General features: G+C 60.6%; 48 protein-coding genes (1 of these 48 running past the window's edge). 16 read left to right on the top strand and 32 right to left on the bottom strand.

Annotated elements, in window-relative coordinates:
• Together M5C56_RS18080 and M5C56_RS18085 are read left to right on the top strand one after the other, a co-directional pair.
• Positions 1-85 carry the 3' end of a GNAT family N-acetyltransferase gene (locus M5C56_RS18080; protein ID WP_103496050.1) on the top strand. Its footprint begins 773 nt before the window's first position, so only the last 85 of its 858 coding nucleotides appear in the window; its start codon lies off the left edge, out of view; it ends in the stop codon at positions 83-85.
• Positions 86-150: 65 nt separating this feature from the next.
• Positions 151-864: a cupin domain-containing protein gene (locus tag M5C56_RS18085; RefSeq protein WP_103496051.1), complete on the top strand. Its 714-nt coding sequence runs from the start codon at positions 151-153 to the stop codon at positions 862-864.
• An 80-nt stretch (positions 865-944) separates the two neighbouring features.
• Here M5C56_RS18085 and M5C56_RS18090 read toward each other — a convergent pair whose 3' ends face one another.
• Positions 945-1541: a TetR/AcrR family transcriptional regulator gene (locus tag M5C56_RS18090; protein WP_103496052.1), complete on the bottom strand. Its 597-nt coding sequence runs from the start codon at positions 1539-1541 to the stop codon at positions 945-947.
• Positions 1542-2151: 610 nt separating this feature from the next.
• Between M5C56_RS18090 and M5C56_RS18095 the strand changes: the two genes are divergently transcribed.
• The 8 genes from M5C56_RS18095 to M5C56_RS18130 all read left to right on the top strand — a co-directional run bounded on the left by M5C56_RS18095 (position 2152) and on the right by M5C56_RS18130 (position 13155).
• Positions 2152-3165, top strand: coding sequence for an SDR family oxidoreductase (locus M5C56_RS18095; RefSeq protein WP_103496053.1), 1014 nt, complete (start codon positions 2152-2154; stop codon positions 3163-3165).
• Between the two features lie 79 nt (positions 3166-3244).
• Positions 3245-4765, top strand: a complete 1521-nt coding sequence (locus M5C56_RS18100; protein WP_103496054.1) for a class I adenylate-forming enzyme family protein — start codon at positions 3245-3247, stop codon at positions 4763-4765.
• The gene (locus tag M5C56_RS18105) at positions 4755-5366 is read left to right on the top strand and encodes an HAD-IB family hydrolase (RefSeq protein ID WP_103496055.1); all 612 of its coding nucleotides are present in this window, start codon (positions 4755-4757) and stop codon (positions 5364-5366) included. The genes M5C56_RS18100 and M5C56_RS18105 overlap by 11 nt, the downstream gene beginning before the upstream one ends.
• Before the next feature lie 3 nt (positions 5367-5369).
• Positions 5370-7133: an FAD-dependent monooxygenase gene (locus tag M5C56_RS18110; protein ID WP_103496056.1), complete on the top strand. Its 1764-nt coding sequence runs from the start codon at positions 5370-5372 to the stop codon at positions 7131-7133.
• A gap of 117 nt (positions 7134-7250) precedes the next feature.
• The gene (locus M5C56_RS18115; RefSeq protein WP_103496057.1) at positions 7251-8336 is read left to right on the top strand and encodes an acyl carrier protein; all 1086 of its coding nucleotides are present in this window, start codon (positions 7251-7253) and stop codon (positions 8334-8336) included.
• An 82-nt stretch (positions 8337-8418) separates the two neighbouring features.
• Positions 8419-11847 (top strand): beta-ketoacyl synthase N-terminal-like domain-containing protein, encoded by a 3429-nt coding sequence (locus M5C56_RS18120; RefSeq protein WP_103496058.1) that lies wholly within the window; start codon positions 8419-8421, stop codon positions 11845-11847.
• Positions 11848-11895: 48 nt separating this feature from the next.
• Positions 11896-12372 (top strand): SRPBCC family protein, encoded by a 477-nt coding sequence (locus M5C56_RS18125; protein WP_103496062.1) that lies wholly within the window; start codon positions 11896-11898, stop codon positions 12370-12372.
• Between the two features lie 84 nt (positions 12373-12456).
• Entirely contained in the window at positions 12457-13155 is a 699-nt protein-coding gene (locus M5C56_RS18130) for an outer membrane beta-barrel protein (RefSeq protein WP_103496059.1), read from the top strand.
• A 48-nt stretch (positions 13156-13203) separates the two neighbouring features.
• Here the strand turns inward: M5C56_RS18130 and M5C56_RS18135 are convergent, their stop codons facing one another.
• The 6 genes from M5C56_RS18135 to M5C56_RS18160 form a co-directional block, all read right to left on the bottom strand.
• The gene (locus M5C56_RS18135; protein ID WP_103496060.1) at positions 13204-15612 is read right to left on the bottom strand and encodes an MMPL family transporter; all 2409 of its coding nucleotides are present in this window, start codon (positions 15610-15612) and stop codon (positions 13204-13206) included.
• Between the two features lie 52 nt (positions 15613-15664).
• Positions 15665-16768, bottom strand: coding sequence for a YCF48-related protein (locus tag M5C56_RS18140; protein ID WP_103496061.1), 1104 nt, complete (start codon positions 16766-16768; stop codon positions 15665-15667).
• Positions 16769-16837: 69 nt separating this feature from the next.
• Complete coding sequence (locus M5C56_RS18145) at positions 16838-18199, bottom strand: DUF1329 domain-containing protein (protein WP_247263222.1); 1362 nt, start codon at positions 18197-18199, stop codon at positions 16838-16840.
• A 15-nt stretch (positions 18200-18214) separates the two neighbouring features.
• A complete protein-coding gene (locus M5C56_RS18150; RefSeq protein WP_247263221.1) occupies positions 18215-19864 on the bottom strand; it encodes a DUF1302 domain-containing protein in 1650 nt (549 codons plus the stop codon).
• A 101-nt stretch (positions 19865-19965) separates the two neighbouring features.
• Positions 19966-20733: a coniferyl-alcohol dehydrogenase gene (locus M5C56_RS18155; protein ID WP_103496938.1), complete on the bottom strand. Its 768-nt coding sequence runs from the start codon at positions 20731-20733 to the stop codon at positions 19966-19968.
• Between the two features lie 63 nt (positions 20734-20796).
• The gene (locus tag M5C56_RS18160) at positions 20797-22272 is read right to left on the bottom strand and encodes a benzaldehyde dehydrogenase (RefSeq protein WP_103496980.1); all 1476 of its coding nucleotides are present in this window, start codon (positions 22270-22272) and stop codon (positions 20797-20799) included.
• Positions 22273-22564: 292 nt separating this feature from the next.
• On the opposite strand from M5C56_RS18160, the gene M5C56_RS18165 reads away from it, so the two are divergent.
• Entirely contained in the window at positions 22565-24337 is a 1773-nt protein-coding gene (locus tag M5C56_RS18165; protein ID WP_103496939.1) for a sigma-54-dependent Fis family transcriptional regulator, read from the top strand.
• A 188-nt stretch (positions 24338-24525) separates the two neighbouring features.
• Positions 24526-25137, top strand: coding sequence for a TetR/AcrR family transcriptional regulator (locus M5C56_RS18170; RefSeq protein ID WP_103496940.1), 612 nt, complete (start codon positions 24526-24528; stop codon positions 25135-25137).
• Between the two features lie 24 nt (positions 25138-25161).
• On the opposite strand, the gene M5C56_RS18175 is transcribed toward M5C56_RS18170, so the two are convergent.
• The 3 genes from M5C56_RS18175 to M5C56_RS18185 form a co-directional block, all read right to left on the bottom strand.
• Complete coding sequence (locus M5C56_RS18175; protein ID WP_103496941.1) at positions 25162-26265, bottom strand: polyamine ABC transporter substrate-binding protein; 1104 nt, start codon at positions 26263-26265, stop codon at positions 25162-25164.
• A gap of 39 nt (positions 26266-26304) precedes the next feature.
• A complete protein-coding gene (locus tag M5C56_RS18180; protein ID WP_103496942.1) occupies positions 26305-27642 on the bottom strand; it encodes an alginate export family protein in 1338 nt (445 codons plus the stop codon).
• Positions 27643-27762: 120 nt separating this feature from the next.
• On the bottom strand, positions 27763-29025 hold the full coding sequence (locus M5C56_RS18185; protein ID WP_103496943.1) for a serine hydrolase: 1263 nt from the start codon (positions 29023-29025) through the stop codon (positions 27763-27765).
• Between the two features lie 244 nt (positions 29026-29269).
• Between M5C56_RS18185 and M5C56_RS18190 the strand changes: the two genes are divergently transcribed.
• Both M5C56_RS18190 and M5C56_RS18195 read left to right on the top strand, forming a co-directional pair.
• Positions 29270-30313: an aromatic ring-hydroxylating dioxygenase subunit alpha gene (locus tag M5C56_RS18190; RefSeq protein ID WP_103496944.1), complete on the top strand. Its 1044-nt coding sequence runs from the start codon at positions 29270-29272 to the stop codon at positions 30311-30313.
• The gene (locus tag M5C56_RS18195; protein WP_103496945.1) at positions 30310-31260 is read left to right on the top strand and encodes a PDR/VanB family oxidoreductase; all 951 of its coding nucleotides are present in this window, start codon (positions 30310-30312) and stop codon (positions 31258-31260) included. Before M5C56_RS18190 ends, M5C56_RS18195 begins: the two co-directional genes overlap by 4 nt.
• 3 nt (positions 31261-31263) lie before the next feature.
• On the opposite strand, the gene M5C56_RS18200 is transcribed toward M5C56_RS18195, so the two are convergent.
• The 11 genes from M5C56_RS18200 to M5C56_RS18250 all read right to left on the bottom strand — a co-directional run bounded on the left by M5C56_RS18200 (position 31264) and on the right by M5C56_RS18250 (position 43298).
• Complete coding sequence (locus M5C56_RS18200; protein ID WP_103496946.1) at positions 31264-32094, bottom strand: phosphodiesterase; 831 nt, start codon at positions 32092-32094, stop codon at positions 31264-31266.
• A 15-nt stretch (positions 32095-32109) separates the two neighbouring features.
• Positions 32110-33141: an ABC transporter ATP-binding protein gene (locus M5C56_RS18205; RefSeq protein ID WP_103496947.1), complete on the bottom strand. Its 1032-nt coding sequence runs from the start codon at positions 33139-33141 to the stop codon at positions 32110-32112.
• Complete coding sequence (locus M5C56_RS18210) at positions 33138-33932, bottom strand: ABC transporter permease subunit (protein WP_103496948.1); 795 nt, start codon at positions 33930-33932, stop codon at positions 33138-33140. Before M5C56_RS18210 ends, M5C56_RS18205 begins: the two co-directional genes overlap by 4 nt.
• Positions 33929-34795 (bottom strand): ABC transporter permease, encoded by an 867-nt coding sequence (locus tag M5C56_RS18215; protein WP_103496981.1) that lies wholly within the window; start codon positions 34793-34795, stop codon positions 33929-33931. The genes M5C56_RS18210 and M5C56_RS18215 overlap by 4 nt, the downstream gene beginning before the upstream one ends.
• A 3-nt stretch (positions 34796-34798) precedes the next feature.
• The gene (locus M5C56_RS18220) at positions 34799-35803 is read right to left on the bottom strand and encodes an ABC transporter substrate-binding protein (RefSeq protein WP_103496949.1); all 1005 of its coding nucleotides are present in this window, start codon (positions 35801-35803) and stop codon (positions 34799-34801) included.
• Complete coding sequence (locus M5C56_RS18225) at positions 35787-36806, bottom strand: LacI family DNA-binding transcriptional regulator (RefSeq protein WP_103496950.1); 1020 nt, start codon at positions 36804-36806, stop codon at positions 35787-35789. Before M5C56_RS18225 ends, M5C56_RS18220 begins: the two co-directional genes overlap by 17 nt.
• A 164-nt stretch (positions 36807-36970) precedes the next feature.
• Positions 36971-37681, bottom strand: coding sequence for a GntR family transcriptional regulator (locus M5C56_RS18230; RefSeq protein WP_103496951.1), 711 nt, complete (start codon positions 37679-37681; stop codon positions 36971-36973).
• Between the two features lie 111 nt (positions 37682-37792).
• Positions 37793-39034, bottom strand: a complete 1242-nt coding sequence (locus M5C56_RS18235) for a thiolase family protein (RefSeq protein WP_103496952.1) — start codon at positions 39032-39034, stop codon at positions 37793-37795.
• Complete coding sequence (locus M5C56_RS18240; protein WP_103496953.1) at positions 39031-40914, bottom strand: feruloyl-CoA synthase; 1884 nt, start codon at positions 40912-40914, stop codon at positions 39031-39033. Before M5C56_RS18240 ends, M5C56_RS18235 begins: the two co-directional genes overlap by 4 nt.
• A 13-nt stretch (positions 40915-40927) precedes the next feature.
• The gene (locus M5C56_RS18245) at positions 40928-42376 is read right to left on the bottom strand and encodes an aldehyde dehydrogenase (protein WP_103496954.1); all 1449 of its coding nucleotides are present in this window, start codon (positions 42374-42376) and stop codon (positions 40928-40930) included.
• Between the two features lie 91 nt (positions 42377-42467).
• On the bottom strand, positions 42468-43298 hold the full coding sequence (locus M5C56_RS18250) for a p-hydroxycinnamoyl CoA hydratase/lyase (protein ID WP_103496955.1): 831 nt from the start codon (positions 43296-43298) through the stop codon (positions 42468-42470).
• Positions 43299-43509: 211 nt separating this feature from the next.
• Here M5C56_RS18250 and M5C56_RS18255 point away from each other — a divergent pair, with 211 nt between their 5' ends.
• Positions 43510-43998: a MarR family transcriptional regulator gene (locus M5C56_RS18255; RefSeq protein WP_103496956.1), complete on the top strand. Its 489-nt coding sequence runs from the start codon at positions 43510-43512 to the stop codon at positions 43996-43998.
• Between the two features lie 71 nt (positions 43999-44069).
• Here M5C56_RS18255 and M5C56_RS18260 read toward each other — a convergent pair whose 3' ends face one another.
• From M5C56_RS18260 to M5C56_RS18305, 10 genes are all read right to left on the bottom strand, one after another.
• Positions 44070-45521: an amidase family protein gene (locus M5C56_RS18260; RefSeq protein ID WP_103496957.1), complete on the bottom strand. Its 1452-nt coding sequence runs from the start codon at positions 45519-45521 to the stop codon at positions 44070-44072.
• A 16-nt stretch (positions 45522-45537) separates the two neighbouring features.
• On the bottom strand, positions 45538-46785 hold the full coding sequence (locus M5C56_RS18265; RefSeq protein ID WP_103496958.1) for an MFS transporter: 1248 nt from the start codon (positions 46783-46785) through the stop codon (positions 45538-45540).
• Positions 46786-46795: 10 nt separating this feature from the next.
• Entirely contained in the window at positions 46796-47731 is a 936-nt protein-coding gene (locus tag M5C56_RS18270; RefSeq protein ID WP_103496959.1) for a transporter, read from the bottom strand.
• 69 nt (positions 47732-47800) lie between these two features.
• Positions 47801-48793, bottom strand: coding sequence for a helix-turn-helix domain-containing protein (locus M5C56_RS18275; RefSeq protein WP_103496960.1), 993 nt, complete (start codon positions 48791-48793; stop codon positions 47801-47803).
• A gap of 124 nt (positions 48794-48917) precedes the next feature.
• Positions 48918-49304, bottom strand: a complete 387-nt coding sequence (pcaC, locus tag M5C56_RS18280; RefSeq protein ID WP_103496961.1) for a 4-carboxymuconolactone decarboxylase — start codon at positions 49302-49304, stop codon at positions 48918-48920.
• A gap of 14 nt (positions 49305-49318) precedes the next feature.
• Positions 49319-50680 (bottom strand): 3-carboxy-cis,cis-muconate cycloisomerase, encoded by a 1362-nt coding sequence (locus M5C56_RS18285; protein WP_103496962.1) that lies wholly within the window; start codon positions 50678-50680, stop codon positions 49319-49321.
• A gap of 39 nt (positions 50681-50719) precedes the next feature.
• Positions 50720-52069 carry an MFS transporter gene (locus M5C56_RS18290; RefSeq protein ID WP_103496963.1) on the bottom strand — a complete coding sequence of 450 codons (1350 nt, stop codon included), beginning with the start codon at positions 52067-52069 and terminating at the stop codon, positions 50720-50722.
• Positions 52070-52147: 78 nt separating this feature from the next.
• On the bottom strand, positions 52148-52750 hold the full coding sequence (pcaG, locus tag M5C56_RS18295) for a protocatechuate 3,4-dioxygenase subunit alpha (RefSeq protein WP_103496964.1): 603 nt from the start codon (positions 52748-52750) through the stop codon (positions 52148-52150).
• A 12-nt stretch (positions 52751-52762) separates the two neighbouring features.
• Positions 52763-53482 (bottom strand): protocatechuate 3,4-dioxygenase subunit beta, encoded by a 720-nt coding sequence (gene pcaH, locus M5C56_RS18300; RefSeq protein WP_103496965.1) that lies wholly within the window; start codon positions 53480-53482, stop codon positions 52763-52765.
• A 196-nt stretch (positions 53483-53678) separates the two neighbouring features.
• The gene (locus M5C56_RS18305; RefSeq protein WP_103496966.1) at positions 53679-54548 is read right to left on the bottom strand and encodes a helix-turn-helix domain-containing protein; all 870 of its coding nucleotides are present in this window, start codon (positions 54546-54548) and stop codon (positions 53679-53681) included.
• Positions 54549-54703: 155 nt separating this feature from the next.
• On the opposite strand from M5C56_RS18305, the gene pobA reads away from it, so the two are divergent.
• Entirely contained in the window at positions 54704-55888 is a 1185-nt protein-coding gene (gene pobA / locus M5C56_RS18310) for a 4-hydroxybenzoate 3-monooxygenase (RefSeq protein ID WP_103496967.1), read from the top strand.
• 22 nt (positions 55889-55910) lie between these two features.
• On the opposite strand, the gene M5C56_RS18315 is transcribed toward pobA, so the two are convergent.
• Complete coding sequence (locus M5C56_RS18315) at positions 55911-57209, bottom strand: MFS transporter (RefSeq protein WP_103496968.1); 1299 nt, start codon at positions 57207-57209, stop codon at positions 55911-55913.
• Positions 57210-57671 lie beyond the last annotated feature (462 nt).

Here is a 57671-nt window from a genome sequence, read left to right on the forward strand (position 1 = left end):
CGTGGCGCAAATGGCACGGGGCACACCGCCGCAAGCGGTCAACGGCGTCCGACAGTTTGCCCTTGTCACCCAAGCCATGGGTTGACCCGCGCGCACGAAGCAGAACTCGCTATCCCCCTCAACAGCCCATTAACAGGGAGCGTCACCCGCATGCCTCAACCTACCCTTCTGCTCTTGGCTCGCGCCGATGGCAGCCGTGTCAGCACGCCTTTCAACACGATGCCCTTGAGCACTGCCGACCCCTTCGGGGAACATCGTCAGGTCGCCTACACCGGGGCCGACGGTATCTGCGCGGGGATTGTGAGCACAGGCCAGGCACTGGATATCGATGTTTTTCCGCACACTGAAATGATCGTGATCCACGCCGGCAACGTCGTGCTGCAATCCCGAGGCCAGACGCTGAAACTGGGCATCGGCGCAAGCGCCGTGATCGGCTGCGGTACAGCGCTCCGGCTCCTGGCGCAGCCCGATACTCGCTGGGCATTCTGTGCCGTCATCGACCCCACGGCTGAACCGGCACCAGGACTGACAGCGCTGGACCCACAAGCGCTGCTCTCCCCTTCGGCCGCACCGGAACCCCACATACTGATCGGGCCCACCCCACAGTGCCGCTCAGGTAATGTCTTCGAAGACGCCAGTACTGACCTGCGCGTCGGCGTCTGGGACTCGACACCGTACGAACGCCAGGGTCGAGCGCACAAACTCAATGAACTGATGCACCTGATTGAAGGCAGTGTGACCTTGCAGGGCCCCGAAGGTACGAGCCTGACGGTCAACACCGGTGACACGGTGTTCGTACCGCAAGGTACGCCGTGTGCGTGGAAAAGCACTCGCTACGTGCGCAAGTTCTATGCGGTGAAATAGACCCGGGGCGCAATGTACCCTGTCCGAAGTCCCGGCCTCGGACATGCGAATACCGTATACATGAGAAAAATGGCAGAACGCTATAAAGGTTCTGCTGTCTGGATAAGCGAGTTCAACACCAATTTTATTTCAGAAGCCGGATCGTTATGTCCTTGCAGTATCAAACCTTCCGACAGAGCGGTGAAGGTCCGGGCAAGAGCGGCATGGTCAAGAGGAGGTTTCTTGCCGGCATGGTTGAATATAATGGTAATCAGCTTGCCCAGCGCCTCACTGTTTTCCTGATGCAAATCGTAGTAATGCTTCGAGAACGCCTCATCGCGCAAGGCGATCAGTTGCAGTTCGGCATCAAGAATCGCACAATTGGTATTATTCTTAAGCGTGTCAATATACGCATTCAATCCATGGGCCAGCTCTTCCGATGAATAGCCGGCAGCCAGGGTAGCACTCAACCGATCGATTTCAACTCGCTTGAACCGCTGAGTCAATTGCAGAAGCAAATCCGATTTGCTTGCAAAGTTTGAAAAAAAGGCCCCTTTGGAAAAACCGGCCTCCTCGGAAATAGCGTTGACGCTGGCGGCGTGAAAGCCCTTGCTGATCATAAGATCAGTGGCCGTGTCGAACAACTTGTCTCTGGTTACTTGCTGACTTTCCTCTCGCCCCATTCTCTTTTTCATCACGCCTTCGGCTCCTTTGGCCAAACAAAAAACACCTATTTGTAACTAAATGTAAAGATCACCGCTTACCGCAAAAAACAATGTCAACTATCATATATTACACTCACCCTTTCAATCGTTTTAAATTTAATTTTCAAGGAAGCCCATCTACACACCATGTATCGGGGCAACGAAAAGAGGCCGCAAGATGGCCTGTACCCGCGAGTTTTCGCCGCTATCGCAAACATTGGCGACTCATGAAAACGCCTCGACTCCGATAGCTTCAAGATGCCTTGGTATCCACCTGACACGCTCTCCCCGTCCGATCGAGTCGGTGAGGCTGCCTTGTGACTTTCCTGTACAGAACCCCGTGGAGAAATATTTGCGGGACGCCCTCAAGCCCCTCGATCCGGGCGAATAGCCGTGACCGGCGGAGCGCTTGAGCCCAGGATTGCCGTGTTTCACGTCAGATTCAGGTGTCGACCTTGCGGAGCCAAGCAAATACCGCTTGATCTTCAGATACCGTATGGTTTTTAATTGCGCCGTTGACGCCCCCAGCACCCGATCGGAGCATCGAGTCCGGTGGCATCAATCTCAATACAGCAGCAGATGACCCTACAGGAGCTGGATTTTAATGGAATATGCCTTTGTCACAGGTGCTACTGGCCTGCTCGGAAATAATCTGGTTCATGCGCTTTTAAAACGAAATATCAAGGTAAAAGCGCTGGTCCGTTCCGTAGAAAAAGCCAAGAAACAATTCGGCAATCTGCCTGTCGAGTTTGTCCAAGGCGACATGCTCAATGTCGACGCCTTCAGCCATGCCCTGCGAGGCTGCGACGCCTTGTTTCATACGGCTGCCTATTTCCGCGACAGTTACAAAGGCGGAAAGCACTGGCAAAAACTGCATGACACCAATGTGACCGGAACCGAGCGCTTATTGCAGGCCGCTTATGCCGCCGGTATTCGTCGTGCCGTTCATACCTCCTCCATTGCCGTGCTGAAGGGCGATAGAGATCAAGTGATCGATGAAACCATGTCTCGCAGTGAACAGGAGGCTGACGATTATTACCTGAGTAAAATACTGTCCGAGCAAAAAGTTCAAGCATTCCTGTCGCAACACCCGGACATGTTTGTCGCCATGGTATTACCCGGCTGGATGTTTGGTCCCGGCGATATAGGCCCCACCTCATCAGGACAGTTCCTGCTCGACTTTGTTGGACAGAAATTGCCGGGGGTGCTCCCTGGAAGCTTTTCCGTTGTCGACGCCAGGGATGTGGCGGAACATCAACTCGCAGCCCTCACACATGGCCGATCCGGAGAGCGCTATCTGGCAGCTGGCAATCACATGGACATGAACAGTATTTTCCAGGTGCTGTCCCGTGTCAGCGGCGTAAAAGCGCCGGAGCGCAAAGTTCCATTGTTCATGCTGCGCTTTATTGCCTTGATGTATGAAGGCTATTATCGGATTACAAAAAAACCGGTACTCATCAGCACCTCCACGGTCAAACTCATGGAGCAAGAGCAAGGGCGTACCCATTTCAGCCATCAGAAAAGCTCAGAAGAGCTGGCGTGCAAGTTTCGCCCCGTCGCTGAAACACTGTTCGATACCCTGGACTGGTATCGTAAAAATAACTACATAGATGCCTGACTGAAACAGTTCATCTGTCACCTGCCTCTGCAGTGCTTTTTGTCTAGTTAAAAATTCAAGGATTGAGAGAGGTTGGTCAATGAAAAATCTTTTATGCAAAGAAGGTTTTCTACATCGGTTCGTCGGTTTTTCGGAGTCTTTTCCCGACCAGATTGCCATCCGTCATCTGGACGCGGAAGAAGATACCGTCACTTACCGTGGCTTGCGAATCAAGGCTGAAGAGTGCAAGGGTGCCCTCAAGGCCCTGGATGTATTGCCGGGCGATAAAGTAGCGCTGGTTCTACCCAATGGCGTGGAATTCATCGCTTATTATCTGGCGATCATCGGCAGTGGGGCAATTCCGGTCATCCTCAACTACAAACTGACGTCATTCGAAATGACCAGCGTCATCAGCAGCGCCAGGCCGACGCTGGTCGTCACCACCGAAACCCTGTTCGAGCAACATCGCGAGCTATTCCAGCCAGCCTACGGCGTTCGTCACTCCTTGGTGTTGAACGCCGGGAGGGAGCCATCATCGCCCTTGCCCGACAACGCAACGGCCGACTCTCGACTGCCTCGACACGGCGAGCCCTTGTTACTGCCCGAGGGCAATCCGATAGTCTCGGTACAGTTCACTTACCGGGGTATCGGTAGGCCTCTGGCCGTTTCTCACCGCTACCTTGACCTGACGCAATCGAGCGATGGGCTGCATGAGCAGTTTCATCCTCAAGGCATCGGCTCGGTTCATCTGGTGACGCTGCCGCTGTATGCCATCTTCGGACTGTCCGTGATGATGGTTTTCCCATTAAGCGTGGGCGCCACCCTGCTCATGACCAACACCCTGCTCAACAGGGATCTGGCAGAAGTCCTGTCTGAGCATAAGGTCAGCTTTGCCTGCCTGGTGCCCGACGTCATTCGCTACTTCAATACGCGACTGGCCAAACGCAAAGGCGCGCTTTTGCCGATGCACCCTCAACTGATGATTTATTCGGGTGGCAGCCATCTGCCGGCAGACGAAGCCGAGAAACTGGGCAGGCTGCTGGGATGCAATCCGGTACTACAAGGCTATGGATTGACCGAGAGCATGCCGGTGATTGTCCAAAGCTCGATTGGCAAGGTCCACCGCGGCGCCATGGGACAACCGATCAGCGGTGTGGAACTGCGGGTCGTCGATGCCCAGGGCCGGGATGTCGTACCCGGACGTATTGGTGAACTGCTGATACGCGGCTCGATGGTGATCGACGGCTATAACGACGCAGAGGAGGCCAATGCCCGGTTCTTCCGTGAGGGCTGGTTACACACGGGGGATCTGGTCTGGCGGGACGACGATGGACATGTGTTCTTCTATTGCCAACGCCTGCGAATCTCGAAGATCAAAGCGCAAATGGTCGACCTGACGGAAATCGAGTCCGTCGCCCTGAAGCACCCCGGCGTGGTCCGCGCGAAGGCCTTCATCGTCCCTGACAATAAAGAGGTCAACGTATTGCACCTGTGCGTTGAAGGGCACGGCGACCTGACCCAGAACACTGTCTCCACCCTGCTCGCGCGCGACCTCTCGGGCTTCAAGCTGCCCAGAACCATCGAGATTATCTCTCTCAAGGAAGAGACCCATGCAAGCTGATAGCACACAACCGGTACTGGCCGTTTTCGACTTTGACGGCACATTGACCGACAGGCATACCTTCTGGCGCTACATGCGTTTTATCGTTGGAACCCGATCGTTCTGGCTCCGGATCATTCCCCTGCTGCCCAAAATGCTCAGTGTGATCCTGGGAATCACACCGCTGATGCAAGCGCGACTGGCGTTCATTGCCTGTTACCTGGGCGGCCTGTCAGTCGAGCAAGAGCGCGAGCATGCCAAGTATTTCATTACCGAACAGCTACCGCTCTGGCTCAGGCCCGAGGCCCTGCGCCGATTGCAATGGCATCAATCCATGGGGCATGTCACGGCGCTGGTCAGCAATTCGCCGGAGAACTATCTGATTCCCTGGGGCCAGGCGGCGGGTTTCGATCATGTGTGCGGTACCCGCCTGGCGACTGCAAAGAACAAGCTGACCGGTGGGATATCCGGCACCAACTGTGTTGAGAGAGAAAAAGTCACACGGCTGAAAGGCTGTTTGAGCAACCTTGATGACTTTTACATTTATGCCTACGGAGACTCATCAGGTGACGATGCCCTGCTCGGCATTGCCAACTCTCCCTTCTATAGAAACTGGTACTGACAGATGAACACGCTGAGCACTTTGGCCCCCAAGCACTCCAGGCAACCCGATAACACCCCGACCGTCATGATCGTAGGCGCAGGCCCTATCGGTCTGTCCCTGGCTATCATGCTGAAAAAATGGGGTGTCTCTTTTCGCATTATTGAAAAGAATGCCGGCCCTTCGACCGCAACCAAGGCAATGGCCATTCATTCCAGAACCCTGGAAATCTTTCGGGACCTGGGTGTTGCCGATCAAGTCATCGGTGACGGGTTCACGATCAACCAGTTTTCGGTGCAATCGAACAGCAAACGGGTGCTGAACTACAACTTCTCCTACCTGGATGCGACCTATCCCCTGCTCCTCAGCCTGCCACAACCGCAGACAGAGAAGATCCTGCTTGAACGACTGAACGCGTTGGGGGTAGAGGTCGAGTGGAATACCGAACTGGTCGATATAGAAAACCAGCCAGGATCCGTGCGGATGACACTTCATCATGCACAGGGCAGCGATGAAGCCTTTACCTGTCGCTGGGTGGTCGCGTGCGACGGTGCCCGCAGCAACATCAGAAAACGCCTTGACATGACCTTCGAAGGATCGTCCTACGATCGATTCTTCATGCTCGCCGATGCCGATATCGAGTGGTCTGGAAGCAAGGACGAAGGCGCTTTTTTCCTCGGCGCACAGGACGGTTATGTGGCGGTCGCGCCGATCAGCGCACCATCGCGTTATCGACTGTTCATCGAGATGCCCTACAACCTGCCGCCAGAAGGTGAGCGCCCCTCCCTGAGCCTGGAGAGCTTCCAGCGGTTGTGCGAAGGACGCGGGCAAAAAATGACGCTGTCCAATATTTCATCGACCACCATCGCCTCTTTTCAACACCGCCGCGTGCAGTCGCTGCAGCAAGGCTCAGTGTTCCTGGTGGGCGACTCGGCGCATATCGGCAGCCCGATCGGTGGGCAATGGATGAACCTGGGGGTTTCCGAGGCCTATAACCTGGCGTGGAAGATGGCCTATGTCGATCAGGGCCTGGCGGATCCGACATTGCTGGAGAGCTACAACGAAGAGCGCTACCCGGTAGCCCTGGAAGTCGAGAACACGGCACACCGACTGACCGGACTGATTACCGTCAAGCATCGCGCCCTGGTTTGGCTGCGCGACAATGTCCTGCCACTGCTGAGCAACCGGCGCAAGGTTCAGCGCAAGCTGCCCTCGATGATTTCCGGTCATCAGTACCACTATGGCAAAAGTGATTACATTCAAGAAGCGCTGACGAAAAAGCAGCGCAAGAACTGGGACAAAAAAGGGAAAAAACCCGAATTCCAGACATCCGTGCCTCGTGCAGGTCAACTGGCTCCCGATGTTGAGTTATGGCAACTGCAAGGCCGGTCGCCAAAACACTTGATCGACTTGTTCCACGGGACCTTCACGCTGTTGATTTTCAGCGCGGCCGATCAGTTTTCTCCCCTGTTACCGGGCTATTACTCGCTGGCCGAATCGGTGGAAAAAGACTACCCGGGCATCAAGGCTTATTGCGTTATCGATGCCCTCAATAGCGCTGAGCTGCCTGCCTGGCACTCGACGTTGCTGGACCCCGATTGGCGGCTGCACAAGCGTTACCATGCCAAGGCGGGCACGTTGATGCTGATCCGTCCTGATGGCTACATCGCTTTCCAGGGGGTCGATGCAATAACGCTCTTCACGTATCTGAGCGCAAGATCCGGCCTGCTCAAGGGCGCAAAAAAAACAACATCGTCCATGATCGACGCAGTGGAACTCCAACTTTAAGTCTCTCTATGACTACTGTCAGTTTGGTTAATTGATTCACACCAGGCCCAGCCTTGGGTCATGTTTTTTGATTTCTTGCTTATAGAAATATATACCGACTTTGGTTAGGAGAACCTCATGCGCTTGCAACTCAACGATGTTGTGCAGGAATTTATCGTGTCCAATGGAAAAATAGCACACAGCTATTTCTCGCTCTCAGAAAAAATCATTGATTCACTGTGTGAGTCGAACATAGCAAAAGAATCAATATTGATGCGTGTGCTGGAGCAGGCCGAATCCGTCACCGCACATTACTTCAATGCTCATCAACAAGTTCTCGAGGGCGTTTATGCCCATGGGCTTGAAGCCCCTGTCAATAGAAGCCTTCCGGTGCTGGAACCCCTACAGTCGAACTCGGCCATACTGGCCTCGGCCCCCATTGCCGAACATCCCCCGACACTCAGCTACGGGCAATGGTTGCGCGCCGAAATAAGCTCGGTCACTGGTTTCAACAAGGAACACATCGACTTCGATCAGAGTTTCGAAAGCCTGGGCATCGATTCTCTCGGGCTGGTCGATATTTTCGAGTCCCTGGCCCAGCACTTCCCTGAAAAGAAAGACCTCACCTCATTCCTGTTTGATGCCCCGACCCCAACCGCCCTGCTGGCCCGGCTTGAAGCCAATCCGCAGTCCCCTACCGTGGATGTCGAAGCCTGGGTATTTGAACAACTGGCACATATCACCGGTTTTGCGGTTGAGCAGATCGACCGCAAACAGAGCTATGAAAGCCTGGGCCTGGACTCCCTGGTGCAGTTGGACTTCCTGGAGTCGATCGTCGCCTTGTGGCCGTCACTCAAGGCCAACAGTACCGAGTTGGCCAACGCCAAGTTTCCACAGGACACAATCGCCCTGATACAAGCCGCCCTCGCCAGCCCCGAGTCGACCTCGGCAATACCTTGTGAAGTGCAATCACCTGCCACAACGGACGCTCAAGGGCAGATGAACCATCTGCTTATCGACGCCCTGTCCCCCCTGATCCCGAACACGCCAGAGTCGATCGACATCGAGGCCCCCTTTACACAGTTGGGACTCAACGGTTTTGCCCGGGAAGCACTCTGCCAATCAATGGCGCAAAAGTGCTCTGCCAGCGAGTTTGCCGGTGAAGCGCTGATGTCGCGTCGTACGCCGCAGGAAGCCTTGTCGCTTCTGGCAAGACTGAGCTGAAGCACTGAGCCGCTGGAAAAAAGGCATGGAGTCCGGGTGATCGAGCAGATCAGCCCGCATTTGGGTAATCAGGAGATAGGGTATGAGTGGCGCGGTAACAACAGGGGGCGACTTTTGCTTCAGCGCAATGGCCGGCGAGTTTCCAGGGGCGCCGTCAACGGATGCCCTTTGGCACTTGCTCTCTGAAGGGCGGATAGCACCTATCGATTCGATGCCGGCACGCTGGGAGCTGAAGAAAGCGTCGATCTATTCAGACAAGCCCGGAGAAAAGGATCGCACCTATCTGGACAGTGCTTTTTGCCTGACCGATGACGTATCAATCCCTTCTCGTCACGAGGGACGTCAGGTCGCCATCGGCAAGAAAGTCCTCCAGACGCTCCTCACTCAGCTTGCCGGACAGGGCTCCACGCTGATCAAGGAGCGCACAGCCTTGGTGGTCGCGACGTCCTGGAGTGATGAGAGTTACTTCGTCACGGGCACGTCCGGAAAAGCCGATACACCAAGGAGTTCTTCGTCCCGGGGCTATACGCCGGGTGAACAAGTGGCTGAACTGGCGGCGACTTTTGCCTTGGGCGGCCCGGCGCTATCGGTCGATACCGCCTGCAGTTCGTTCCCCTATGCAATCGATATGGCTCAAGCCCTGATCAACAGTGGACAGGCGGATAACGCGATTGTCATGGCATTGAACACCGTGCTGCCACCGGCGCTGTTCCTGGGGTTCTCGCAGTTGACCGCCTTTTCCTCCCGGGCCCGGATGCAGGCGTTCGGCCAGGACGCTGACGGCATTGTGCCAGGCGAATGTGCGGTCGCCTTTCTGGTCGAGCCCGTAGCGCAGGCCCTGATTGCACAGCGCCGCCCCCTGGGCGTCTTGCGGGCATTGGGGCTTTCCGCCGACGGCGCCGAAGGCTCAGTGTTTGCGCCGGGCAAACAGGCCCAGTACACGGCTTACCAACGGGCCTATAACGGTCTTGATCCCCGCGACGTGGACTACATCGAGACCCATGGCACCGGCACACCCTTGGGTGACGCGACAGAGTTGGACTCATTGAACCGCTTCTTCGCCCCCCATCGCACAGGCGGCAAGAAAATAACCATCGGTTCGATCAAGTCCGTCATTGGTCATCCATTGGCCGCCGCCGGAGGCGCTTCGCTCGCCAAAGCCCTGATGATATTGCGCCATAAAGGTATTCCACCTCAGCCCAACTACCGACCCAGCGCAAAAGTCGGCGAAACCTGCCTGCAGTTGGCCAGCGGGCAGGTACAGCCCCTTGCTGATCGTCAGTCGGCGCTCCGGATAGGCATCTCCAGCTTTGGTTTTGGCGGCGCCAATGCGCATCTGGTGGTGGATGAATATATTCCTGACAACCGCCCTACCGCTCCCCAGGTCGCCTCCGGCGTGCTGATGCTGGACCTGGCGATTGTCGAGGCTGAAGCGGCGATCGGCAATCACGGCTCATTGCAGTCATTCAAGCAACAGCTCGATCGGCCAGCAGCCCCCTCAGTCATTTTCCCTTATGGGCGCTTCGTTGATTACATCACGACGCCTGCCCAGCCTTTACTGGGAAAATTCCTGGCGCAGGATCGCATCATCGATATCGACGGTTTCGGCATGGGCCCCAAACCACTGGCCCATGTCGATCCGTTCAAGCTGTTGATCACCGATCGCGTCAACCATTTGCTGCGACGCCTGCCGGGTGTGGCCGGCTCCCCCGGCACGGCGATGGTCATGTGCTGCAACATGGGTGGCGAACGCTTCAGTAACGCGTACAGCAGCGCCCACAACTTCTACTCCCGGGCTCAAGGCAAGCCACCGGGCGTGGAGGTAACAGACGTGGCAACCATGCTGCCGAATATGTTGTCCGGCTACCCGGCGCAGATTTTCGACTTCAAGGGTTTCCATCAGACACTGGTTGGCACCCCGGGCCTGTTCTGGCAAACCCTGCTGGCATCGCAGCAATGGTTCAAGGAAGGCATCAACACCCTCTTGCTCGGTGCAGGGCGCTTTATCAGTGGTGAAATCGAGGTCGAACGCGCCCGACACTCAGCGACCCTGCAAGGTGAAGGATTGGGGCTGCTTGCCCTGCGTCCTTATCGACCAGGCTCCAGCGACAAACCTTTGCTGGTGATTCGCGCCGCGGTCCTGGCCCATGCCGCGAAGTCGCTGGAAGAAGCTTGCCAACGGCTGGGTAAGGAACGCAGTCAATACCAGAACATTGAAGTCTGCGAGCTGCAGCCTGATGCGACTCACGCCGGCGGATCACTGCAGGAGATGACCGGTTTCCTGGCTGAAGCCAGTGGCATTGAAACCCTGTTGGCAGTGATGTTGAGTGCATCGTCTCACACGGTGATCGAGGTGCGCGAAGCCGGCAAGGCCGTGATGTGGCTATTTACGGAAAAGCTTCGGGAGTGGAGCCCGGCGGTCGAACCCAGCCCGGCCATCAAGTATCCCTTCACGTTGCGCTTTGCTCACTCGGCCGCCCACGAACTGCAGCAGGTCATCCCACCTGCCCGCCCTGTCAGCCTTGCCCGCGAACGGCAACACGATGGCGTCGATGTACTGCAACTCAGTGACATGCTGACCAGCACCCTGCTCTCCGGGTTGCGTGTCAGGGTTCGTGCCATGGAGGGCCTGTTCGCCTTGCACCGTGGTGCTGAAGCCCAGCGCCCGACGCACTGGCAACGCGCCCCGGAAAATATCGTGATCGCCAACGTCCGGCGCAGCCCGCAGTCACTGCACGCCCAACTCGTGGTGAACGAAGCACACCCTTATTTCTTCGATCACCCTCTTGATCACATCCCCGGCATTTTATTGCTTGAGGGTGTGTTGCAACTGATTGAACTGACCATGCCCCCACTGGGTGGACGAGTCGCCTATGTCAAAACCCTGAATATAAAGTTCCAGCAGTACGTACAAAAAGAGGGTGTGATCGATCTGCATCTGGAACAAGGCAAAGACCCCCACGTATTCAATGCGAAGGTCATGCAAGCCGGAAAACTGATGTGCACCTGCGTACTCGGGATGGCCTACAGCTCGGCGTTCGAGACAGCGCCCGCCGGCGAGTTCACGGCCACCCGCTGCCGCGACAAGGCCTTGCTGCACAAGGCCAGGGAAGAAAACGTCATCGTCAGTGACATCAGCGGCATCGCCCAGGGCTTGAGCGTGGACACGCTCAAGCTGGCGGACGAGCACTTCTTCCAGGAGGGCGACCCCGACCACTATTCGATGGTGTATTTCCTCGAAGTTGCCCGCCAGTGCTACATGCAGATTGCCCACAGCTATCTGCGGATTCCACTCAACACCCCGATGAACCTGCTGGCCTTGAGTTTCACCCTGGATCGGCCAATCCCCAGGAACAGTCCGTTGTCCCTGGCCCCACAAGCCGGCTTTGACGCGCAGGACCAGCCATTCAAGACCAACCGCGTCTATATCGACCTGTTCAACCGCGGCGAAAAAATCGGCCAAGCCAGTATTACCGCTCAAGTGTTGAGTCGATCAGCGCCCGCGGCCTGAGGCATTGAATTGATCTCAATCTCCACCCCCGACAACCAAGGTGTCGCCGTGAACGATGTGAATGTGCAAGTCCGAGTCAAATCGTCGCCCTCGGAAATATGGAAGATCTGGAGCAATTTTCCAGAAGCCCCGTTATGGGATACCGACGTCAGCCATTGTGAGCTCAATGGTCCGTTCCAACCTGGAACGCGAGGCAAATGCATCCTCAAAAATGGCCTGACCATGCCGCTGAAACTGGAAGCGGTGAAGAAGCATGAAAGCTATCGGAACACGGCAAGGCTGCTTTGGATCGACCTTGAGTTCGATCACCGGATGCACAGGCTTTCCCCGGATGAAACCCAGGTCGTCCATAGCGCGAAGATCTCCGGACGCCTGAGTTTTCTATACCGCGGGCTGCTACGCAAGCTGCTGACCGCGGCCATGACCAGCGCACTGGACAACCTGTGCAGGTTGGCTGAACAACGAGCGAAAGCCACCAGTCCCCCTGGGCTCGAAAAGCCTGGAACGCATTTGCACCCTGTATGAAATATCCCGGGAGAGCGCGTGTTGAACGCTTGCTCCCCAACACGCTGCGCTTACTAATCGATAACGGCACACTTCGGACCGAGCATGAACCTACTAAAAAACACTCAGTATCTTGTGATGGGCGTCATTGGCATGGGCTTTATCGCCCCAGCGTCCAGTTCCGCCGACACGCTCGGCCCCTACATCAGTGCCATGGGCGGCTTGAACTGGGTGGCTCCACAGAACCTTAGCCAGAACCACCTCGACTTTGTCGAGATGGAGTTCAACCAACCGTTACACTCCGGCTACGCCACCGGACTGGCACTGGGCTGGCGATTTCCCGTCGGGCTCCGGCCTGAAGTGGAACTCAGCTACCGCAAAAACACCCTGACCCAGTTCAATCACCGGGTCTACGAAGGCGGCGGGAGCATCAACGGCAAAGGCGAAGAGGAAGCCACCAGCCTGATGGCCAACCTCTGGTATGACGTCTTGAACCTGCCGGCCCCCTTCAGCCGGTTCACCCCCTATATTGGCGGCGGCCTGGGCTACACCACCCTTTCGGTCAGTGGCCTGGAAGCCGGTGGCGTCCAGTTCGGCAACACTCATCGCGACACCGTATCGGCCTATCAACTCGGTGCCGGGGTAGGTTACGAGCTCACCGATCAATGGTCCATGTCCCTGGACTATCGATACCTCAAGACTCGTGATGCGCACTTCGGTGACATTCAAGGCCTGCCCCAAGGCGATGTGCACACTGACTACAGCGCCCAGTCACTGATGCTTGGCCTGCATTACTGGTTCTAAGCGATGGTTGGACTGCGGCCCGTGCCTCGGGCCGCAGGTGCACTTGAGTCACTGCACCAGCAGACTCGCTTCAGGCTTTTTTGCGAAGACCTTGCGCGGCAGCAACCACCAGGCCAGTGCCGGCAGCAGGATCAAGGCGCCGAGCATATTCACCAGGAACATGAAGGCCAAAAGGATCCCCATGTCGGCCTGGAACTTGATCGGCGAGAAAGCCCAGGTCGACACCGCCACCGCCAGTGTCATACCGGTCAGCAGTACCACCTTGCCGGTGAACAGCAACGCCTGGTAATAGGCCTGGGCCAAGCTGTCACCGGCTCGCATCCGTGCCAGGATCACGCTCAGGACGTAGAGCGCATAGTCGATGCCGATGCCCACGCCGAGCGCGATCACCGGCAGTGTCGCGACCTTCACCCCCATCCCCAGGGCGACCATCAGCGCCTCGCAAAGAATCGAGGTGAGCATCAGCGGCAGCATCGCGCAGAGGGTGGCACGCCAACTGCGAAAGGTCAGCAGGCATAACAGGCTGACCGCGCCATACACCCAGAACAGCATCTCATGCATGGATTTTTTCACCACGATATTGGTCGCGGCCTCGATCCCGGCGCTGCCGGCGGCGAGCATGAACTTGACCTCCGGCACCGGATGCCCGGCGATAAATTGCTCGCTGGCCTCCACCACCCGGCTCAGGGTATCGGCCTTGTGATCGGCCAGGTAAACGTACAGCGACAGCATCGAACAGCCCTGATTGAACAGCTCCCGCGGTGCCCGGGTCTGTACCGCGCCCAGTGCGCCGTCATTGGGGATCAGCTCATACCATTTGAAATTGCCTTCGTTGTAACCGACCGTGGCGATCTTGCTCAACGCCGCCATCGAGGTGGTCGACTCCACGCCGGGCAGTTGCTCCAACCGCCAGGCCAGCGCATCTACGGCGGACAGGCTGGCATAGCGGGTGCACTGATCTTCCGGCGTCTTGATCATGACCACGAAAATATCCGAGCTGGCCGCATAGTTGCCGGTCATGAACTGCGCATCACGGTTGTAGCGCGAGTCGACGCGCAACTCCGGGGCTCCGGGATCGAGATCGCCAATTTTCAGGTGCAGGCTCACGGCAAAACCGAACGCCGCCAGCAACAGGCCACCGAGCATGGCACCAATGGCCCAGCGCCGTCCGGTGAACCGATCGAGAAAGCGCCACAACGGGTGCTTGATCCGGGCCTGTAGCTCGGCGGTTTCCGAGCTCAGGCTGCGTTGCGCCGCCGCCGGGCTGACACCGAAATAGCTGAGCAGGATCGGCAGCAGGATCAGGTTGGTGAAGATCAGCACGGCCACGCCGAGGCTGGCGGTGATCGCCAGGTCCTGGATCACCCGGATATTGATCAGCAGCAACACCGCGAACCCCACCGCATCACAGAGCAACGCGGTCATACCGGCGGCGAACAGTCGGCGGAAGGTATAACGCGCGGCCACCACCCGGTGGGTGCCGCGCCCGACATCCTGCATGATGCCGTTCATCTTCTGCGCGCCATGGCTCATGCCGATGGCAAACACCAGAAACGGCACCAGCGCCGAGTAAGGGTCCAGCTCATAACCGAGGATCGCGAGCAGACCCAGTTGCCAGAGCACCGCCACCAGCGAACAGGTCACCACCACCAGGGTGCTGCGCGCGCAACGGGTGTAGCCATAGAGCACCACCACGGTCACCAATACCGCCACCACGAAGAACAGCAGGACCTGGGTCAGCCCCTCGATCAGATCGCCGGCGATTTTGGTGAAACCGGTGATGTGAATCCGCAGGTCATCGGTCTGATACTTGCTACGCAGGGCTTCCAGTTGCCGGGAAAAATCGCCGTAGTCCAGGGCTTTGCCGGTCTGCGGATTGATTTCGAGCAAGGGCACGAAAATCACGCTGGACTTGAAGTTGCCGGCCACCAACTGACCGACCTCACCGGAGCGGGCGACGTTGGTTCGCACCTGCTCGATACTGGCGACAGACCCGTCGTAATCGTCAGCGATCACCGTACCGCCATCGAGTCCCTCTTCGGTCACCGCGGTCCAGCGCGTGGTCGGGGTCCATAACGACTTCATGTAGGGCCGGTCGACGCCCGGCAGCAGGTAAAGCTCGTCGTTGAGCCTGGCCAGCGTGTCAAGATAGTCCTTGGTAAAGATGCTGCCCTGCCCGACCTCCACGGCGATCCGCAACGAGTTGCCCAGGCCACTCAGTTCGCTGCGATTGTTCAGGAAATTGGCGACATAGGGGTGCCCGCTAGGAATGGTTTTCTCATAGCTGGCATTGATGCCGATGCGCGTGGCTTGCCAGCCGAGCACCAGGGTCACCAGCAGGCACAGCAGGATCACCCAGGGCCGGTGGTTGAAGATCGCCCGCTCGGCGAAATTGCCCGAAGCCTGGTCGAAGTCCTCCAGGCGACCAATCACGGTTTGAGTTTTGTCGTCTTTCAAGTCTGACTCCTGTTGCACGGGCCATGGCCCGATAGCACTACACCGTGAAGTTTCAAGGCTTGCCGGAGGCCCGCGGATCCTGGTCGGCGGCCACGCCGCTCAAGCCGACACTGGCCAGACTGCCGTCGGCCGCCTGTTGCACGGCGGCGACCGTCGCGCCGTCGCGGCTCTGACGTTTGTCAAAACTGCGACCCTGGTCATGGCTGAGCAGGAGTTCCCCGCCCTGGCTGGCCAGCAGCAGACTGCCGTCCTGCAATTCGATGGCACTCGCCAGCGTTGACTCGACACCGGTGTCCAGGCGTCGCCAACGGGTGCCACGGTCATCCGACCACCAGGCGTTGCCGCGCAAGCCATAGGCAATCAAGGCGCCCCCACGGGTGCCGAGCAGACCGAAAAAGCTGCTTTCATAAGGTGACTTCAAAGGCTGGAAGGAATGCCCGGCGTCGCTGGAACGCAACAATAGGCCGCGCTCCCCCACCAGCAGCAGATCGTTGCCCGATGCACGAATACCGTAAAGGTTCAGGCCTTGTGGATTGTCCACATGCCGCATCCAGGGCTGCCAGCTTCGTCCGCCGTCGTCGGTGCGATAGATCTGGTTGTAGGCACCGACGATGTAGCCATGCAGCCGATCGCTGAAGTACAGGTCGAGAAACGGTTTGTCCGGTCCGTCGCCCAGTAAATGCCGCGCCTGCTCCAGATTGCCGGCACCACCCGGCTGGTCGACATCGCGCTGTGCGCTCTGCACTGCCAACGCGGCGGCAGCCTCGCCATCGAGCTGCTTGTGCCAGGTTTCGCCCCCATCCTCGCTGTGCAGTACCACCCCCAGATGCCCTACCGCCCAACCCTGCTCGGCATCGACGAATTGCACCGCCGTCAGGCTGACGCTGACCGGCACCTTGGCCTGACGCCAACTTTTCCCCGCGTCGTCCGAGAGCAGTACGATGCCGCGTTCACCGACCGCCACCAGACGTTCCCCGGCCCGGGCCAAACCGAGCAATACCGCGCGCGGGGCCTTGGCGGTGGGCAGTGCCGGCTGCTGCAGTGCCGCGAACGTCGCGGCCTGCCCGACGGTAGACGTACTCGCCAACAGGAACAACGCCAGGGCGCAGGCCCCCCATCGCCGGCCAAAACGCGCAAAGATTCTTTCAAGGTTCATATCTTTATCCTGCTTGGAAAGTCACTGGCGACCGCGACGAACCTCTCGCCCGCCACGGTCGCCCATGGTTCAACGCATGTTTTCGTTGGCCATGGCATCCGGCGTGAAGAAGGACGCCGAAGGTTTCGCGACTTTCTGGTACTGAACCGCCAGGTCATTGCTCGATGAGTTGAGGAAGTAGGCACCGGTGTCGAGGTTGTAGCTGCCCCACATGACCTGTGCGGTGAGCGCCGGCAGGTCCGGCGCCAGCAGCGTCAGCGAATACATCTGGCGCCCCAGCTTGCCCTGGGCGTCATAACCGTCGGCCATCAGGATCTGCCAGGAGTCCTCGTCGATGTAGTAGGTCCGACGCGGCACCACATGACGCTTGCCGGATTTGAGCGTGGCCTCGACCACCCAGACCCGATGCTTCTCCCAACGCACCAGGTCGGGATTGAGAAAGTTCGGTTTGACCAGTTCATCGCTCTTGGCCAGACCGGCACGGTTATTGTTGTAAGCGACGATCAGTTCTTTCTTGCCCATCAGCTTGAGGTCATAACGATCAGTTGGCCCGAACAGCATGAAGGCTTCGTCGAACAGGCCGACACCGGAGGTGACGAAGTCGGGAGTGTCATAGGCAATATTCGGCGCCCGACGCACCCGGCGCTGACCGACCAGGTATTGCCAGGCCGCACGGTTGGCCGGGTCCAGATCCCAGTGAGTCATCAGGCCTTCGCCGGCCTTGGACGACGGCAGCTCGGTGAACAGTTTGCCAAGCAGATATTTGCCGGAGAAAGTTTCCGGGCTGCCGTTTTCGATGTAATAGGGAAACTGGTAGGTATACAGCGCCCGTGTGGCCTGGACCTTCTTGCCGCCCGCGGTCATCAGCCAGGTGTCGAACGGTGAACTGATGGTGTCCCCGCCCTGCCAGGACAATCGGTAGTTCCACAGGACTTGCGCGCCGTTGTCCGGAATCGGGAACGGGATACCGCCATAGGCGCCGCTGACTTTCTCGCTCTCGACGTCCAGCGTGGCGCGGGTGGCATTCCTCGCGGTGTTGTCGTAGACCCATTGCGGGGCCGCGGCCGAGCGGTGAGTCGGGTACACGTCCAGGCGATAGTCCGGGTATTTCTTCAACAGAATCTTGGTGCCTTCGGCCAGTTCAGCGGCGTACTGCTGCATATTCGAAGCTTTGATCGTGTACAGCGGTTTCTCCCCGGCGAAGGGGTCGGGGCGTTTGTCACCCGGCTTGTAGCCCGGCGCGACCTGGGTGTAACCGCCATTCCAGGCCGGAATACTGTCATCGGCGTTGCCGGTTCGTTCGCCGCCCAGGGGCGTCAGTTCGGACTTCAAGCGTGCAGCCTGTTCGGGCGACACCGCCGCCTGCGCCAGGCTCATGCCGACAAGGGCCAGGGTCAGGACGCAGGTGTTGAAAAAAGCTTGGTTGCGCATGGCAAATCCACCTTATTAGAATGAGGTTTTCACGTAGAGCGAAATGAAGTCGCGGTCGGCCAGGGATTGTCCGTAGCTGAAGTTGCCGTCCTGGCGCAGCCCGGCTTTCGGGGCGCCGAAGAAGTTCACGTAGTTCAGGCCGACATCCCAGCGCTGCAGATAGGTCGCCTTGAGCCCGACACTCCAGTCGCCGGAGTGGGTGTTGCCGAAGCCCGACTTGTTCACCGCCGAAGAGCGCCCGTCGAGCACCACGCCCATGCCGATCGGCACGCTCAGGTCGATCCCATCGACAATCTGGAAATACGCCGGCTCCACCAGCACCCGTAGCGCCGTGGCGTCACGGGTCGTATTGGCGTCCAGGGCCGCGGCGTTCTCGGTGATGCTCAGGGTGCGGTTCCAGGCCAGTTCAGCCAGTGCCGAACCGCCGTCCCAGAAGGCCGTCGGCGACAACAGGTAGATCGCTGAGAGGTTGGCGTGGGCGGTTTTGCCTCGGGCAAACAACGAGTGGTCACCGCCGTCCGCCAACATGCCTGGGGTGACCACTTGCAGATTGCTCACCAGCGGCGCATTCCAGCGAATCGAGGTTTCACCGGCGAAGTTGAAGGGGCCCTGGGCGGTGGAGAAGCTGATGCCGGCAGTGCGAATATCTTCGGCATAGACCTGACGATAAGAGCTCAGGATCGGCAACCCGGTGGCCGCCGCAGCCGGGCCGTCGAGGTAGGCGTACAGGCCGATCGGGGTTTTGTCGTGATACTGCGCGGCGTAAAAACCCAGCTCCAGCTCGGTCCCGGCCGGTTTGAAGCGGATCTGCATACCACCCTGCCCCGAGTTTTTCGGTTTCAGATCGCCCGCGTTCACCGTGTCATTGCCGAACACTTCATGCAGCGAACCGCTGCCGTAGCCGATGGCGTCGGTATCGCTCAGGTAGCTGCCGGCGCCAGGCAGGTTGGAGCGTTCCCACTCGAACTGGTAGTAGGCCCCCACCGACAGCTGCGGGTTGATCTGCAACTGCCCGGAGATCTGGTTGACCGGACGCAGGATCTCCTTGAACTGGGTCCCCGGCACGCTGAGCAACTTGACCACATCGGTCGGGCCCTGGGCATTGGCGATGCCATTGCCGCCGTAGAACAGGCTTTCACCGTAGACCAGGCTGTGCCGCCCCAGGCGCACCACACCCTGGGAGTCTTCACCCAGGTCCCCCCGCAGGAACACGAAGGCGTCGAGGATTTCGGCGTCGCGGCCATTGAGCTTGCGGGTATCGCTGAGGAAATGCGGTTGCTCGCTGCTGTCGGTTTCCTTGTTGTAGACATCGTCGTACCAGGCCGCGCCGCTCACTCGCAGCCCGTAGTTCTTCCGGCTGAGGTCCATTTCGGAAAACAGGTCCAGGCGATTGGAGACCAGGCCGGTGCCGAAGTTTTTATCGCCCTGGCCCTGGATCGAGGGATACAGACCGTTGGCGGTCGGTGCATTGGTCAGGCGGCTGTCCTGCCCCTGCAAGCGCCAGGCCTGGCTGTACTTGATGGTGTTGTCCCAGCGCAGTTTCCAGTCGGAATCACCGAGGTCCAATTGCATGGCCTGCGCCCTTTCAACCATCGCGCCTGTGCTGCATAACGCCAGAAACAGGGCGCAATGCTTAAAACGAAAGCCACCTATTACGTTGTCCATGGACGCTCCTCATTATTTTTATTTTCGGCATGGCTTTGCACGCATGGCGCCAGCCAACACGCTCGGGTAGCGGCTTGCGCCGCTGCTTACAGGTTTGCGTTTCAGATATAGGTGGAGGCCAATCCGCCATCGACCGCCAGGTTGACGCCGTTGATCCAGCGCGACTCGTCGGCACACAGGAAGGCGATCACCGCCGCCACCTCATCGGCATAACCGGGACGCTTCATGCGATGGGCATCGGCCTGGGTCCTGGCCTCGCCGAGCATGCTCACGAAGTCGCCGAGGATGGGGGTGAACACCGGGCCCGGCGCCACGCTGTTCATGCGCACCGAATGTTCAAGAAACCAGGGCTGGGCCTGCAGGTAGTTCCAGACGATCAAGGCTTCCTTGAAATACTGGTAGCAGCTCTGGTCCGGTACCGGGTGCCCGGCCAGCCAGGCTTGCGCGGCGGCAAAACCCTCGATGCGCGCCAGCTCCTTGTGCAGTTCCAGGCGCAGCGGCCACTCGGCGCCAAGGATCGAGGCGATATTGACGATGCTGCCCCCTGCCGTGATGCGCGGCAGCAGCATGCGGCTCAGGTGGCGCAGGCCGAGGTAGTTGACCCGCGCCAGCAGTTGCGGGTCGGCGGTACCCGGGACTCCGGCGATATTGCACAGGCTATCTATTCGCGCGGGTAGCTGCGGCAACAGCCGGTCGATGCTCTCGGCGCTACCCAGATCGCCCTGGACAAAGCCGTCCAGGGTCATGTGCGGAGCCTTCAGATCCACGCCGATCACCTGGGCGCCATGGCTGCGCAGCAGGCTTGCGGTGGCGGCGCCGATACCCGAGGAGACCCCGGTCACCAGCACAATCTTGTTGTCGAGCTTCATGTTGTGTCCTCTTATTGTTTTTGTGTATTCAGCTGGTCGACCGCTCGCGTCGACCTGTCTTGCTCAGAACGGGTAGCGCGGCGCGGTGTCCTTGACCGTCACCCATTGCCATTGGGTGTATTCGTCCCAATCGGCCGGACCACCAACGCTGCCGGCATTTCCCGAACTGCCACGCCCGCCGAATGGATTGATGCACTCATCAGCCACCGTCTGGTCGTTGATATGCAGCAGGCCGCAATTGAGTCGCTCGCCCATCGCCATCGCACGCCCGAGCGAAGGCGAGATGATTCCCGCGGACAAGCCGTACTCGGTGCGATTGGCCAATTCGATGGCCTCCTCGTCGTTGGCGAAACTCACCACCGTGGCCACCGGTCCGAAGATCTCCTCGTCGAACGCACGCATGCCCGGACGCACGCCGGTAAGTACCGTGGGTTGGTAGAAGAGCTGGTCAAACTCGCCGCCCGCCTCCAGCCTTGCCCCCGCCCTCAAACTGTCCGTGACGATTTCATGCACGCGTTGCAACTGGCGCTTGTTGATCAAAGGCCCCAGCACCGCCTCGCCACGAGCAGCATTGCCGACCGTGATCGTCCGGGCTTTCTCGGCCAATCGACGGACCAGTTCTTCAGCGATCGATTCATGAGCCAGGATGCGTCCGGTGGCCATGCAGATTTGCCCCTGATGCAACCAGGCGCCCCAGGCGGCATTGCTGGCCGCCAGGTCGAGATCGGCGTCTTCGAGCACGATCAGCGAGTTCTTGCCGCCCAACTCCAGGGCGACTTTCTTCAGATGACGCCCCGCCACCTCCGCGACCTTGCGGCCCGCGGCGGTGGAACCGGTGAACGCAATCATCCGCACATGCGGGTCGCGGCACAGCGCCTCACCGGCAACGGCTGTGCCCGGCAACACCTGCAACAGGCCTTTGGGCAGACCGGCCGCCTCGAACAGCCGGGCAATGATGAAGCCACCACTGACCGGAGTCTGCGGATCAGGCTTGAGCACCACGGCGTTGCCGGCCGCCAACGCTGGCGCCACCGAGCGCAGTGAGAGCACCAGGGGGAAGTTGAACGGGGAAATCACCCCGACCACACCGTGGGGCAAGCGGCGGGCATAAGACAAGCGCCCCGCCTCGCTGGGAAGCACCAGGCCATGGGGTTGAGACAGCAGACCCGCCGCCTGATGCAGCAAGACGATCGCCTCCCTGACCTCATGTTCGCCCTTGAACAGACTGCCGCCGCTTTCCCGGGCGATGTACAGCGCCAACTCGGCAAAATGTTGCTGGGCCAGTGCGGCGGCCTTACGAAAGATCTCCGCACGTTCCCGTGGCCCCAATGCCGCCCAGGCCGGCTGCACGCGGGCAGCGCTGAGGCTGGCAAAGGCGATGTCCGCCGCATCCGCCAGCCCGGTCACCGTCAGCACCTCACCGGTGGCCGGCTCATATACGCTATTGCTGCCGCCCAACGGGCGTATCCAGTCGCCGGTGAAAATACGCTCACACCACAACTCGTCCTGCAGGAAATCAGAGGGTTCACTTACCGCCATTTCGGCCTCCCGGCTCTTGTGTTTGTCATCGCCCGACACCGCCTTGCTGAAGCGCTGAAGTCGTCTGCGTGGTGAAAGCACTAGAGCAAGGGCCATGCCGATTTCCGCCAGCGCGCCGTTCTTCAAGCCGCGAAGGCTCTGGCTTAGGGGTTCGCACGCAATACCCGCGGACAGGGCGATAGACCCGGCGAGCGTCCGATTCTGCGGCACTTGTCCAAATGATAAAGTTATGTTTAATAACTATTATTGCAGTTGATCATTTCGATCAGTCGACTCGCCCAGGGGCATAACAATGAAAAATCCCCATTCGCTGTTCCCGGATCTCGCGCTGTCGGAGGAACATTTCTCGCCAAGGGGCGACAGTACCCAACTGGCGGAGGGCAACTCACCGACCCTGGCCGAGCTGACCGAATGCCTGTTCTTCTCCCCGGTCGACGGACGCATCTGGCTCAATGATCAGCGCATGCTGCTCTTGCACAGCTCATCCTTCGGCGCACTGCGTCGGGAGATCATCGATCGCCAGGGACTGGAACAGACCCGTGGCCTGTTTACCCGCACCGGCTACCTGTCCGGCGCACGGGATGCCCGACTGATCCGCGAGCGCTGGCCGGACGCCGATGCCGCGGCGATCTTCTCCGCTGGCACACGCCTGCATACCCTTGAAGGCATGACCAAGGTCGAACCCCTGCACTTCAAGTTCGATGCCGACTCCGGTTTCTACGAAGGCGAGTTCCTCTGGCATCATTCCTGCGAAGCCGACGAACATATCGCCGCCTACGGGATCGGCCAGGACCCGGTGTGCTGGACCGAACTGGGCTATGCCATCGGTTATGTCAGTGGGCTGTTCGGGCGCCTGGTGATTTTCCGGGAAATCGAATGCCGGGGCATGGGCCACGAGACCTGCCGCGTGGTCGGCAAGACCGCCGAGCAATGGGGCGATGTCGAACAGGACCTGAGTTATCTCACCGCATCACCGACCCACGCCCCCTTCAAGCAGCATCAAGCCCCGGCACCAGCGCCCCAGGATGACAACGAGCTGTCCGGCGGCCCCAAACCCATTGGCGCCAGCGCGGCCTTCAATGCCGCCACCCTCGCCCTGCAACGCGTGGCGCCAACACCCGCAACGGTGCTGTTCAGTGGTGAGTCAGGGGTTGGCAAGGAGCTGTTTGCCCGTCAGTTGCACCAGTACAGCCCACGCCATCAGGCCGCTTTCGTAGCCCTCAACTGCGCCGCGATCCCGGACAATCTGATCGAGGCGGAGCTGTTCGGCGTCGAACGCGGCGCCTATACCGGCGCAACCCATTCGCGTCCCGGACGCTTCGAACGGGCCCATGGCGGCACCCTGTTCCTCGATGAAATCGCCAGCCTCAGCCTGCCCGGGCAAGGCAAGCTGTTACGTGCCTTGCAGGAGCGTGAGATCGAACGCATCGGTGGCGGTCAGCCGATCAAGGTTGATGTGCGAGTGGTGGCGGCGACCAACGTCGACCTGCGCAAAGCGGTAGCGGCTGGCGACTTTCGCGAAGACCTGTTCTACCGCCTGAACGTCTTCCCCATCACCCTGCCGCCGCTGCGTGAGCGACGCGACGATATCCCGTTGCTGATCAATGCGTTCCTGCGGCGCTTCTGCCAGGACTACGGACGCAAGCCTGCCGGGCTGACCATGCGCGCGCTCAAGGCGCTGCTGCGCTACGATTTCCCCGGCAACGTGCGGGAACTGCAGAACCTGGTGGAGCGCGGCCTGATCGCCAGCGAAGATGGCCAAGCCATCGACCTGGTCCACCTGTTTCGCAACGAGCCCATCCCCCAGGAGCTCTACTCCCTGGACAACAATGGCAGCCTGGCGGCCAGCAACCAGAATCCCACCGGCACACAGCCGCGTGCGGCCTTGCTGGAAACCTTGAGCCGGCTGGAGCAGGGTTTCTCCATCGAAGGACTGGAGTCACGCCTGATCGACGAAGCGCTGCAACACAGCGCGGGCAATCTGGCGGCGGCGGCGCGCTTGCTGGGGTTGAGTCGGGCGCAGTTTGCCTATCGCCTGAAGAAGTACCAACAGGCATCGGCCTGACCCAGGCCGCGCCTCTATATTCCACCACCCGAAGTGGCCCCGGTTCGCGCCGGAACCGGCTCATTGAAAACCCCGTGCCGGGCCTGGAGGGCATGTGCGGTTAAGCTTTATTTAATAAAGTATTTTTGCGACAAAGATAATCGATTATCCTGCTGGCTTTCGTGCCCGCCTAATTAAAAGGACCTCCCGTGACTGGACTGCGTGAACGCCAGAAAGTCCTACGCCGCCAGGCCATCAGCAAAGCCGCAGTGGAGCTGTTCGAGCGCCAGGGTTTCCAGAACACCACCATCGAGCAGATCGCCAACCAGGCCGGGGTCTCGGCACCCACGGTGTTCAAGTATTTCGGCAACAAGCAGGAAATCATCCTGGAAATCCTGCACGACGCCGACCAGCGCGCCCTCAAGGACACCCGCAGCCAGATCCCCGAAATGGACGATCCGGTCGACACCTTGTGCTACCTGGAACAGCTCTTGACCCGCTACGCCCTGGAAGTGATGCACCCCAGTCTCTGGCGCGAACTGCTGCCGCTGATCCTGTTTGGTGGCGACAATGAACTGCCCGAAGGCTACCGTGCCATGAACGATGCGTTGCGCTCGGAAATCAGTGGCCTGCTCAGGGACCTGCAACAGGCCGGCAAGCTGCGCGGCGACCTCAACGTCGAGACCGCCGCCTTCCTGCTCAATGACTATGCGCACCTTCAACTGCTGCGGCTGGTCAATCAGGAGCCGCCAGACATGGCGTCTCATTCCAGCCAGGTCCGGCGCATCACCGCCCTGCTCTTCCAGGGCATGCACGCCTGAGTCGAGACCCGGCAGCCAGGCTGTTCAGCGATTGGTCTTGATGCTCGTCCAGGTGCGGGTGCGGATCCGCTCCATGGCTGCTGGCATGGGTTGCAGGGCGAACAGCGTTTTACGCGCCTCGTCCGGCACATACATATTGGGGTTGTTACGGATATCGGCATTCACCAATGCGGTGGCGTCCTTGTTCGGGTTGGGGTAACCGATCTTGTTGCTGATCCGGGCGATCACATCCGGTCGCAGGATGTAGTTGATGAACGCGTGGGCCTCCTTGGCATCCGGCGCGTTGACCGGTACCACCATCACATCCGACCACATGGGCGCACCTTCCTTGGGCAATGCCATCTCGACCTTGACCCCCTTGCCAGCGGCATCGGCCAGTTGCTTGGCCAACGCTACGCCACCCGACCAGCCCACTGCGACGCAAATATCACCATTGGCCAGATCCATGCCGTAGCGCGACGAGTTGAAGTAGGTGATGTAAGGGCGAATTTTCATCATCGCCGCCTGGGCCTGCGGGTAGTCCTCACGCTTCTGGCTGTTGGGATCGAGGCCCTTGTAGTGCAAGGCGATGGGCACGATCTCGTTGGCCGCATCGAGAAAGCCGACGCCGCAACCGGCCAGTTTGGCGAGGTTCTCTTCCTTGAAGATCATGTCCCAGCTGTTCATCTGCACATTGGCGCCCAGGACCTGCCGCACCTTGTCGACGTTGTAGCCGATCAACGTGGTGCCCCACAGGTAAGGAACCGCGTAGCGATTGCCCGAGTCTCCCACGGCCTCCAGGGACTTCATGAACTCCGGGTCCAGGTGCTGCCAGTTCGGCAGTTGGCTGCGCTCCAGGGGTTCGATGGCACCCGCGGCGATCAGGTGACTCAGGTTGGAACTACTCGGGAAAACCACGTCGTACCCGGAGTTGCCGGTCAGTAGCTTGGACTCCAGGGTCTCGACACTGTCGAACACATCGTAAATCGGGCGGATGCCCGTTTCCTCCTGGAAACTCTTCAGGATCTCAGGCGGCAGGTACTCGATCCAGTTGTAGATCCGGACAGTCCGCTCTTCAGCCAGGCACAAACCACTGGCCGACAACGAAACGACAGCACCCAGCAAGGTGTTACGCAAAAGACGGTTCATGATGAAACACTCCAGCGCGGCCGCAAAGGCTCGCGGCACTTAGTAGCGGTAGGTGAAATACAGTTCCAGCGCGCTGAACTTCTGATCGTCGCCGAACACCTGCCTGGCTGCCGCCAGCGGCTTGACCCAGTTATAGGACAGCGAGGTGGACAGCGATTTCGACGCAGCCCAATCGAGGAAGACGACGCTCTCGTCGGCAAAGCATCGATCACTGACCGCCGCGCCCATGTAGTTTTTTTCATCCAGCCAGAACTGGTAGTGGATCGCGCCGAGGGTCAGGGCTTCGTTGAGGTGGGTCTTGAGCGAGAACTGTTGAACGTTTTCGTTACTGTTGAACAGCAGGTAGTTGCCGACCACGTCGCCAATCAGCCAGGTGCTCCAATCGACAAAGCCCTTGCTCAAAGGGTCCCAGGCTTTCTGACGGTTATCGGAAAGGTTGTTGTCGCCGGAAAAGCTCGCATAGCGATAGCCGATCACCGGGGTCAGTGGCAAGGTGTTGAAGGCATAATCCGCCTGGCCATACCAGGCATTGGCATCGTAATCCACGCCTTCGCCACTGCCCCGCTCCAGGGCGTATTCGCCATTCAGGGTCAGGTTCGCCACACCCGGGACTTTCGCATTGAGCGCCCTGAGGTTATACACCAGCATCCCGTCACGGCGTCGCGGCAGGGTACTGCCCCTGGGCCCCAGCGCATTGACCCTCATCGCCATGGCCCCCAACGTCACCTGATCGTCGAGGTTGTAATCCAGGTTGACGCCGGTCATGCGGAAGTCCCCCAGATCGTCATCGGTGCGCAAGGTGAAAGCCTGGGCTTTCAGGGAGGCATGGTCCCAGGCCAGGATCGCCGAATCCCTGAAGGCCGTCCTGGGACCCAGCCAGTAGGCGCCGTCCTTTTTCTGGTCGAGGTTACCGTCCATGACGATGAAGCCGGTGCCGATCAGGTAATTCTGGCGACCGGCAGTGAACGTCCACTCGCCACGGCGAAAACCGCCGTAGAGTTCTTCTGTCGCCACCTTACCGTCGGAACTGCGGGTGAAACCACCAGCGTCACCATCACCCAAGGTCTTCGCCGCTACCAGAGAGCCGCCGGCCAGCAGGCTGAAATCCGGCTGCACCGCATACTCCAGCTTGACCCCGGGTTTCACGTAGAACTCCTGCCAGTCAATGCTGCTACCGCCGTTCCGGCCGTTACGCATATCAATCCGGCCGCTACCGAAATTGACATTGCGAGTGAAAAGCGTCGCTGCGCCGGCGGTGAGATTGACCTCCCCCTTGAGGTCGCCATCCTCGAAGGTGTAGCCCGCCATCGCCGCCTGGGTAGCCAGGGGTAGCCCGACCGCCAATAGCGCGCGTGAAAAACGCATCGTGGGAAACATAGTGAAGCTCCTGTGTGATTTATTGTTGTTACAGGGCAGTTGAGCGGCGGCGCAGTACGCCGCCAAGACCCCTTCGGGTCGGGTGAAGCGATTCGCAACGTTGTTGTTTTAAAGCGGTGCTCAACGACTCAGATGGCCGGCGATGGCGCGCAGCATGCGCACGCTGTCGGCATCGAATGGGCCGACGGCATCGGGCAGTGATGACTGCTTGACGATCACCACGCCGGATGGCTTGTCGATGAACAGGTATTGGCCATGAATACCACCGGCCATGAGCGCCTGACTGTGGTCGTTGAAGACGTACCACTGGCTGCGATAGGACGCGCCGGGTGTCCATCTGGAGAACTCGGGGTTCGCGGCGTAGATCGCCGGATCGGAACCGCCGACGATGCACGCGATGGCCTCGCTCGAGAGCAACTGCCGGCCGTCCTGCTGCCCCTCATTGGCCAAAAGGCGGCCGAACCGTGCCATGTCCCGCAGGGTGGCGCTGAAACCGGCCCCCGCCACACCACGGCCCCAGGGATCGGCCATGAAGTAGCCGTCGCGCTCACACCCCAACTGGCTCCAGATGCCTTGCAGCAACTGGTCGCAGGACTTGCCCGAGGCGCGCTCCATCACCCAGGCCAGGGCTTCGGTGGTGGCGGTCACATAGTGGAAAAAACCACCATGTTCACCGCGCTTTCGCAGGGACGGCAGGTACTGGTAAAGCGACTCGAACTGAGCGTACTGCGGCGGGGTCGGCTGGAAACCGCAGGCGTAGCCATACTGTGAACTCTCGGAATTGGGGTCGTCATAGACCTCGCTGTATTCGATGCCCACGGCCATGTCGAACAGCTGCCGCACGCTGGCATCGGCAAACGCGCCGCCCAGCAGCTCCGGCACGTAATGCACCGCGGGCAATGCCGGGTCGAGGGTGCCCTCGCAGACCAGTTGCTCCCCAAGGGTGCCGATCAGCGACTTGGTAACCGAGAACATGACATGCCGATCCCGGCGCTGCTGGCCGTTGAAGTACCGCTCGAAGAGCACCGTGTCGCCTTGCATCACCAGGAATGCGTCGGTGTGACTGGCCACCAGGTGATCGATGACGCTGATGCCCAGGCCGCATTCACTGACGAAACTCAGCTCATCCAGCGCCAGTGGCGCCTCCTTCAAGACACCGGTCGTACCTGGGTTGGCCTGCACATCGATGGACGGACGCAGGCGTGCCAGGTTGCGAAACCCCCACTGGTTGAACGGCGGGCTCATCCAGTTGGACCAGGTGACGCGATGTTCCGGTTCGGCCGGAAAACCTTGCATGAGTGACGACGCGACAGGTCCGTCGGCTGAAGACTCATTGGCCTCGACATAAAGACTGGCCAGCAAAGGCAGGTGGTTCTGACTCATGGGGTTGCCCCTGGAAATGACTCTGCGTGAGAGCAGATGCAGGAGAATAATTAACCAAGACTATTTATTTAGTCAATAAAATAATTAATAAGGTTAATTAATGCCTTGGCGCTGTGCGGTTCAGGCGTGCGTCAAACGATCCAGTGGATCCATTGAAAAGTAAAAAGCATTTTTTGTTTGACTTTAATCGCACAAAACAATCCTAATGGATCCACTAAATACAAAAAAAGCTGGGAGAATCGCCATGTATCTCAAGAACACCTGGTACGTCGCCTGTACGCCTGATGAACTCGACAAGCCCCTGGGCCGTCAGATCTGTGGTGAGAAGATGGTTTTTTACCGTGGCCATGAAGGCCAGGTGTCGGCCGTCGAGGACTTCTGCCCCCATCGCGGCGCTCCGCTGTCACTGGGATACGTCGAGAACGGCCAACTGGTGTGCGGTTATCACGGCCTGGTGATGGGTTGCGATGGCAAGACCGTGGAAATGCCGGGGCAGCGGGTCCGGGGATTCCCCTGCAACAAGACCTTCGCCGTGGTCGAGCGCTACGGATTTGTCTGGGTCTGGCCCGGCGATCAGGAGCAGGCCGACGCCGCGCTGATCCCTCATCTGGAATGGGCGATCAGCGACCAGTGGGCCTATGGCGGAGGCCTGTTTCATATCCAGTGCGACTACCGCCTGATGATCGACAACCTGATGGACCTGACCCACGAAACCTACGTGCATGCATCCAGCATCGGCCAGAAGGAAATCGATGAGGTCGCGCCGATCACCACGGTCGAGGGCGACGAGGTGATCACCGCCCGCCACATGGAAAACATCCTGGCACCGCCCTTCTGGCGCATGGCCCTGCGCGGCAACAACCTGGCCGATGATGTGCCGGTTGACCGCTGGCAGATCTGCCGCTTCAGCCCCCCCAGTCATGTGCTGATCGAAGTCGGCGTCGCCCACGCCGGCAAAGGCGGTTATCACGCCGATCCGCAGTTCAAGGCGTCGAGCATCGTCGTCGACTTCATCACCCCGCAAACCGAGACCTCGATCTGGTACTTCTGGGGTATGGCACGCAACTTCAACCCCCGGGACGAAGCCCTGACCGCGAGCATCCGCGAGGGTCAGGGCAAGATTTTCAGCGAAGATCTGGAGATGCTCGAACGCCAGCAACAGAACCTGCTCGACCATCCCCTGCGTAACCTGCTCAAGCTCAATATCGACGCCGGCGGCGTGCAGTCGCGCCGAGTCCTGGAGCGTCTGATCGCCCGGGAACGAGCCCCACGGGAGTCACTGACATGATCGAAGTGCGAGTGGTTTCGCGCCACGACGAAGCCCAGGACATCTGCAGCTACGAGTTGGCCAGTGTCGACGACCAACCACTGCCGGCCTTCAGCGCCGGCGCCCATATCGATGTGCATCTGCCTGGCGGCCTGATCCGACAATACTCCCTGTGCAACCACCCCGAAGAGCGCCATCGTTACCTGATCGGCGTACTCAAGGACCCGGGTTCCCGGGGCGGCTCACGGGCCATGCACGAGCAGATCCGGCCTGGTACGCGCCTGTCGATCAGCGCGCCGCGCAATCTGTTTCCACTGGTCCATGAGGCCAGGCGCAGCCTGCTGTTCGCCGGTGGAATCGGCATTACCCCGCTCCTCTGCATGGCCGAACGCCTGGCACACAGCGGCGCGGATTTCGAACTGCACTACTGCGCCCGTGCGCGGGACCGCGCGGCCTTTATCGAACGGTTGCAACACTCGCCGTTTGCCCACCGGGTGTTCCTGCATTTCGATCAGGAACCCGAGACGGCGCTGGACGCCGCCAAGGTCCTGGCCGCGCCCGAAGACGACGTTCATGTGTATGTGTGTGGCCCCGGTGGCTTTATGCAGCACGTGTTGGATACGGCCAAGGCCTCGGGCTGGCAGGAGCCCTGCCTGCATCGCGAGTACTTCGCCGCCGCGTCCATCGACACTGGCGCCGACGGCAGCTTCTCGATCAGGATCGCCAGCAGCGGCCAAACCTTCGAGGTGCCTGCCGACAAGAGCGTGGTGCAGGTGCTGCAAGACAACGGTATCGAGATCGCCATTTCATGCGAACAAGGTATTTGTGGCACCTGCCTGACTCGGGTTCTGGAGGGCGTGCCGGAACATCGCGATCTGTTCCTCACCGAAGATGAACAAGCCGCCAACGACCAGTTCACCCCTTGCTGCTCGCGTTCGAAAACGCCACTGCTGGTGCTCGATCTCTAGTTATCAGTCAATCAATCCATTTGCGTCATAAAACGGATACGGCCCGGGATACTCACCAAACACGCCGTTATGGGTCACCAACGCCTGCTCATGCCAGTGATGCAACAGATACCCCGGCGGTTCCAGGTTGAAATGCGCCGGGGCGGTGGGCTGCAGATCCAGCACGATTTGATGTGAGGTACCGGGGCACACACAAATCAGGCTGCCGCCGAAACGCCGCTGCATCGGCCGATGCAGGTGTCCGCACAACAACCGCTCGACCTGCGGGTGACGGGCAATGAGCCCCTCCAGGGCCATCGCGTTGATGAACGGCTCGCGGTCCATATGGCCAATGCCACTGATAAACGGCGGATGATGCAGGATCAACAGCGTCGGCGCCTCGGGGCGACGGGCCAGTTGTTCGTCGAGCCAATGCAACTGACGGTCCTGCAACTGGCCGCCATGGGCGCCGGGTATGCTCGTGTCCAGACCGATAAGGCGTAGCGGATGCTCCTCGACCACCCAATCCAGTGGTTCACCGGCCACTCTCGGCCAGTAGGTGTGATCGGCGAATGCCGCCAACAAATGCTCCCGATTGTCGTGGTTACCGGGCACCAGGTAGAAAGGCATGTGCAGGCGCGCGAGCTCAGGGTGCAGCACGGCATATTCGTCGGGGCGACCGAAGTCCACCAGGTCGCCACTGATTACCACAATATCCGGGCGCGGCCGGCTGGCGTTCAGATGATCGACAGCACGACGCAATGCACCGAGGGTATCGACGACGCCATAGGTCAGTTTCTGACCGGCTTTAAGATGCAGATCGCTGATCTGCGCAACGAGAAATGGACGGTTCAAAAGACTGATCTCTGATCACTGATGCAGGGTGAACAACACTTGTGGTTCGATGGCCAAGGCAAGCATGGCGCCGGCCCCGTAAATCACGCCATCGGTGCAGTCCACCAACAACGGCTGGGGGGCGCCGACATCCACCAGCAGACGGCTTTGCGCCCCCTGGAAAAACTGGCCGACAAGACGTCCACGTAGATGCCCCTGGCAGTCCATCACCCGCAGATGTTCGGGGCGGCAATACACGGTGGCGGGCAGACGGGTGCCGCTCCATGGCAATTCACCGCCACTGACTTTCAAGCCATCGGTCGTGCGCTCGATCACCGAAAAAGCATTGAGGTTGCCCACGAAGCTGGCGACGAAAGCATTGGCTGGCTGCTGGTAGATTTCCCGCGGACTGGCCAACTGCGCGACGCGGCCCTGCTCCATCACCAAAATGCGATTCCCCAACGCCATGGCTTCGCCCTGGTCGTGGGTAACGAACACGGCGGTGATTCCCAGGCTGCGCAACAGCTGATCCAACTCGCTGCGCAAGCGCTCACGCAACTGCGCATCCAGCGCCGCCAAGGGTTCGTCGAGCAGCAACACCCGAGGCCGCGGTGCCAGGGCACGGGCCAGTGCGACCCGCTGGCGCTGACCGCCGGACAGCTCGTGAATACTGCGTTTGCCATGCTCATCCAGGCCGACCAGCTCCAGCAGTTCCGCGCAACGCTTGTTGCGTTCGGCGGGCGACATGCCGCGAATTTTCAGGCCGTAGCTGATGTTGCCGGCCACATCCAAATTCGGAAACAAGGCGTAGTTCTGGAACACCATGCCCACGTTGCGGCGCTCGATGGGCAGGTGCGTGACATCATCGTCGCCCAAAAGAATCCGCCCTGCATCTGGGCGTTCCAGACCGGCGATCAGGCGCAGGGTAGTGGTTTTACCGCAGCCGGACGGGCCAAGAACCGCCAGGGTTTCCCCCGCCTCGATGCTCAGGTCCAGGTCATGCACGGCAACGGTGCCATCAGCGAACGCCTTGCGACAACCCTCAAGGCGAATGGTGGTTCCGGTCATCGTTTTTCTCCACGGGAAAGACGGCTGCTGATGGCCTGCAGCGCGATAAGCAGCGGCACGATCATCATCAGAAATATAAGGGTGTAGGCGCTGGCGACTTCCAGCCGGGCCGAGGCATAACTGTCGGCCAAGCCCACCGGCAATGTCTTGGTCATCGGCGTGTGGAGCATCCAGGTCAGGTTGAACTCACCCAACGACAGGGTGACCACCATCAACACCCCGGCGAGAATCCCCGCCCGGCAGTTGGGCAGCACCACACTGAAGAAACGCCGGATCGGCCCCGCGCCCAGGCTCGCCGCCGCCTCTTCCAGGACCGGTAGATGCTGGCGTTGCATCACCGCCATCACCGGGCGCACCAGAAACGGCAGGGTGAACAGCACATGGCCGACCAGAATGAACAACCAACTGCTGCGAAACTCGCCAAACTGGCCATAGGTCAGCAACAACGCCAGCGCGCTGGCCAGGCCGGGCATGGCGACCGGCAGCACCATCAGTTCCTCGAACGCGCGACTGAAGCGATTGTCCATCCGTACCAGCGCATAAGCCGCCGGCACGCCAACCACACAGACACACAGCGCACAAGCCACGGCCAGTTCCAGGGACAGCCAGACGGTCGGCGAATAAGCCTGCCAGACTTGCACCAGCCAGGCGAACGTGAGGCCGCTGGATATCCCCTGGAAATAATTACGCGTCACCCCGGCCAGCAGTGACATCAGCACCGGGACCAGCATGAAAGCGCAAACCAGCAAGGTAAACAGCAGTTGCCCGACAAACAGCGTTGAGCGCTTCACAAGACCGTCCTCGAAGGTTTGACCAACGTACGGGCCAGCAACAAAACGATCCAGGTCAGCACGCCCAACACCACCGACAGCGCGGCGGCCAGCGCAAAATTGGCGTAGTTGGTGAACACGTTGTAAATCGCTACCGGCGTTACATTCAGCCGCGTGCCCAGCGTAAACGCCGTGCCGAAGGCGCCCATGGACGTGGCAAAGCAGATCGCCCCGCATGAGACCAGCGCCGGCGCCAGGCCGGGCACGATGACATCACAGACCACTCGCCAATGACCCGCGCCCAGTGAATGGGCGGCTTCTTCCAGGCTGCGATCCAGGCTCTCACACGCCGCCATCACCGTAAGGATCACCCGCGGAATCGAGAAGTACAGGTAGCCGACGAACAGCCCTGTCAGCGAGTAGGCAAAAATCCAGCGCTCACCCGCCAGCTCAAGACCAAGGCTGGCGAACAGCCCTTGGCGGCCGGCCAGCAGGATGACCAGAAAGCCGACCACCACGCCGGGAAACGCCAGTGGAAAGGTCAACAAGGCGACCAGGGCCGAACGGCCGAAGAAGCGCTGGCGCGAGAGAAACACCCCGCTGACGCCGCCCACCAGCAGCGCCGCGAGGGTCACCACCAGGGCCAGCATGCAGGTCTGCGCCAGACTGCCCAGGTATTGTGCACTGCTCAGCACCTGCCAATAGCCGCTGTCACTGCCATCGCGACTTTGCCCACCCAGCATAATCAGATGCGCCAGTGGCAGTAACCAGAACGCGAACAGCACGGCGGCCGCCGGCGCCAGCGCCCAGGCAGCGGTCGGCCGCAAGCGTGGCACCAAGGTCCAGACCGAGCGACCTTCCCGGGCTTTGACTTGCGAAGCCATCACTTACTTGACCTCACTCAGATAACGTGCGGAAAAGACTTCCTGCACCGCCGCCATATGTTCGTAATCGACCACGCCAGCCCGGGCATAATCGCTGTCCGGCAGGAACTGTGCGGCGACGTCCGCAGGCATCTTTATCGCTCGCACGGGCCGCAGGTAGGCCTTGGCCCACAACGCCTGGCCTTGATCGGACAGGACGAAATCCAAGACCTTCTCGGCATTGGCCCGATGCGGGGCATTGCCGACCATGCTCATGACGTAAGGCACGCTGATGCTGCCTTCCTTGGGAATCACAAACGCAACGTTGGCATTGTCCTTGTAGCGCGCTCGATAAGCGTTGAAGTCGTAATCGACCAGAATCGGCAACTCACCGGACAACACCCGGGCGTAGGCCGTCTGCTTGGGCACGATGGGTGCGTTTTTCGCCAGTTTCTGGAAGTAATCGATGGCTGGAGCGAAGTTATCCAGGTTGCCGCCCATGGCTTGGTTGATGGCCACCGCCGTCACGTAACCGACGAACGCACTGGATGGATCGAGGTAGCCCACCATGCCTTTGTATTCCGGTTTGAGCAGGTCGTTCCAGCTTTGTGGCACGGGCAGGCCACCCAGCGCATCGACGTTGACCATGATGCCCAACGTGCCGGAATGAATCGCAAACCAGTGACCTTCCGGGTCTTTCAGTCCACTGGGAATCTGCTCCCAACCCTTGGGTTTATAGGTACCAACCACCCCGGCCTTTTGCGCCTGCAAGCCGAAGGTGACGCCGTAATACACCACGTCAGCCACCGGGGCGGCCTGTTCGGCGACCAATTGCGCCAGTGACTGACCGGAGTTTTTGTTGTCTTGCGGAACCTGCACGCCAGTCGTATCGGCAATCGCCTTCAGTTGGGTGCCCCAGTCCGCCCACTCCGGCGGGCAGTTGTAGCAGATGGCCGTTTGCGCGGCTTGCGCCAGGTTGACCACGCCGCACAGCAGCAAAGCGGCCAGGGTTTTACTGATGCGGATCATCAAATGTCTCCTCGTAGGGCTGAGTACTTTCGCCTGGCCGGATATGACAAGGCAGGCAATGGGAAGCCGGTGCGGCGCCGGCGATCTGCGCCAGCAACTGATCGATCACGGTATAAGCCAGCGTCGCGATGGGTTGAACGACACTGCACAATGTCGGGTGTATCTGGGCGCCCAGGGCGATGCCGTCAAAGCCGATGACCGAGAGCTGCCGAGGTACGTTCCAGCCGTTACGTCGCAGTTGCGCAATCAGGCTGATTGCCAGCAAATCGTTGGAACAGACCAGCGCACTGAGCGCTTGCGGGCCATGTAGAAACGGCTCGATAGCGGCAAAGTCAGCCTGGGTATGGGCGGGCATTTCGATCACTGGCAAACGGTCGAGACCGGCCTCACGCATCGCATCGCAATAACCGGCGTAACGCAGGCGAGCGCGGTCGGACTGCAAGGCGGGCCCCGCGACCATGCCGATCCGCCAATGCCCCGCTTCCAGCAGATAACGGGTCGCCAGCGCCATGCCCGCGCGGTTATCCACGGACACGCTGCTGTGGTCAGGATTGCCGGGTTGGTGGTAGGCCAGTACAAAGGGCGTGTCTTCCCTGGCAAGGCTTTGCAGTACCCGGCTCCGATCGGCATCCGTGACCGTCAGGACCAGACCATCGACGCGCTGACGCAACAATTCCTCGACCACCGCGCTTTCACGTTCGCTGCTGTAGTCGGTGGTTGCCAGCAACAGGTTGTAACCGCGTAAGCGCGCAGCGCGCTCCATCGCCTGGAATTGCTCGGCGAACACCGGGTTGAGCAGATTGGGAACCACAACGCCAATCAGTTTGGTGGTTTGCAGACGGAGTTGGCGGCCGAGACGATTGGGCCGAAAACCCAGTTCACGCGCTGCGGCGAATACTTGTTCTCGAGTCGCGGGACGCACCACTTCAGGGGAGGCAAAGGCTCGCGCCGCAGTCGCCCGCGAAACACCGGCCAGTTGTGCAACCTCTTTCAAATCAGTCATTTTTGCTCGCTTGAGATCGATCTCATTGAGAGCGACATTACTCAAGGGACATGGCGTTTTCGCGATCAAAAAATGACAATTGGATGTCAGGCTCCCCTCGCCCACCTCGACTCCGTCCGAGGTCAGTGCTCAGGTGTCCATCAGTGCAGCCGGCAAGGCTGGAATCAGGAGCGGAGAATAACCTTCATCCGCTCTTCGGCCGCCGCCGAGCCGAAGATCTCGGCATAGCGCAACGTGGCGTTGGCGTGCTCGCGCATGATGGCTTCGGCACGCGCGCCCTGGCGGTTGACCAGCGCATCGAACACCGAATGGTGCTGCATGTGCGCATAGTTGAAACGCCGGTACTCGCGAACCATATCGTCACGGTCAACCGCCAGGGCGGTCACCGAGGCGAAAGGCAAATGGTCGTTGCGCGCCAGGGCGTCGGCGATGGCCGGGTTGTGGCTGCCTTCGACGATCACCTGGTGAAAACGCATGTTGAGATCGTGATAGAGCTCAAGGTCCTCGATGGTCACGAACCCTTTGTCGAACAGTTGATCACCTTGCGACAGGCACTGTTCAAGGCTCGCCCGGGCCTCGTCCGAAAGCCCCCGCTCGGCGGTCTGGCGTGCCGCCAGGCCTTCGAGCACGCCCCGCACTTCGACCGCACCGGCAATATCATCGGGATTGACGGAGCGCACCTGAAACCCGCGCCCGCCAAAACGCACCAACAGGCCTTCCTGCTCCAGCGTGCGGAACGCCATGCGCACCGGCATCCGCGAGACGCCGAAAAGCTCCGCCGTGGGATTTTCCATCAGCCGTTCGCCAGCCGCCAATTCGCCGGAGGCGATCATCTTGCGCAGCGCGACCAGCACCGTTTGACCGGGCTTACTCATCCAGGCAACTTCCAGAAAGGTGGGTTGCCATAGTAACGCAAGGTCTGGGCTGACTGCAGGGCGCTGTTTACGGATCGGGCTGCATACCGGCAAAGGCAGCGATGCCTTGCTTCAGCCTTGATACTCGGGATTTTCGATCAGCAAAGCCATGCCCTGCCCGCCGCCGACACACGCCGCCGCGATGCCATAACGCAGATTGCCCTCGCGCAACTGCCTGGCCAGGCTCAGCACCAAGCGCAAACCACTGGCGGCCAAGGGGTGGCCCAAGGCGATCGAGCCACCCCGTCGGTTGAGTCGGTCGCCATCCAGCCCCAGCACCTGGGCCACGGCCAGTACCTGGGCCGCCTGCGCCTCGTTGATTTCCAGCAAGTCGATATCGGCCAGGGCCAGCCCGCTGCGCTGCAGCAGCAACTGGATCGCCGGCGCTGGCCCTATGCCCATGAATTCCGGCGCCACACCTACCACGGTACTGGCCAGCAAATGGGCCAGCACCGGACGAAAAGCCCAAGACGCTCGCCCCACCAGCGCCGCCGCCGCGCCATCGACCAGCGCGCAACTGTTGCCGGCCGTTTGCACACCGCCATCATGCACCGAGCGCAAGCGGCTCAAGGCCGTCAGATCGGTAGGCCGCGGGTGACTGTCCCGCGTCACCCGCTCCACGCCCCGCGGCAACTGGATACTCCGTGCCTGATAGCCAGCCAGCTCAAAGCGTTCATTGCCCAGCGCCACCAGCTCAGGTGTAAACCAGCCGTCCGCCTGAGCCTGCAGCGCCAGTTGATGACTATCCAGCGCATAACGATCCACCACCTCACGACTCAGGCCATAGCGCTGGGCCAGGTTATCGGCGGTGGCAATCATATCCAGACCCGGCGCCGGGTCGTAGAGCGCTTCCCAGAGAAAGTCCTTGAACTCCACGGCGGCACCGAGGCGGAAACCGTCGCGGTGGACATAGGCGGCAATCGGATTGCGCGACATGGATTCAGCCGCCACGCACAGGGCCAACTGCACACCGTCGTCCAACTGCCTGGCGGCCTGGTGCAAGAGCTCGAAGCCGGTGGCGCAGATGCGCTGCACCGCCAGCGCCGGGATCCCTTGCGGCACGCCACTGTAAAGGCCGATATGGCGGGGCAGCAGGTAGGCATCGAAACTGGCCTGGGCCATGGAACCGGCGAGTACGCTGTCCACCGCTGTCGGATCGATAGCGGCGCGGGCCAGCACCTCGCGCCCGACCTTGATCCCCAGGTCGATCGGCGAGACCTGGGCCAAGGCCCCGCCGAGATCGACCCAGGGCGTGCGCAGGGCTTCGAAAATCGCCACATCGCGAAAACTCGAATACTGCCCCACGCTGTTCACGGTTGAGATCCGGCACGCAGGATGGAAGGCTCTTCGCCGCGATACAGCGCTTCGACCTTGGCGGCGCGCCACTGCAACACCGCACGCTGATTGATCGAGCCCTTGTCGGTGATTTCACCGCGATCGATGGAGGCCGGTTCATCGAGCAGCGCGATCCATTCCAGGCGGCTGGCATTACCGGTGGCATCGCGGTTGAGCCGTTGCAGCCAGTCGCTGAACCACAGGCGCACAGGCACGCTGGCCAGGACCTCGACATCGCTGGCCTGCGGACTCAAGGCGGCCAGACGTCGACACTCATACAAGCGCGGAAAGACCAGCGCCCCCAGGCACTCGCGATCCGGCGCGGCCACCACCAGGTCCTGGACATAGGGCGAACCTTCGAGCACCGCGCGATTGCGCAAGGGGCCGACACTGACAAAGACCCCGGAAGACAACTTGAAGTCCTCGGCAATCCGCCCGTCGAACATCAGGCCCAGTTCCGGGTCTCGCGGATCCGCGAGCTTGAGGGCATCGCCGGAACAGTAGAAGCCCTGCTCATCGAAGACTTCGGCGGTCTGCTGCGGCGCGCGCCAGTAACCCGGCATGATGTGCGGCCCGCGAAAACGCCCCTCCAACTTGCCATCCACCGGCACCAGGCGCACCTCACAACCAGGCGCCGGCAAGCCGATGTACCCGGCCATGGACAACGGCCCGGTGGTGAAGGTGCAGGACGGCGCCGCCTCGGTCATGCCAAGCCCGGCCATCATGCGAATACGTTCACCACAATGCGCTTCGGCAACCCGGTCCAGGCGGTCCCAGATCCGCTGGGACAATCCGGCGGCGGCGAAAAAGAACAGTTTCATGCGCGAGAAGAAACATTCGCGCAACTCAGCGTCCTGCTCCAGGGCGCTGACCAGTTCCTCCCAGCCCTTGGGCACGGTCAGGTAGGCGGTGGGCGACACGTCCTTGAGGTTGCGCAGTGTTTCGGCAAAGCCCTGGACGGTGGGCTTGCCGTCGTCCAGGTAAAAGGTCCCGCCGTTGTACAGCACGATACCGACATTGTGGCTGCCGCCGAAGGTGTGATTCCACGGCAGCCAGTCCACCAGCACCGGCGGTTCTTCGCCAAACACCGGGAAGGTCTGCAACAGCATCTGCTGGTTGGCGCAGAGCATGCGCTGGGTCGTGACCACCGCCTTGGGCAGCTTGGTGGAACCCGAGGTAAACAGAAACTTGGCGATGCTGTCGGGCCCGGTGGCGGCGAACGCCGCTTCGGCTTCGGCCGCGCCGGGTTGTTGCAGCAAGCTGGCAAAGCGGCTCTGTCGGCGCCCCGGCATCTCGCCACGGACGCTGATCAGTGGCGTCTCGACCGGTAACACGGCGTCTATCGCGCGCTGGAAGGCGGCGACATCACTGACGAACACCAACCCCGGCTGCAACAGATCGCAGACATGCCGCAGCTTGGCGAAATCCTGCGACAACAACGAATAGGCCGGAGAGATCGGGCAATAGGGAATACCGGCGTACATGGCCCCCAGCGCAATCTGCAGATGCTCGATGTCGTTACCCGAAAGGATCGCCAGCGGCCGCTCGGCCGAAAGACCATAACCCAGCAGGCCCTGGGCAATGGCGCGGACGCTGTCGAGCATCTCGGCGTAACTCACCCGCCGCCAGCCACCGCCATCCTGACGCGCCGCGATAAAGGTCTGTTGCGGACGTACCTCGGCCCAATGCACCAGGCGATCGAGCAAACGCCTGGGCAACTCGGCCAGGGGTTCGAGGGAGCGCATGGACAGGATGCCCTGCTCTTCGCTGACCTCGACCGCTGGATGGCCGATGGACACTTGGCGATAACGCGGCGTACTGGCCTCGGTCCGGGGCGCTGATCTGAATTCTGAACTCATGGGTTTGTCCTCCTCAGATCGGGTAGTGCCGAGGTCCGTTCTGCAACGTCACCCAGCGCAACTGGGTGAAATGCTCGATGGCCGCCCTGCCGCCAAAACTGCCGTAGCCGCTGGACTTGACCCCGCCGAAGGGCATCTGCGCCTCATCGTGCACGGTCGGGCCGTTGATATGACAGATACCCGATTCGACCCGCTGGGCCAAGGCCAGGGCGCGACCGGTGTCACGGCTGAAGATCGCCGCCGACAGGCCGAACTCGGAATCGTTGGCCAGGCGCAGCAGTTCTTCATCGCCATCACCACGCAGCACCACGGCCACCGGACCAAAAGACTCTTCGCGGTACAGGCGCATGGCATCGGTGACACCGTCAAGCAAGGTCGGCTGCAAGATGCTGCCCTCCAATTGACCGCCGGCGAGCAGCGTGGCGCCCTTGTCGAGGGCATCGTCGATCAACAACTTGATGCGCTCGCCGGCACTGGCGTCCACCAGGGAACCGAGTACGCAATCCCCGGCGTCGGGGTTGCCCGCCGGCAAGGTGGCGATCTTCGCCACCAACCGGGCGACAAAGGCATCGGCGACTTTGACATCGACGACCAGGCGCTCGGTGGACATGCAGATCTGCCCCTGGTTGAAGAAGGCGCCGAAGGCCGCGGCCTCCACCGCCGCGTCCAGGTCGGCATCCGCCAGCACCAGAAATGGCGCCTTGCCACCCAGCTCCAGCAACGCCGGCTTGAGATGACGCGCCGACAGTTCGCCGACGATGCACCCGACATGGGTCGATCCGGTGAAATTGACTCGCCGTACCGCCGGGTTGGCGATCAGCCGCTCGACAATCGCGGCGGCATCCCGCGGCGCGTTGCTGATGACGTTGACCACCCCATCACCGAGGCCGGCGTCCTGTAACACCTGGCCAATCAACCGATGCACCGCCGGGCTCAGTTCCGACGCCTTGAGCACCACCGTGTTGCCACAGGCCAATGGCATGGCAATGGCCCGGGTGGCGAGGATCACCGGGGCATTCCAGGGGGCGATGCCCAGTACCACGCCGCACGGTTGGCGCAGGGCCATGGCGAAGCTGCCGGGGACATCGGAGGGAATGACTTCGCCATTGATCTGGGTGGTCATGGACGCGGCTTCACGCAGCATATTGGCCGCCAGATGCACATTGAAGCCATACCAGTTGGCCATGGCGCCGGTCTCGCCGGCCGCCGCGATGAATTCCGCGCTGCGGGCCTGCAACTGCTCCGCCGCTCGTAACAGGCGGGTACGTCGTTCATTGGGAGCCAGGGCCGCCCAGCTCGGGAAGGCCGCCTTGGCCGCAGCCACGGCAGCGTCGGCATCTTCCAGGGTGGCGGCGGCAACCCGCGACACCACCTCACCGGTCACCGGATGACGCCGTTCGAAGGTTCGACCGTCTCGGGCGGGGCACGACTGGCCGCCGATCAGCAGGGGCACGTCCAGCATGGTGATTCCTCTTTATTGTCATTATCGGGAATACGTTCAAGCGGCATGGGCGCGGCGCACAACCGGATGCGCCGGCTGCGCGCCACGTGTTTCAGCGCTTATACGCCTGCAAGCCGGGCTTGATGCTCTTGTCGTCGAGAAACTGCTTCATGCCCTGCTCGCGGCCGCCCTCGGTATCCAGCAGGCGCGACTGATCGAGCTTGGCGTACAGGTAATCCTCGTTCTGCTCCCAGGTCAGTTCGCGGCAGCGCTTGAAACCGTGCTTGGCGGCCCGCAGGACCACCGGGTTTTTCTCCAGCAGGTTGCGCGCCAGCGCCACGGTGACTTCACGCAACTGCGCCAGCGGCACACTTTCGTTGACCAGCCCCATCTCGGCGGCTTTCTTCCCGCCAAAGGTCTTGCCGGTCATGATGTAGTACAACGACTGGCGATGCCCCACCGTATCGGCCATGGCTTTGCTCACCAGGTTGCCCGGCGGGATGCCCCAGTTGATTTCCGAGAGACCGAAGGTCGCCTCGTCGGCGCAGATCGCCAGGTCGCAGGCCACCAGCGGGCTGAAGCCACCACCGAAGCACCAGCCGTTGACCATCGCGATGGTCGGTTTGGTGTACATGCGCAGCAGCTTCCATTGCCATTGTGAGGCTTCGCGGCGGATTTTTTCCTGGAGGATCTCCGGGCCGGCATCCACTTCGCGAAAGTACTCCTTGAGATCCATGCCGGCGGTCCAGGCTTCACCGGCCCCCGTCAGCACCAGCACCCCGGCGGCAGGATCCTGCTCCAGGGTCTCCAGCACATCGACCATTTCCCGGTTCAGGGTCGGGCTCATGGCATTGCGTTTTTCTGGACGATTGAGAATCACCCAGGCAATGCCTTCCTCGATTTCGACCTTGACGGTAGTCCAGCGACCTTCGTAATTGCTCATGGCGGGCTCTCTTGTTCTGGGCTTGAAGATGAGTAAAAACTAAACCTGAAAATTAGTTATGTCAATTAACCATTAACAAAATTAACTTGATTGCTTTTAACCCTGAACATTGTGTGGTGCCTGGACATCTGCAAGAGATCATGGCTATCCCCGAGCAACCACGGCAAACTAGATAGTCTTCTTAACCTCCTGCCTGAGGATCCATCCCGCAATGGCCAAGTCTTCCAAGATTGCCGCCGCCCCCGAGCCCCCTGCCGAGAACGCCGAAACCCAAGCGCCACTGGACTCCGCCCTGGACGACCTGATCGGTTATGCCATGCGTCGGGCGCAGTTGAAGCTGTTCCAGAACCTGATCGAGCGACTCTCGGCCCACGATTTGCGGCCGGCGCAGTTCTCGGCCCTGGCGATCATCGACCAGACGCCCGGGCTGATGCAGGCCGACCTGGCCAAGGCACTGGCCATCGAACCGCCCCAGGTGGTGCCGCTGCTGAACAAACTGGAAAGCCGGGCGCTGGCGGTGCGGGTGCGCTGCAAGCCGGACAAGCGTTCCTACGGGATTTTTCTCAGCAAGGCCGGCGAGACCCTGCTCAAGGAGCTGAAACAGATCGCCACCGAGAGCGATCTGGATTCCACCTCCGCCCTCGACAGTCAGGAGCGCGAAGAACTGCTCAGGCTGCTGAAGAAGGTCTATCAGCAGTAGCCGCTGACGCCGGCACACCTGAGGCACACCCTGGAAACCGCGCCCTACGTCGACTCCAGCGGTTTACCGGCTTAGCGCAGGCAGGCATTCACCGGCGGCACCCGCTGGCGCCAGGGCCGGGCCTGCTCCAGCTGCGCGGCCAGGGCCAGCAAGGTCGCCTCCTCGCCAAAGCGCCCGGCGAAGTGCGCTCCCATGGGCAAGCCTTGCGCACTCCAATGCAATGGCACCGACATTGCCGGCTGCCCGCTGGCATTGAACAGCGCGGTAAACGGTGAGTAGCTGTGGAAGTGCTCGATCAATTCATCAAGGCTCAAGCTGGCGTCCCGCAGATCCAACTCACCAATCGGTACCGGCTCACGGGTCAGGGTCGGGCTGAGGATCAGATCGTAATCTTGCATGAACAGCGCCAATTGCCGGCCAAGGGCATGGATCCACTCGACCGCCGCCGCGTATTGCGCGCCGCTGACCCCACCCTTGTCGCGCAAAATGATGCGCGTACGGATCTCCAGCTCTTCAGGCTGTACAGGGGCACCACGCATCCTCCCCAACAAATCGACGTAGTTTTGCGTGCTGGCACCGATGATAGTGAACACCTGGTCGAGAAACTCGGGCAGCACCACCGGCAACCGAGCTGGCTCCACCCGGTGCCCCAGGGACTCACACAGGCTCGCGGCCTGATGCACCGCCGCCAGACTCTCCATGGAGGTCGGCCAGGGCCCGAGCTGATCCACCAGGGCGATGCGCAATGGCCGTGGCGCCTGCTCGAGGGCCGTCACATAAGGCCGTGCCTGCAACGGCGCGGCATAGGGCGCCCCCTGATCGATTCCGGCCGTGGCATCGAGCAACCCCGCGCTGTCACGCACCGACAAGGTGATGCAGTGGTTGGTCCCCATGCCCGCCCAGCCCTCGCCGATCAGCGGTCCGGAGGGCAGCAAGCCACGGCTGGGCTTGAGCCCGAAGACCCCGCAACAGGACGCCGGCACGCGCAACGAGCCGCCGCCGTCATTGCCATGGGCAAAAGGCACCACCCGTGCCGCCACCAACGCCGCCGCCCCGCCGCTGGAGCCGCCGGCGCTGTGTCGGGTACTCCACGGGTTGCGAGTCGCGCCGAAGCGCGTCGACTCGGTGGAATAGGAGGTACCGAACTCCGGTGCCGTGCTGGTGCCGACAATCAGGCAACCGGCGTGGCGCAGGCGGGTCACCACCTCAGACTCGAAATCGGCACGCGCCGCGCCCAGGGCCAGCGAACCATTGGTCATCGCCGCTCCCCGTACCGGTGCGAACAGGTCCTTGATCAAGGTTGGTACACCGGCAAACAGCCCCTCCCGCCCCCCGGGCTCGAGCGCCGCTTCGCGGGCCTGCTCGTAGAGCCGCTCTGCCACCGCATTGAGCTGGGGCTCGACCCTCTCCAGACGTTCGATCACCGCATCGAGCAGTTCCACCGGCTGCACGTCGCCGCACCTGACCAACGCGGCCAGGCCGCTGGCGTCTTCTTTGTCCAACAGTTGCTGGATATCTTGCATGCTTGATACTCCGACTCTATTTCAAGGACGATGGGGTGGATACGGCGGCGGCATTCGAGCGCTGACACGCCCACGCGGCAATCCCCCAAAGGAACGCGGCAGAGACACTGGCAAGCGCCAGCCATGCGATGGAATGGCGCAAGTCACCGGTAAACACACCCAGGGCAGCCACCACCAGGGGGCTGACGAACTGACCGAAATACAGACAGGCGGTGAAGCCACCCAGCCCCCGGCCACGGGTGCGAGCGCTCAGGGCCTCCATCACCGGCGCCATGACATTGGGCACCAGTAGCCCTGCGCCCAAGCCATGGATCAACACCGCCAACAGCACCTGCTCATAGCTTTGCCCGCGCATCAGCAGCCACAATCCGATCCCCAGCAACAGCAGCAATAACCCGTTGGTACCCGCGATCCCCAGACGCCGACGCAACAGTGGCCACGCCACAGAGCCGACCAGGGTCGCCAGCAGGCTCAGACCGGCGGACAAACCAATCAGGGTGCTCGACGTTACGCCGAGACCGACCAGCAAAATGGGGGTTTGTACCGGCACCACAAAGCACAAAACCATACCGCCGAGGATCAGCAGATAACCCACAACCAGCGGCAGGACCGCCACCCGTTCCGCTCCTTGTGCCTCAACGGACGGCTGAGCATGAACCGGTTCCCAGAGCACCTTGAGCATGGCGGGTACCAAGAGCAGCGGCAGTAGATAAAGAAGGAACGGCAAGCGCCAGGAATGCTCGCCCAAAGCGCCACCCAGGACGTAGAACAGCGCGCCGACCAGGCCGATGGTGACCACCTGGCGATTGATGTAGAGCAGGCGCTCCTCCCCCTGCCAATAGTCGGCGATCAGGGCCGCGCAACAGGTCATCACCGCGGCCTCGGCCACCCCAAACAGCAGGCGTACAGCAACAATCGAGAGCAGATCCCCGAGCAACGCCGGCAGCGCGCCGAGCAAGGCGTAGAGCACGGTGGCGAACACCAGCAGCGCCTTGCGCCCGACCCGATCGGCGAGCCAGCCGGCCAGGGGCGCGCACACGGCAATCGCCAGCGCCGGCCCGGTCACCGCCAACGGCAGCAGCACACCGGCCTGGGGATTGAGCGGAGCGAACTCGGCCCCCAGTTTGGGCAGGATCGGCGCGACCATCGCCGCGCCCATGATGGTCAGGCTACTGCCCAGCATCAGCACCAGCCCTTCACGGCCCCCCTTGGCCCGACGCGTGACAGGCGTCGGCAGAGTCGAAGCAGAATGCACATCGGTCATGATCCGGCCCTCAGAAGCTTTGGGAAACGCGCAAGGCGACGGTGTAGCCTTCGGCGCGGTTGCTCGCGCCCTGCTCTTTGTAAACGTGCAGCCAGAACGGCGGCAGTCCCGGCTTGAAGTAACTGAGCGCCGGCCCCACTGCCAGCACCCGGGCACGATTGCCGCGGGTCAAGCCCGGGGCATCGTCATCGGTGAACTGGCGGTAGTAATACCCGCCGATGCCGACTGTCCAGGGGCCGAAGTGTTGACCCACGGCGAACTCATGACGGTACTCCACGCCGTTCTTGTAGTGGGTGGCCGGGTTGCGCGTGTTGACGTCCAGCTCAAAGCTCGACGACACCTCGAAGCCGCTGTCGCTGATGTAGGTGCCGTTGACGATGGGGGAAAACGTCCAGTGATTGAGCCCTGGAGAAACCAGTCGGTTCTTGTCGTAGTCGCCAGTGGGAGTCTGGATCTGCAGCTGAGTGTTGATGAACAGGTTGGGCGACAGGTTCCATTGCAGAATCAGAGGCAGCAACTGCACATCGGCCATACGGAACGGATCGGCCGCCAGCTTCAATGGGCCGCCCGGTGTTGGCACCTCCAGAGAGGCATCCATCTTGAAGAAAGGCACCACCGCGCCAAAGCCGTATTTGGCACCCAACACGCTATAGTCCGTCATGCGCATATAGGCCAGGCCGAGGGACAGCACGTCGAGGGAGAACTTGTTGTCCACCGAGCGCCCCTGGCTGTCTTTCTGCACATGGGCCGAATAAAAGGCGGTGCGCAGGCCCAGGGTACCGAACGGCGTGGCCGGCGGCATCATCCCCGCCCCGAAGTCATAGACCCCCACGGCGGTGGTCGGTGCACCGTTTTCAGTCGCCTGCGCGGTGGCGCACAAACCGAACAGCGCCGAAGTGAGCAAGGTGACGCGGCGAATGCTTGAATTATTCTTGTGGTGATTCATCGAATGCCCCTCCCAATCAAATGGTGTGGGCCATCCTAGTAACGGTCCCGGGAAGCGGGTTATCCGTTTTCAGCACAGTTGATGGCGACGCAAGGTCTGCGATGGCGTCTCGCCGAACAGCGTCCGGTAATCGCTGGCAAAGCGACTCAGGTGCCAGAAGCCCCAACGTGCCGCCACCTCTTGCACCCCGTGCTCATAGGGGCGGTCACCCAGCTCGCGGCGCACCGCGTTGAGGCGCAGTGCCCGCAAGTAGGCCACGGGATTGATACCCAGGGTTTCCTGGAAACAGTACTGGAGTTTGCGCCGGCTGGCGCCGATGTGATTGCACAGGTCGAGGATCGACAGGGGCGCGTCCAGATGTCCCAGCGCATATTCCCGGGCACGATCGACCATGCGCTTGCGCGCCGTCGGATTGAGGGGTGGCGCCTGGTCCGGGGCCACCAGTTCCAGCAACCGCACCATCACCGCGTCGCGGATCCCATGACGAATCGCCTCATAACCCAGCAGGTTGTCGCGCCCCTGATCAGCACACGCCAACTCATCGAACAGCAGCGTCAGCTCGGCTTGCACCGAGGAAGTGCCCAAACGGTAACAACTGGGAAGATCGGTAATTCGAAACCTGCTGTCCTGGCGCTCCAGGACATGCTCCAGGGCCTGGATTTCAACCGCCACGCCCAACAGGTCCAGATGTTCGGGGATGCGCAGGTCAGGCAAATGCTCACCATGAGCCACCAGCAAGCTCTGCTCATGGATCGGATGCCCAGCACAAAACACCGGACCCTGTGAGCTCAGTGGCACGCTGAAGGTGATGGCCCCCGCCCAGGCGCTACCACTCTTGAGCATGGACTGATTGGTGCGGTCGCGCACCAGCTGCATCCAGCCGGCGCGGAATTCGATCAACTCGCCCTCGAAGCGCCCTGGCGTCATTTGGTCGTAACGCACCTGCCAGCCACCCATGTTACGCGCATGCTGATCGATATCATGGGTGTGATATCGCTGAATCGCTGAAGGCATGCTCGAAGTTGCCGTGGTGATTTCCACGGCTGAATTATTATTGTTCATGGACGGTTCCCGTTGAGCACACAAGGCTTACAGGCAGTTGCTCAGGCAAGTTCCATTCCGCGACATCGACCACTGGCGCTATTGTGCCGAAAATGGCTAATGACGACGCTGCAGTACCACTACCTCACGCCTGGGCATCCATCTCCGCCCAAACCGCCTCAGCCAGATGGAAGGTGGCGTTGGCCGCGGGAATGCCGCAATAGATCGCGCTCTGCATCAACACCTCCTTGATCTCGTCGCGGCTCACGCCGTTGTTTTTCGCCGCGCGCAAGTGCAGGCGCAGCTCCCCTTCGCGGTTCATGCCGATCAGCATGGCGATGGTGATCAGGCTGCGGGTGTGCCGTGGCAACCCGGGGCGGGTCCAGATATCGCCCCAGGCATGTCGGGTAATCATCTCCTGGAACTCGCCATTGAACGGCGTCAGATGTTCCAGACTACGATCCACATGGGCATCGCCGAGCACTTCGCGGCGCACTTTCATGCCGGCTTCATAACGTTGCTGTTCGTCCATTGCAGGATCCTTTTCTAAGGTTTGAAAGCGCGATGTTCGGCCAGCGCGCGTTGGACCCAGCGCTGTGACTGCCCCAGGTAATGAGCCGGGTCCAGCAGGCGGTCCAGCGCCTCGGCGGACAGTTGCGCGGTCACTTGCGGTTCGGCGCCGAGCACCTGGCGCAAGTGCTCGCTCTGCTCCACCGCACGGCGGCAGCATTGTTCGATCAGATGATGCGCCGCATCGCGGCCGATACGCTGGGACAAGGCAATGCTCACGGCTTCCGCCAGCACCAGCCCTTTGGTCAACTCCAGATTCTGCAGCATGCGCCCGGCGTCGACTTCCAACCCTGGCACCACCTGCAAGGCCTGTTGCAGCGAGCCGGACACCAGGCAACAGAGCTCCGGCAGGGTTTCCCATTCGGCATGCCACAGGCCGAGGCTGCGCTCATGTTCCTGCGGCATTGCGCTGAACATCGTCGCCACCAGCCCGGGGGCCCGGGTCGCCGCACCGATCATGACTGCCGCGGCGACCGGATTGCGCTTGTGCGGCATGGTCGAGGAGCCGCCCTTGCCCGGCGCGGCCGGCTCGAACACCTCACCCGCCTCAGTCTGCATCAGCAAACTGAGATCGCGTCCGACTTTGCCCAGGCTGCCGGCGATCAGCCCCAGCAGGCTGGCGAATTCCACCAGGCGATCACGCTGGGTATGCCAAGGCTGCTCAGGCAGGTGCAGACTCAACTCATCGGCCAGGGCTTCGGCCACCGTAAAAGCCTGGTCGCCCAAGGCCGCCAGGCTGCCGGAAGCCCCACCGAATTGCAGGCACAGCAAACGCGGTTTGACTTCAGCGAGACGCTGGCGATGGCGAGTGATAGCGCCCAGCCAACCGGCGATCTTCATGCCCAGGGTCACGGGTGTCGCCTGTTGCAGCCAGGTACGCCCGGCCAGCGGGGTGTTCGCGTGGCGCGCGGCCTGCTCGGCGAGCGCATCGGCCAAACGCTCCAGATCACCTTCCAACAGCGCAATGGCTGAACGCAGTTGCAGCACCAGGCCACTGTCCATCACATCCTGACTGGTGGCCCCCATATGCACGTAGCGCTCAGCGGTCGGGTTGGCCACGGCAATCTTCCTGCCCAACGCCTTGACCAGCGGAATCGCCGAATTGCCGGCATTACCGATGGCCACGGCCAACGCGTCGACATCGAACAGCTGCGCGCTACAGGCCGCTTCGATATCACCAACGACCTCCTGGGGTATCAACCCGGTGCTGGCTTGCGCGCGCGCCAGGGCGGCTTCGAAATCGAGCATGCCTTGCAACCGGCCTTGATCGGAAAAAATCGCCCGCATCGCCGGCTGGGTGAAATAGGCATCGAAAAGTTGATTCGTCGGTCTGTTCAAACCACAGCTCCAGGATTCATGAAAAACAGTGAGGCGCTCTCAGGTCGCGTCTGCATGGCTGACCAGCCCCTTGATCACCACCGCGAGGGTCGCCAAGGCCGCCGGCACTACCAGCGCGGTCAGCACCTGTTCGAAGTTCCAACCCAGGCCCAATAACGTCGCCCCGGCCCAGGCCCCGAGGATCGCACCAAAACGACCGATACCGAGCATCCACGACACGCCGGTGGCGCGACCCTGGGTGGGGTAAAAACGCGCGGCCAGCGATGGCATCGCCGATTGCGCGCCGTTGATGCACATGCCGGCCAACAGCACCAAGGCGGCCAATACACTGACATGGCCCAGGCTCTGCCCCACCAGCCAGGCGAAGACGCCGGCCAACAAGTAAGCAATGCCAATGACCTTGTGCGGGTTGAATTTATCCATCGCCCAGCCCACACCCACCGCACTGAGCACACCGCCGAATTGGAACAGCGCGCCGATAAAGGCCGACTGCTCCATGCTCGCGCCGCTGTCACGCATCAGGGTCGGCAACCAACTGGTCAACAGGTAGACGATCACCAAACCCATGAAATAGGTCAGCCACAGCAGCAAGGTACCGGCGCTATAAGCCCCGGAGAAAATCACCTTCAGCACGTTGCGGCTCTGCACCACCGTCTGTTCCGGCACGCTGAAGCCGGTGGCCGCCGCGACCTCCAGCGGCGCAATCGGCGCCAGCACCTGGCGAATCCGCTCCACGCCACGATTGCGCACCACCAGGAAGCGTGCCGACTCCGGTAACCGGAACAACAGCACCACGGCCAGCACCAGGGGCAGGATCCCGCCGAGCATCAGCAGGCTGTGCCAACCCAGCAGCGGAATCAGCTTCGCCGAGACGAACCCACCACAGGCCATGCCCAGATTGAAACCGCAGAACATGCTGGTCACCAGCAACGACTTGAGCCGCTCGGGGGTGTATTCGGAGAGCAGCGTGGTGGCATTGGGCATTGCCGCCCCCAGGCCCAGGCCGGTCAACAGACGCAGGGCCAGGAGTTGGTCGATATTGCTGCTGTAGGCCGACAGTAGACTGAACACGCCAAACAGAAACACCGCCACCACCAGCACCCCCTTGCGCCCGAAACGGTCGGCCAGGGGGCCGGAACCCAGGGCACCGAAGACCATGCCGATCAGCGCGGCACTCATCACCGGCCCCAGGCTGGCGCGATCGATGCCCCAGTCCTGGCTCAAGGCCGGGGCGATAAAGCCCATGGCCGCGGTGTCCAGGCCGTCGAGAAAGACGATCAGGAAACACAGGAGCACCACCCGCCATTGATAGCTGGACAGTGGCTTGGTGTTGATCAACAACTGAACATCAAGCGTGCCCGCCACAGGCACAGGGGCTAATAACGACATACAGACATTTCCTTCTTCTTATTATTATCGGGTCGCTTGCATCGGCAAGCGCCCTGCAACTGCACGCAAGCCACAACCTTAGAAGTCGAAGAACACCGTTTCCGCCTCGCCTTGGACATGAATGTCGAAACGATAGGCCAGCTTGCCGTCGACCGTGCAACGCCTGGCAATCAGGGTTTCACGGCGTTGCGGCTGTTCGATCAGATTCAATACCGGATCGAGCGCATTGGCCTGGGCCTCGTCGTCGAAGTACAGGCGGGTCTGCAAGTGGATATTGATGCCCCGGGCAAACAGCGAAACGTTGATATGGGCCGCCATGGGTACCCCCGCGGCGTTGTTCAACGTGCCGGGCTTGATGGTGTTCAGCGTCCACTCGCCGACATCCGTGGTCGCGGTGCGGCCAAAGCTGTTGAAGGGCTTTTCCAGGTTGTAATCGCTGTCATAGACGCCTTCGTGGTTGGCCTGCCAGAACTCCAGGAACGAATCGCGAATCAGATGGCCATTGCCGTCGTAGACGTGCCCCATCAGCAGAATATGCTCGCCCGGCGCACCGGGTTTGGCCATCTCGTTCCAGATTTCCTGCTCGCGGGGCGGGTTGCCGGCAGCCTCCAGCGCCAGGCCGATATGCACATAAGGCCCGGCGGTTTGCGAAGGGGTTTCAGGCAGAAGTTGAACGGGCATGTGCGTGCCTCCTCAGCGGTTTTCGAAGTGGGTCTTGCGCTGGCCGCGCAGAACGATATCAAAGCGATAAGCCAGGCAATCCATGGGATTGGCCAGGCTCATATCGAGCCTGGCGATCAGGCTCTGCACCGCTTCCGGATTGGCGATCGACTTGACGATCGGGCACATGGGGATAAGCGGATCGCCTTCGAAATACAGCTGGGTGATCAAGCGCGTGGCAATCGACGGGCCGCTGATGGAGAAGTGGATATGCGCCGGACGCCAGTCGTTGGGACCGTTGCGCCACGGGTACGGACCGGGTTTGACCGTGCGGAAACTGTAATGACCGTCACGGTCGGTCAGGGCCCGGCCAACGCCACCGAAATTCGGGTCGATGGGCGCCAGGTAGCTGTCTTTCTTGTGTCGGTAGCGACCACCGGCATTGGCTTGCCACATCTCCACCAGGGTATGCGGGACCGGCTTGCCGTATTGGTCACAGACGCGACCGGCGACGATGATGCGCTCGCCGATGGGCAGGCCGCCCTGGTTGAAGTTCAACAGCAGATCATTATCGTGCACGCCCATCTTCAAATGGGAGAAATCCGGGCCGCTGGTTTCCGACAGGGACTGGGGAATGCTCACCAGGGCCTGGCGCGGGGAACGCAGGATCGAGGTCTTGTAGTCAGGCGTCAGGGCTTTGGGGTGCCAATTGCGGTCACGAATGACGAAGCGGCTGTTGTCCGCATCAGACATGTCGGGCTCCTTATTGTTAGAGGTAAGAGCTGCTTGGATAGCAGTCTGTCCCTCAGTCTCCTTTGATAGTGCCCCCGCCAAAACTGAAAAAACCAACTTCATCCATATCCAAATGGTTATGGATAATGATCCTCGCCATATTCCAGCCCTACTTCGCGCAACACCTCCACACGCCGCCTTCGAGATCTGGCATCCGCTAACGCTGGATGCGGAATTGTTTCGGTGACTGCCCCGTGCCGCGCTTGAAAAAGCGCGAGAAGTAGGCCGGTTCGGAAAAGCCCAGGCTGTCCGACACCTGGTTTATGGTCATGGCGGTGTAGACCAGATCGCGCTTGGCTTCCAGCAGCAGCCGCTGGTTGATCATCTGCAATGCCGATTGCCCGCAGAGGCGTCGGCACAAGGCATTGAGGTGAGCCGTGCTGATCCCCAGCGTCGCCGCATAGTGCTCGATGGGTAGATGCTCGCGAAAGCGCAGTTCCAGTGTCCGGGTGAACATCTGCAAATGCTCGCGGCCCCGTTCAAGCGGCAAGGCGTCCGGCGGCGTGCGCTCCAGACTGCGGCGACTGAGCCAGATGGACAGCACCGTGATCAACGATTGCAGCATGGGATCACGGCCGGGCTGGTGTTCACCGTATTCCCGGGTGACGGCTGAAAACAGCGTGTCCAGATACGAATGCGCGGAGCCGATCGGGTAACAGGCCGCCGTGGTCAATACCGGACTGTTGAGCGAAGCGCCGAGTTGTTCGGCCAGGGGCTGTGCCAGGCTGAGTACGTGGCCTTGGATATCCTCGGAGAACTTGAAGGTGTGCACACACAGCGCCGGCACGACTTGCAGCGCAGCGGAATCGATGTGGTGGATCTCGTCTTCGACCTTCAGTGTCGCCTGCCCTGCCTGCACGTAGAGCAACTGCACCAGGTCGCTGTGCCGGTGGGGTTTGATTTCCCAGCCATGCAGTTTGCTGCGCTCGGGGATCGACTCGCAATGGATCAAGTCAGGGGTCGGCCAGGCGCCGGTCTCGCCGTAGAGCTTGAACACCGGAACAGGCACAGCGGATGATTTCGACATCTACCTCCCCTCCACAACGATCCACGAAAAGTCCATGGAATGCATCGGATATTGCCTTCATATCCGCACTTTAGCCACTAAAAATACAGGAGACAAAAACAACAGTGCCCGGCAAGGCCCAACGCCTTCAGCGGTACCAGACAGGACTACCCTCCATGAAAACCCAAGTCGCTATCATCGGCTGCGGCCCCTCTGGCCTTTTGCTCGGTCAACTGCTGCATCGTGCCGGCATCGACAACGTCATCGTCGAACGCAAGAATCCCGAATACATCCTCTCGCGAATTCGCGCCGGCGTGCTGGAACAAGGCATGGTCGATCTGTTGCGCGAAGCCGGTGTCAGCGCGCGCATGGATGCCGAAGGCCTGGTGCATGACGGCTTCGAACTGGCCTTCGACGGACGCTGTGAACGCATCGACCTCAAGGCACTGACCGAGGGCAGAACGGTCATGGTCTACGGTCAGACCGAAGTCACCCGTGACTTGATGGACGCACGCGCCGCCGTGGGCGCAACGACTCTTTACGAGGCCGAGAATGTGCAGCCCCACGGCATGCAGAGCGACAATCCTTACGTGACCTTCGAACATCACGGCGAGACCGTGCGCCTGGACTGCGATTACATTGCCGGCTGCGACGGCTTTCACGGTGTATCCCGACAATCGATACCGGCAGAGACGCTGAAGATTTTTGAACGGGTCTACCCCTTTGGCTGGTTGGGAATCCTGGCCGACACCCCGCCGGTCAGCCATGAACTGATCTACTCCAACCATGAGCGAGGCTTCGCCTTGTGCAGCATGCGCTCGCCGATGCGCACCCGTTATTACGTGCAAGTGGGCGCCGAGGAAAAGGTCGAGGACTGGTCGGACGAACGTTTCTGGGAAGAGCTCAAGCGCCGTTTGCCAAGCGCTATCGCCGAGCAATTGGTCACGGGCCCCTCGATTGAAAAGAGCATCGCGCCGTTGCGCAGCTTTGTCGTCGAGCCCATGCAATATGGTCGACTGTTCCTGCTCGGCGATGCGGCCCATATCGTTCCGCCCACCGGCGCCAAAGGCTTGAACCTGGCGGCGAGCGATGTCAGCACGCTGTACCGGATCCTGCTCAAGGTTTATCGCGAGGGTCGCACCGACTTGCTGGAGAAATACTCGCAAATCTGCCTACGTCGGGTCTGGAAAGCCGAACGCTTCTCCTGGTGGATGACCTCGATCCTCCACCGTTTTCCTGATACCGATACCTTCAGCCAGCGTATCCAGAAGAGCGAACTCGATTACTTCACAGGCTCGGCCGCCGGACGCAAGACGATTGCGGAAAACTATGTCGGGCTGCCCTATGAAGCCATCGAGTAGCGCCAGCGCCTGGGCACCCGGATCAACAGCCCGCTGCGGATTGAGCCACTCCAGGTGCTGCTGACTCGGGTTCTGGCGTAATCGCACGAGCGACATTCCAAACCACGATGGCAGCAACAATGTCAAAAATGGCCAGTACCACGAACAATGGGCTGTAGCCGATTCTTGTCACTAAAACGCCGAACACCAGTGTGAAGGCCGCGGCGCCCAGGTATCCGAACATACCGCCCATGCCCGTCGCCGTGGCCACCTCGTTTTTGCCGAAAGAGTCCGAAGTAATGGCATACAGCGCCCCCGACAAGGTCTGGTGGGCGAAGCCGCCTACACACAGCAACGCAATGGCCGTGTAAGGGCTGTCTACCAGGCCAATGCAGGCCGGACCGATCATGCAGGTACAGCCAAACAGCAACACCAGCTTGCGCGACGTAAACAGCGACACCTTGCAGTAGCGATGAAACAACGGGCTCAGGTAGCCCCCCAGCACACAGCCAATATCGGCTGCCAGGAAGGGCAGCCAGGCGAACATGGCGATCTCCTTGATGTTCATGTGCCGCTCGGTCATCAAGTACAAGGGGATCCAGGCATTGAACGTCTGCCAGGCGGGTTCCGAGAGAATTCGGGCCGAGGCAATCGCGTAGAAATTACGACTGGTGATGATCTTCTTCCAACTGCCTTTTTCCGGGGCGGCATCTTTGAAGTGAGATTCCTGGCCGGCCAGAATGTAATCACGCTCGGCGTCGTTCATATGGAGCTGATCACGCGGGTGCTTGTACAACAAAAGCCAGAGCCCGCTCCAGACGATACCCAGCCCACCGACGATCAGAAATGCCAATTGCCAGCCGCTTTGCAAAATGGCCCACACCACCAGCGGCGGCGCGAGCAGAGCCCCCACGGATGAGCCGATATTGAACCAGCCAATGGCGACCGAGCGTTCTTTGGCTGGAAACCATTCGGTGGTGGCCTTCACCCCGGCAGGCAGACCCGCAGCCTCGGTCAGTCCAAGCACGCCGCGTACAAATGCCAGACTTTGCCAGCCCGTAGCCAGTGCCGCCGAGGCACAGGCCGCCGACCAGGCTATGGCGAAAATGGCAAAGCCCATTTTGGTGCCAATGGCATCGATGATGTACCCGGCCACGGGCTGCATCAGCGCATAGCTGATTTGCCACGCGACCACGATGTGCGAGTACTGCTCGGTGGAAATACTCAACTCGCTCATCAGCGTTGGCGCGGCCACTGACAAGGTGTTGCGGGCTAGATAGTTGACGATCAGACCTGCTGTCACCAGCCCGACCATCCACCAACGGATGCCTTTGATTTTCATCCCTTCACCTTAATTATTTTTAGATTGGAGGTGTACATGCTCCGCGCCTGGCGGCAGGAGTTGTCCTTACTCTTAGGAAGCAAAATCGTCATACGTCATCGTACAACAAATCATTTTATAGCCAGTTCATCTCCGTGCTGTCAATCGGAAAAACAACCGCCTCTATTACAGACCTTACCCGTCCCTATTCAGGCTCCTTAAATACGGCTCTACCCGGTATCGCCATCGCTTGCTTTTCGGTCTATTGACAATAGCGCAGGGATATTTTAATAATCGAAATATGTTGTACGACAACGTATGTCAAAGATAAAAATAAAAAAGGAGATATTGATGACGCTTCCCTCCCATTACGCCCCTTTCCTCTCGCTGGCATCCAAAGGGCCGTTCGCTCCAAATCACGCGCACCTCCTTGAAAGCGATTTCATGAACCACCTAGCACGCTAGTCAGACACGACTCGACTC

Source organism: Pseudomonas sp. MWU13-2862, from assembly GCF_023242495.1.
Classification (GTDB): domain Bacteria; phylum Pseudomonadota; class Gammaproteobacteria; order Pseudomonadales; family Pseudomonadaceae; genus Aquipseudomonas; species Aquipseudomonas gingeri_D.

Bases quoted from the DNA above. Each gene is read 5' to 3' on its own strand.
- M5C56_RS18085 (WP_103496051.1), top strand. From the start codon at position 151: ATGCCTCAACCTACCCTTCTGCTCTTGGCTCGCGCCGATGGCAGCCGT.
- M5C56_RS18095 (WP_103496053.1), top strand. From the start codon at position 2,152: ATGGAATATGCCTTTGTCACAGGTGCTACTGGCCTGCTCGGAAATAAT.
- M5C56_RS18100 (WP_103496054.1), top strand. From the start codon at position 3,245: ATGAAAAATCTTTTATGCAAAGAAGGTTTTCTACATCGGTTCGTCGGT.
- M5C56_RS18105 (WP_103496055.1), top strand. From the start codon at position 4,755: ATGCAAGCTGATAGCACACAACCGGTACTGGCCGTTTTCGACTTTGAC.
- M5C56_RS18110 (WP_103496056.1), top strand. From the start codon at position 5,370: ATGAACACGCTGAGCACTTTGGCCCCCAAGCACTCCAGGCAACCCGAT.
- M5C56_RS18115 (WP_103496057.1), top strand. From the start codon at position 7,251: ATGCGCTTGCAACTCAACGATGTTGTGCAGGAATTTATCGTGTCCAAT.
- M5C56_RS18120 (WP_103496058.1), top strand. From the start codon at position 8,419: ATGAGTGGCGCGGTAACAACAGGGGGCGACTTTTGCTTCAGCGCAATG.
- M5C56_RS18130 (WP_103496059.1), top strand. From the start codon at position 12,457: ATGAACCTACTAAAAAACACTCAGTATCTTGTGATGGGCGTCATTGGC.
- M5C56_RS18140 (WP_103496061.1), bottom strand. From the start codon at position 16,768: ATGAACCTTGAAAGAATCTTTGCGCGTTTTGGCCGGCGATGGGGGGCC.
- M5C56_RS18145 (WP_247263222.1), bottom strand. From the start codon at position 18,199: ATGCGCAACCAAGCTTTTTTCAACACCTGCGTCCTGACCCTGGCCCTT.
- M5C56_RS18150 (WP_247263221.1), bottom strand. From the start codon at position 19,864: ATGGACAACGTAATAGGTGGCTTTCGTTTTAAGCATTGCGCCCTGTTT.
- M5C56_RS18155 (WP_103496938.1), bottom strand. From the start codon at position 20,733: ATGAAGCTCGACAACAAGATTGTGCTGGTGACCGGGGTCTCCTCGGGT.
- M5C56_RS18160 (WP_103496980.1), bottom strand. From the start codon at position 22,272: ATGGCGGTAAGTGAACCCTCTGATTTCCTGCAGGACGAGTTGTGGTGT.
- M5C56_RS18165 (WP_103496939.1), top strand. From the start codon at position 22,565: ATGAAAAATCCCCATTCGCTGTTCCCGGATCTCGCGCTGTCGGAGGAA.
- M5C56_RS18175 (WP_103496941.1), bottom strand. From the start codon at position 26,265: ATGAACCGTCTTTTGCGTAACACCTTGCTGGGTGCTGTCGTTTCGTTG.
- M5C56_RS18180 (WP_103496942.1), bottom strand. From the start codon at position 27,642: ATGTTTCCCACGATGCGTTTTTCACGCGCGCTATTGGCGGTCGGGCTA.
- M5C56_RS18185 (WP_103496943.1), bottom strand. From the start codon at position 29,025: ATGAGTCAGAACCACCTGCCTTTGCTGGCCAGTCTTTATGTCGAGGCC.
- M5C56_RS18190 (WP_103496944.1), top strand. From the start codon at position 29,270: ATGTATCTCAAGAACACCTGGTACGTCGCCTGTACGCCTGATGAACTC.
- M5C56_RS18195 (WP_103496945.1), top strand. From the start codon at position 30,310: ATGATCGAAGTGCGAGTGGTTTCGCGCCACGACGAAGCCCAGGACATC.
- M5C56_RS18205 (WP_103496947.1), bottom strand. From the start codon at position 33,141: ATGACCGGAACCACCATTCGCCTTGAGGGTTGTCGCAAGGCGTTCGCT.
- M5C56_RS18215 (WP_103496981.1), bottom strand. From the start codon at position 34,795: ATGGCTTCGCAAGTCAAAGCCCGGGAAGGTCGCTCGGTCTGGACCTTG.
- M5C56_RS18220 (WP_103496949.1), bottom strand. From the start codon at position 35,803: ATGATCCGCATCAGTAAAACCCTGGCCGCTTTGCTGCTGTGCGGCGTG.
- M5C56_RS18225 (WP_103496950.1), bottom strand. From the start codon at position 36,806: ATGACTGATTTGAAAGAGGTTGCACAACTGGCCGGTGTTTCGCGGGCG.
- M5C56_RS18230 (WP_103496951.1), bottom strand. From the start codon at position 37,681: ATGAGTAAGCCCGGTCAAACGGTGCTGGTCGCGCTGCGCAAGATGATC.
- M5C56_RS18240 (WP_103496953.1), bottom strand. From the start codon at position 40,914: ATGAGTTCAGAATTCAGATCAGCGCCCCGGACCGAGGCCAGTACGCCG.
- M5C56_RS18245 (WP_103496954.1), bottom strand. From the start codon at position 42,376: ATGCTGGACGTGCCCCTGCTGATCGGCGGCCAGTCGTGCCCCGCCCGA.
- M5C56_RS18250 (WP_103496955.1), bottom strand. From the start codon at position 43,298: ATGAGCAATTACGAAGGTCGCTGGACTACCGTCAAGGTCGAAATCGAG.
- M5C56_RS18255 (WP_103496956.1), top strand. From the start codon at position 43,510: ATGGCCAAGTCTTCCAAGATTGCCGCCGCCCCCGAGCCCCCTGCCGAG.
- M5C56_RS18260 (WP_103496957.1), bottom strand. From the start codon at position 45,521: ATGCAAGATATCCAGCAACTGTTGGACAAAGAAGACGCCAGCGGCCTG.
- M5C56_RS18265 (WP_103496958.1), bottom strand. From the start codon at position 46,785: ATGACCGATGTGCATTCTGCTTCGACTCTGCCGACGCCTGTCACGCGT.
- M5C56_RS18270 (WP_103496959.1), bottom strand. From the start codon at position 47,731: ATGAATCACCACAAGAATAATTCAAGCATTCGCCGCGTCACCTTGCTC.
- M5C56_RS18275 (WP_103496960.1), bottom strand. From the start codon at position 48,793: ATGAACAATAATAATTCAGCCGTGGAAATCACCACGGCAACTTCGAGC.
- pcaC (WP_103496961.1), bottom strand. From the start codon at position 49,304: ATGGACGAACAGCAACGTTATGAAGCCGGCATGAAAGTGCGCCGCGAA.
- M5C56_RS18290 (WP_103496963.1), bottom strand. From the start codon at position 52,069: ATGTCGTTATTAGCCCCTGTGCCTGTGGCGGGCACGCTTGATGTTCAG.
- pcaG (WP_103496964.1), bottom strand. From the start codon at position 52,750: ATGCCCGTTCAACTTCTGCCTGAAACCCCTTCGCAAACCGCCGGGCCT.
- pcaH (WP_103496965.1), bottom strand. From the start codon at position 53,482: ATGTCTGATGCGGACAACAGCCGCTTCGTCATTCGTGACCGCAATTGG.
- M5C56_RS18305 (WP_103496966.1), bottom strand. From the start codon at position 54,548: ATGTCGAAATCATCCGCTGTGCCTGTTCCGGTGTTCAAGCTCTACGGC.
- pobA (WP_103496967.1), top strand. From the start codon at position 54,704: ATGAAAACCCAAGTCGCTATCATCGGCTGCGGCCCCTCTGGCCTTTTG.
- M5C56_RS18315 (WP_103496968.1), bottom strand. From the start codon at position 57,209: ATGAAAATCAAAGGCATCCGTTGGTGGATGGTCGGGCTGGTGACAGCA.